Origin of the sequence: Klebsiella sp. CN_Kp100 (genome assembly GCF_040065315.1) — a bacterium.
In the GTDB taxonomy this organism is placed as follows: domain Bacteria; phylum Pseudomonadota; class Gammaproteobacteria; order Enterobacterales; family Enterobacteriaceae; genus Klebsiella; species Klebsiella oxytoca.
On the sequence record NZ_JBEAIJ010000056.1, the window covers coordinates 1 to 41,790 of the forward strand.

The 41,790-nt window shown below is 55.5% G+C and carries 38 protein-coding genes and 1 pseudogene; 23 read left to right on the forward strand and 16 right to left on the reverse strand.

The window, feature by feature from the left end; genetic code table 11:
* Positions 1-383: 383 nt before the first annotated feature.
* Positions 384-1,976, reverse strand: a complete 1,593-nt coding sequence (locus ABLV12_RS24250; protein ID WP_016808105.1) for an ABC-F family ATPase — start codon at positions 1,974-1,976, stop codon at positions 384-386.
* A 178-nt stretch (positions 1,977-2,154) separates the two neighbouring features.
* Between ABLV12_RS24250 and ABLV12_RS24255 the strand changes: the two genes are divergently transcribed.
* The gene (locus ABLV12_RS24255; RefSeq protein ID WP_004100507.1) at positions 2,155-2,937 is read left to right on the forward strand and encodes a tyrosine-protein phosphatase; all 783 of its coding nucleotides are present in this window, start codon (positions 2,155-2,157) and stop codon (positions 2,935-2,937) included.
* A 190-nt stretch (positions 2,938-3,127) separates the two neighbouring features.
* Positions 3,128-4,042 (forward strand): L,D-transpeptidase, encoded by a 915-nt coding sequence (gene ldtB, locus ABLV12_RS24260; protein ID WP_004100506.1) that lies wholly within the window; start codon positions 3,128-3,130, stop codon positions 4,040-4,042.
* A gap of 45 nt (positions 4,043-4,087) precedes the next feature.
* On the opposite strand, the gene ABLV12_RS24265 is transcribed toward ldtB, so the two are convergent.
* From ABLV12_RS24265 to mntR, 5 genes and pseudogenes are all read right to left on the reverse strand, one after another.
* Entirely contained in the window at positions 4,088-4,804 is a 717-nt protein-coding gene (locus tag ABLV12_RS24265; protein WP_004100505.1) for a GntR family transcriptional regulator, read from the reverse strand.
* A 70-nt stretch (positions 4,805-4,874) separates the two neighbouring features.
* Positions 4,875-6,251, reverse strand: a complete 1,377-nt coding sequence (locus ABLV12_RS24270; RefSeq protein WP_047720116.1) for a glycoside hydrolase family 1 protein — start codon at positions 6,249-6,251, stop codon at positions 4,875-4,877.
* 152 nt (positions 6,252-6,403) lie between these two features.
* Positions 6,404-7,444, reverse strand: coding sequence for an aldo/keto reductase (locus tag ABLV12_RS24275; RefSeq protein WP_064397550.1), 1,041 nt, complete (start codon positions 7,442-7,444; stop codon positions 6,404-6,406).
* Positions 7,445-7,554: 110 nt separating this feature from the next.
* Positions 7,555-8,660: pseudogene (locus tag ABLV12_RS24280) on the reverse strand (anion transporter).
* A complete protein-coding gene (mntR, locus tag ABLV12_RS24285; RefSeq protein WP_004100501.1) occupies positions 8,657-9,130 on the reverse strand; it encodes a manganese-binding transcriptional regulator MntR in 474 nt (157 codons plus the stop codon). The pseudogene ABLV12_RS24280 and the gene mntR overlap by 4 nt, the downstream one beginning before the upstream one ends.
* 182 nt (positions 9,131-9,312) lie before the next feature.
* Here mntR and mntS point away from each other — a divergent pair, with 182 nt between their 5' ends.
* Positions 9,313-9,438 (forward strand): manganase accumulation protein MntS, encoded by a 126-nt coding sequence (mntS, locus tag ABLV12_RS24290; RefSeq protein ID WP_004100500.1) that lies wholly within the window; start codon positions 9,313-9,315, stop codon positions 9,436-9,438.
* 267 nt (positions 9,439-9,705) lie between these two features.
* Complete coding sequence (locus ABLV12_RS24295; protein WP_004100499.1) at positions 9,706-11,283, forward strand: phosphoethanolamine transferase; 1,578 nt, start codon at positions 9,706-9,708, stop codon at positions 11,281-11,283.
* 69 nt (positions 11,284-11,352) lie between these two features.
* On the opposite strand, the gene ompX is transcribed toward ABLV12_RS24295, so the two are convergent.
* A complete protein-coding gene (gene ompX, locus ABLV12_RS24300) occupies positions 11,353-11,865 on the reverse strand; it encodes an outer membrane protein OmpX (protein WP_004100497.1) in 513 nt (170 codons plus the stop codon).
* Positions 11,866-12,216: 351 nt separating this feature from the next.
* Here ompX and rhtA point away from each other — a divergent pair, with 351 nt between their 5' ends.
* From rhtA to ybiO, 6 genes are all read left to right on the forward strand, one after another.
* The gene (rhtA, locus tag ABLV12_RS24305) at positions 12,217-13,104 is read left to right on the forward strand and encodes a threonine/homoserine exporter RhtA (protein ID WP_004100495.1); all 888 of its coding nucleotides are present in this window, start codon (positions 12,217-12,219) and stop codon (positions 13,102-13,104) included.
* Positions 13,105-13,320: 216 nt separating this feature from the next.
* A complete protein-coding gene (dps, locus tag ABLV12_RS24310; protein WP_004100493.1) occupies positions 13,321-13,824 on the forward strand; it encodes a DNA starvation/stationary phase protection protein Dps in 504 nt (167 codons plus the stop codon).
* Between the two features lie 375 nt (positions 13,825-14,199).
* On the forward strand, positions 14,200-14,946 hold the full coding sequence (gene glnH, locus ABLV12_RS24315) for a glutamine ABC transporter substrate-binding protein GlnH (protein WP_004100491.1): 747 nt from the start codon (positions 14,200-14,202) through the stop codon (positions 14,944-14,946).
* Positions 14,947-15,079: 133 nt separating this feature from the next.
* Positions 15,080-15,739: a glutamine ABC transporter permease GlnP gene (gene glnP / locus ABLV12_RS24320; protein WP_004100490.1), complete on the forward strand. Its 660-nt coding sequence runs from the start codon at positions 15,080-15,082 to the stop codon at positions 15,737-15,739.
* Positions 15,736-16,458, forward strand: coding sequence for a glutamine ABC transporter ATP-binding protein GlnQ (gene glnQ, locus ABLV12_RS24325; RefSeq protein ID WP_049121241.1), 723 nt, complete (start codon positions 15,736-15,738; stop codon positions 16,456-16,458). The genes glnP and glnQ overlap by 4 nt, the downstream gene beginning before the upstream one ends.
* Before the next feature lie 110 nt (positions 16,459-16,568).
* Complete coding sequence (gene ybiO / locus ABLV12_RS24330; protein ID WP_064397547.1) at positions 16,569-18,779, forward strand: mechanosensitive channel protein; 2,211 nt, start codon at positions 16,569-16,571, stop codon at positions 18,777-18,779.
* Here ybiO and rlmF read toward each other — a convergent pair.
* Positions 18,774-19,688 carry a 23S rRNA (adenine(1618)-N(6))-methyltransferase RlmF gene (gene rlmF / locus ABLV12_RS24335; protein ID WP_064397545.1) on the reverse strand — a complete coding sequence of 305 codons (915 nt, stop codon included), beginning with the start codon at positions 19,686-19,688 and terminating at the stop codon, positions 18,774-18,776. The two genes, ybiO and rlmF, sit on opposite strands and share 6 nt — an antisense overlap.
* Before the next feature lie 96 nt (positions 19,689-19,784).
* Between rlmF and ABLV12_RS24340 the strand changes: the two genes are divergently transcribed.
* The 3 genes from ABLV12_RS24340 to ybiJ all read left to right on the forward strand — a co-directional run bounded on the left by ABLV12_RS24340 (position 19,785) and on the right by ybiJ (position 21,457).
* Positions 19,785-20,399, forward strand: coding sequence for a flavin reductase family protein (locus ABLV12_RS24340; protein WP_064397544.1), 615 nt, complete (start codon positions 19,785-19,787; stop codon positions 20,397-20,399).
* Between the two features lie 245 nt (positions 20,400-20,644).
* Complete coding sequence (locus ABLV12_RS24345; RefSeq protein WP_004100483.1) at positions 20,645-20,911, forward strand: DksA/TraR family C4-type zinc finger protein; 267 nt, start codon at positions 20,645-20,647, stop codon at positions 20,909-20,911.
* Positions 20,912-21,196: 285 nt separating this feature from the next.
* Positions 21,197-21,457 (forward strand): DUF1471 family protein YbiJ, encoded by a 261-nt coding sequence (gene ybiJ, locus ABLV12_RS24350; protein WP_004100481.1) that lies wholly within the window; start codon positions 21,197-21,199, stop codon positions 21,455-21,457.
* 132 nt (positions 21,458-21,589) lie between these two features.
* Here ybiJ and ybiB read toward each other — a convergent pair whose 3' ends face one another.
* Together ybiB and dinG are read right to left on the reverse strand one after the other, a co-directional pair.
* Positions 21,590-22,558, reverse strand: coding sequence for a DNA-binding protein YbiB (ybiB, locus tag ABLV12_RS24355; RefSeq protein WP_348867411.1), 969 nt, complete (start codon positions 22,556-22,558; stop codon positions 21,590-21,592).
* A 42-nt stretch (positions 22,559-22,600) separates the two neighbouring features.
* Positions 22,601-24,745 (reverse strand): ATP-dependent DNA helicase DinG, encoded by a 2,145-nt coding sequence (gene dinG / locus ABLV12_RS24360; RefSeq protein ID WP_023320613.1) that lies wholly within the window; start codon positions 24,743-24,745, stop codon positions 22,601-22,603.
* A gap of 459 nt (positions 24,746-25,204) precedes the next feature.
* On the opposite strand from dinG, the gene ABLV12_RS24365 reads away from it, so the two are divergent.
* Positions 25,205-25,315 carry a small membrane protein gene (locus ABLV12_RS24365; RefSeq protein ID WP_224226336.1) on the forward strand — a complete coding sequence of 37 codons (111 nt, stop codon included), beginning with the start codon at positions 25,205-25,207 and terminating at the stop codon, positions 25,313-25,315.
* Positions 25,316-25,429: 114 nt separating this feature from the next.
* Here the strand turns inward: ABLV12_RS24365 and rhlE are convergent, their stop codons facing one another.
* From rhlE to ABLV12_RS24390, 5 genes are all read right to left on the reverse strand, one after another.
* A complete protein-coding gene (gene rhlE, locus ABLV12_RS24370; protein ID WP_016808143.1) occupies positions 25,430-26,794 on the reverse strand; it encodes an ATP-dependent RNA helicase RhlE in 1,365 nt (454 codons plus the stop codon).
* A 300-nt stretch (positions 26,795-27,094) separates the two neighbouring features.
* A complete protein-coding gene (locus ABLV12_RS24375) occupies positions 27,095-28,087 on the reverse strand; it encodes a transketolase family protein (RefSeq protein ID WP_004111573.1) in 993 nt (330 codons plus the stop codon).
* Positions 28,087-28,932, reverse strand: a complete 846-nt coding sequence (locus tag ABLV12_RS24380; RefSeq protein ID WP_004100471.1) for a transketolase — start codon at positions 28,930-28,932, stop codon at positions 28,087-28,089. The genes ABLV12_RS24375 and ABLV12_RS24380 overlap by 1 nt, the downstream gene beginning before the upstream one ends.
* A gap of 13 nt (positions 28,933-28,945) precedes the next feature.
* Entirely contained in the window at positions 28,946-29,695 is a 750-nt protein-coding gene (locus ABLV12_RS24385) for a glucose 1-dehydrogenase (protein WP_348867412.1), read from the reverse strand.
* Between the two features lie 50 nt (positions 29,696-29,745).
* Positions 29,746-31,077, reverse strand: coding sequence for an MFS transporter (locus tag ABLV12_RS24390; protein ID WP_004111568.1), 1,332 nt, complete (start codon positions 31,075-31,077; stop codon positions 29,746-29,748).
* A gap of 341 nt (positions 31,078-31,418) precedes the next feature.
* Between ABLV12_RS24390 and ABLV12_RS24395 the strand changes: the two genes are divergently transcribed.
* The 6 genes from ABLV12_RS24395 to ABLV12_RS24420 all read left to right on the forward strand — a co-directional run bounded on the left by ABLV12_RS24395 (position 31,419) and on the right by ABLV12_RS24420 (position 38,137).
* Positions 31,419-32,342 (forward strand): LysR substrate-binding domain-containing protein, encoded by a 924-nt coding sequence (locus ABLV12_RS24395; protein WP_070556192.1) that lies wholly within the window; start codon positions 31,419-31,421, stop codon positions 32,340-32,342.
* Between the two features lie 71 nt (positions 32,343-32,413).
* Complete coding sequence (gene cecR / locus ABLV12_RS24400; RefSeq protein WP_024273947.1) at positions 32,414-33,091, forward strand: transcriptional regulator CecR; 678 nt, start codon at positions 32,414-32,416, stop codon at positions 33,089-33,091.
* Positions 33,088-34,080, forward strand: a complete 993-nt coding sequence (gene hlyD / locus ABLV12_RS24405; protein ID WP_004100466.1) for a secretion protein HlyD — start codon at positions 33,088-33,090, stop codon at positions 34,078-34,080. Before cecR ends, hlyD begins: the two co-directional genes overlap by 4 nt.
* The gene (locus ABLV12_RS24410; protein ID WP_004100464.1) at positions 34,077-35,816 is read left to right on the forward strand and encodes an ATP-binding cassette domain-containing protein; all 1,740 of its coding nucleotides are present in this window, start codon (positions 34,077-34,079) and stop codon (positions 35,814-35,816) included. The genes hlyD and ABLV12_RS24410 overlap by 4 nt, the downstream gene beginning before the upstream one ends.
* Positions 35,806-36,939, forward strand: a complete 1,134-nt coding sequence (locus ABLV12_RS24415) for an ABC transporter permease (RefSeq protein ID WP_004100462.1) — start codon at positions 35,806-35,808, stop codon at positions 36,937-36,939. The genes ABLV12_RS24410 and ABLV12_RS24415 overlap by 11 nt, the downstream gene beginning before the upstream one ends.
* A 91-nt stretch (positions 36,940-37,030) precedes the next feature.
* Positions 37,031-38,137 carry an ABC transporter permease gene (locus tag ABLV12_RS24420; protein ID WP_064397533.1) on the forward strand — a complete coding sequence of 369 codons (1,107 nt, stop codon included), beginning with the start codon at positions 37,031-37,033 and terminating at the stop codon, positions 38,135-38,137.
* On the opposite strand, the gene ABLV12_RS24425 is transcribed toward ABLV12_RS24420, so the two are convergent.
* Complete coding sequence (locus tag ABLV12_RS24425) at positions 38,099-38,509, reverse strand: YbhQ family protein (protein ID WP_004100459.1); 411 nt, start codon at positions 38,507-38,509, stop codon at positions 38,099-38,101. The two genes, ABLV12_RS24420 and ABLV12_RS24425, sit on opposite strands and share 39 nt — an antisense overlap.
* A gap of 143 nt (positions 38,510-38,652) precedes the next feature.
* Here ABLV12_RS24425 and ABLV12_RS24430 point away from each other — a divergent pair, with 143 nt between their 5' ends.
* From ABLV12_RS24430 to ABLV12_RS24440, 3 genes are read left to right on the forward strand one after another with little or no spacing between them, the layout of a single operon-like run.
* Positions 38,653-39,402, forward strand: a complete 750-nt coding sequence (locus ABLV12_RS24430) for an endonuclease/exonuclease/phosphatase family protein (RefSeq protein ID WP_077266542.1) — start codon at positions 38,653-38,655, stop codon at positions 39,400-39,402.
* Positions 39,399-40,643 (forward strand): cardiolipin synthase ClsB, encoded by a 1,245-nt coding sequence (clsB, locus tag ABLV12_RS24435; protein WP_348867413.1) that lies wholly within the window; start codon positions 39,399-39,401, stop codon positions 40,641-40,643. Before ABLV12_RS24430 ends, clsB begins: the two co-directional genes overlap by 4 nt.
* Positions 40,643-41,611: a YbhN family protein gene (locus ABLV12_RS24440; protein WP_004111555.1), complete on the forward strand. Its 969-nt coding sequence runs from the start codon at positions 40,643-40,645 to the stop codon at positions 41,609-41,611. The genes clsB and ABLV12_RS24440 overlap by 1 nt, the downstream gene beginning before the upstream one ends.
* Positions 41,612-41,790: the final 179 nt, after the last annotated feature.

Consider the following 41,790-nt stretch of genomic DNA (forward strand, 5'->3'; position numbering starts at 1 on the left):
TCAGTCTGGCACTTTGATGCCGTAAGGGGGAGGTGTCCATCACATCGGGCTACAGGTTCATCGCCGTCTGTGGGCCGGTAGCCCGGACAGATGCGCAGCATCGCCTCCGGGGAATTCAGCCGCACTGTTCTCTACAAGGGGTATTCTGCGCGCTGCTCCCGGGGGCGGCGCTTAACGCGCCTTGCCCGGGCTACAGGTTCATCGCCGATTGCAGTGTGGTAGCCCTGACAGATGCGCAGCATCGCCTCCGGGGCATTCAACCACTCTGTTCTCTGCAAGGGATATTCTGCGCGCTGCTCCCGGGCTACAGGTTCATCGCCGTCTGTGGGAGATACCCGGACAAGGCGCGCCAGCGCCGCAATCCGGGACAAACAACAGGAAAATTATTCGATACCTTTGCTGCGCAGATAATCTTCGTAGTTACCGGTGAAGTCCACAACGCGCTCCGGCGTAATTTCAATCACTCGGGTCGCCAGCGAGCTTACAAACTCACGGTCGTGGGAAACGAAAATCAGCGTGCCCTGATACATCTCCAGCGCCATGTTCAGCGATTCGATCGATTCCATATCCAGGTGGTTGGTGGGTTCATCCATCACCAGAATATTCGGTTTTTGCATCATCAGCTTACCGAAAAGCATACGGCCTTTTTCGCCCCCGGAGAGTACTTTCGCCGGCTTCTTGATATCGTCCTGGCTGAACAGCAGTCGACCAAGGATGCTGCGCACCGCCTGCTCATCGTCGCTTTCCTGTTTCCACTGGCTCATCCACTCAAATACCGTCAGATCGTTTTCAAATTCATATTCATGATCCTGCGCGTAGTAGCCAATCTGCGCATTCTCAGACCATTTAACGGTACCGTTGTCCGGCGCCAGATCGCCGACCAGGGTTTTCAGCATCGTGGATTTACCCACGCCGTTGGCGCCCAGAATCGCAACCTTCTCTCCCACTTCCAGCAGCAGGTTGAAGTTTTTAAACAGCGGGCCGTTATCAAAACCTTTAGCCAGCGCTTCCACTTCCAGGGCGTTACGGAACAGCTTCTTATCCTGCTCAAAGCGAATGAACGGGTTCTGGCGGCTGGACGCTTTCACTTCGTCCAGCTTGATTTTGTCAATCTGACGGGCGCGCGAGGTCGCCTGGCGAGATTTAGAGGCGTTAGCGCTAAAACGGCTGACGAAAGATTGCAGGTCGGCGATCTGCGCTTTTTTCTTGGCGTTGTCAGCCAGCAGACGTTCGCGCGCCTGGGTCGCCGCGGTCATGTATTCATCGTAGTTGCCAGGATAAACGCGCAGTTCGCCGTAATCCAGATCCGCCATGTGGGTACAGACCATATTCAGAAAGTGACGGTCGTGCGAAATGATGATCATGGTGCTATCGCGGTCGTTGAGCGTCTGCTCCAGCCAGCGGATGGTGTCGATGTCCAGGTTGTTCGTCGGTTCGTCGAGCAGCAGAATGTCCGGGTTAGAAAACAGCGCCTGCGCCAGCAGCACGCGCAGCTTCCAGCCGGGAGCGACTTCGCTCATCGGGCCGTAATGCTGTTCTACCGGGATCCCCACGCCGAGCAGCAGCTCGCCGGCGCGCGCCTCAGCGGAATAGCCGTCCATCTCGCCATATAGCACTTCAAGGTCAGCCACTTTGTAGCCGTCCTCTTCGCTCATCTCCGCCAGGGAGTAGATGCGATCGCGCTCCTGCTTCACTTCCCACAGCTCGCCGTGGCCCATAATCACCGTATCCAGCACGCTGAACTCTTCAAACGCAAACTGATCCTGGCGCAGCTTACCGATACGCTCGTTCGGATCGAGGGAGACGTTGCCCAGCGTCGGCTCAAGATCGCCGCCGAGGATCTTCATAAAGGTCGATTTACCGCTACCGTTGGCGCCAATCAGGCCGTAACGATTGCCGCCGCCAAATTTGACGGAAATGTTTTCGAACAGCGGCTTACTGCCGAACTGCATGGTGACGTTGCTGGATACTAGCACGGGGTTATCCTGAAAATAGAGAATGAGAAGTGTGATGAACCAGACATTATGCCAGCAAATGCTTCACTTTTCACGGGCCGTTATAAAATCATCACTGCCGCCTGTGTTAGGGTCGTTGTCACCTTGCGCGGTTATACTACTCAGTGCGTAATTTTTTACCCTAATCTGGAAGGAACCTATGACCACAATCTCCCGCCATCCGGCCTTCTTATCGCTGCAGGGCGGTATCAACTTTCGTGACCTGGGCGGCCAGCGTACCGCCGACGGCCGCCGCGTGCGGTCGGGGAAGCTTTTCCGCTCCGGCTCGCTGCATATGATGACGACCGCTGACTTAACCCACCTGGACGCTATCCCGCTCAGCCGGGTGATAGATTATCGCGATCCGGGAGAAGTGCATCGCAGCCCCGATAAGCTGAACGAAACGGCCCACTATCTCAACGCCCCGGCGAATCCGCACGTTCGCGACGTCAACGCTAAAGTCACCGAGCTCAGCGCCGCCACGCTCAACGCCCTTAACGGCGAGCAGTTTATGCTGGAGCTCTATCGCCAGCTGCCGTTCAACAACGCCGCTTATCGCCAGCTGGCCGGTTGGCTGATGGAACCCTTCGACGGCGCGCTGCTGCAGCACTGCGCGGTGGGCAAAGACCGCACCGGCGTTGGCTGCGCATTGACGCTGTTCGCCCTCGGCTGCGATCGCCATACGGTGATGGAAGAGTACCTGCTGACCCAGGGCATGCTGACTGAGGTCGAGAATTTCATGCTCGATTCCCTCGGCGATGAACTGACCGCGCGCGGCCGGCAGAACCTGGCGGAAATCATGACGGTTCATGAGTCTTATCTTGCTGCCGCGCTTTCTCAAATCGACGACCGCTACGCCAGCGTCGATGCCTGGCTGGAGAAAGAGTATCAGCTTACGCCGCAGGCGCGTGAAGCGCTCCAGTCGCGGCTTCTGGAGGGGTAATCCCCTCCCGTTTTCAGGCGGCAGGGCCAGCGTTGACGGGCTACACTCTCGGTCACAGGAAAAAAATGTGATTTCGTACACATCTCATTTACCTGTTTGGCGGAAAGCACATATAATGCGCTCCCATCGACTCCCTGTTTAAACTGACAAAGGCCTGTGCGGCATTAACATCGCCCACGACATAAAGATTATGAAATTATCAACACTCTTCGCGGCAGCCTTCGCCATCGTGGGCTTTTGCAACACAGCTTCTGCTGTAACTTATCCTCTGCCCACCGACGGCAGCCGTCTGATTGGTCAGAACCAGGTGATCACCATTCCGGAAGGCAACAAGCAGCCGCTGGAATACTTCGCCGCCGAATACCAGATGGGTTTATCCAACATGCTGGAAGCCAACCCGGGCGTGGACACCTTCCTGCCGAAAGGCGGCACCGTGCTAAACATCCCGCAGCAGCTGATTCTGCCGGACACCGTGCATGAAGGTATCGTCATCAACAGTGCGGAAATGCGCCTCTACTACTACCCGAAAGGCACCAACACCGTTATCGTGTTGCCGATCGGTATCGGCCAGTTAGGTAAAGACACGCCGGTCAACTGGGTCACCAAAGTTGAGCGTAAAAAAGCCGGTCCGACCTGGACCCCTACCGCCAAAATGCATGCGGAATACCGCGCGGCTGGCGAACCGCTGCCAGCGGTTGTTCCGGCCGGTCCTGATAACCCGATGGGCCTGTACGCCCTGTATATCGGCCGCCTGTACGCCATTCACGGCACCAACGCCAACTTTGGTATCGGCCTGCGCGTCAGCCACGGCTGCGTGCGTCTGCGTAACGACGACATCAAATTCCTGTTCGAAAACGTGCCGGTCGGCACCCGCGTTGAGTTTATCGATGAGCCGGTAAAAGCGACGACTGAGCCAGACGGCAGCCGCTTCATTGAAGTTCACAACCCGCTGTCCACGACCGAAGAGCAGTTCCAGGGCGGTGAAATCGTGCCGATTAATCTGACCAAATCAGTGCAGGCGATTACCAGCCAGACTGACGTAGACCAGAGCGTGCTCGATCAGGCGATTCAGAACCGTTCCGGTATGCCGGTGCGTCTGAACTAAACGCGCATAATGCAGAGAGTGGCGGGCCCGGTGCCCGCCATTTTTTTAACCGTTATTGACCAGAATGATTCCGCCGTGATCGTAGCGATAGTGGCAATGGGCATACTCCAGCGGCGTACCATCCTCCAGATAGATCACCTGTTCCACCTCCAGCACCGGGTCGGTCGCTTCGCAGTTGAGATGTTCTCTGTCCAGCGCCTGCGGTTTCATCGCCCGCACCACCCGATACGAGCCCATCATTTTAAGCCCCAGCGTCTCCTGTACGTAGCGAAACACCGAGCTTTGCAGAATCGTTTTATTCAGGCCGGGCACCAGCGCAACGGGCATCACGGTGAGATCCAGCGATACGGGCTCCTCATTGAGCAACCGCAGACGGACGAAATCATAGACCGGGGCATCGGCGTCAATCAGCAACGAGCTTTGCTCTTTTTCCGTAGGGAAACGCAGCTCGAAGCGAATCACCCGGCTGGTGACTTCCCCTAAATGTTCCCAGGTTTTGGTGGCGCCAAAATAGTCGCTGCCGGGTAGCTCCCACTGCGAAAGCTGGAGGAAATTTTTGCGCACGAAGGTCCCCTGCCCCTTACGGGTGTAGATAAGGCCTTCGACAATCAGCTGGCGCATCGCCTGTTGAATGGTCATCCTGCTGGTGCTGAACTCTGCCGCCAGGGCGAACTGATCGGGTAACGGCGCGCTGGCGGGATACTGGCGGCTGATAATACGTTTTTTGATTTCCCGCGCGATACTCAGATATTTGGCCGTCATTCCCCGATCCTTTTACGTGACTGATTGTGGCTGGCGGGCAGAATATACCATCTGCCCGCGCGAGGCGCCGCTACATCTCTGCGCCATGACTATGGATGACCCGTTTCAGCCAGGCATAGCTTTTCTTCGGTACGCGCTTAAGGTCCTTGAGGTCGTGGTTTTCCCGGTTCACGTAGACAACTCCGTAGCGTTTACGCATATCGCCCTGCGAACTGAGGATATCGATCAACCCCCAGCCCAGGTAGCCAATCACCTGCGCGCCATCGTCAAATATCGCCTCTTTCATGGCGTTGATATGGTCGCGATGATAGGCAATGCGGTAGTCGTCAGCCACCTGGTTTACGCCGTCCCAGGACTCAATCACCCCAATGCCGTTTTCTATCGGGAACACCGGCAGACGCCAGTCGTTGTAGTAGCGGGTAATAATGGTGCGAAAGCCCAGCGGATCAATCTGCCAGCCCCACTCGGTGGCCTCCAGATAGTCATTCTTTTTATCGCCAAACTGCATGTAATAGTTGACCGGCGTGCCCGGCGGGATCGGGTCGCTATCCAGCGCTTTGCTGGCATAGTAGCTAAAGGCCAGATAGTCGATTTTAACCTGCGCCATCAGCGTCAGATCCTCTGCGCGGTAGATATCCTCCAGGCCTTCGCGGGCGACCACGTGCATGACCTCAGGGCTGTAGCCCTCCCCGGCAAAGGCGCGCAGCAGGTTCTGGTTTAAAAATTCGTCCAGCTGCTGGGCGCAAAGAATATCGCGCGGTTTGCAGGTGGCGGGATAGACCAGCGCATGGGCCAGCATCCCGCCCATCAGACACTGCGGCTTAGCCTGGTGCAGATACTGCGTCAGATGAACGTGGGCCATCATCACGTGATGCTGGATCTGATACAGCTCGCGCAGGGTCTTCTCGCCGCGCATATAGCCTGAAATCAGAAACGCGTCCGGCATATGGTAAAGATTCTGCTCATTAAAGGTCAGCCACCACTTCACCTTGTCGCCAAAGCAGTCGATCATCTTCTGCCCGTAACGAATAAAGGCCTCCATTACCCGACGGTCGGTAAAACCATTAAAGCGTTCAGCCAGCGACAGCGGCATATCGAAGTGATACAGGCAAATCATCGGCTCAATGCCGCGGGCAATTAACTCGTCGATAAACTGGTGATAGAAAGCAATACCTTCTTCATTGAACTCACCGTCGCCTTCCGGGCAAACGCGGCTCCAGGCAATCTGGAAGCGGTAACAGTTCATGCCCAAATCCTGCATCAGGTCGAAATCTTCCCGATAGCGATGGTAGGAGTCGGTCGCCACCTTCCAGTCGGAAGCAAATTCCGCCGGCTGACGAATATCGTAAACCGACATCCCTTTTCCGCCCTCATTCCACGCCCCTTCGGTTTGCATACTGGAAACCGAGTTACCCCATAAAAAATCTGCCGGCAGTGTTCTGTTCATCTCTCGCCCCTATGACTAGTCATATAATTTTCATGACTAGTCATATAAACGAATTTTCATTAGCAGGCAAAGTCGAGGATCGTTTTTTGTGAGCGCCACGGATAAAAAAAGCCGGATCGCGACGCGGGCGATCCGGCTTAGAGGAAAAGAAATTACTGCTGTGCGAGCTGATTACGGCGATATTCGCCCTGACGCTCCAGCATCCAGCCCGGATATTCCCGCGGCAGCGCGCTGACCGCATCAAGCCGCGACAGTTCATCCTCGTTCAGGGCAATGCGGGTCGCCGCCAGATTATCGGTAAGCTGTTCGACCCGCTTCGCGCCAATAATCACGCTGCTCACCGCCGGCTGGTGCAGCAGCCAGGCCAGCGCGATTTGCGCCACCGAAACGCCCTTCGCCTCGGCAATCTCGCGCATCACATCAATACAGTCAAAAGCCCGCTCTCTGTTCACCGGCGGGAAATCAAACTCCTGACGACGGCCGCCGCTCGCCGACTGCCCATCGCGATCGTACTTACCGCTGAGCAGACCTCCCGCCAGCGGGCTCCAGACCATCAGGCCCAGCCCTTCGCTCTGCATCATTGGCACCAGCTCGCGCTCCAGATCGCGCCCGGCAAGCGTGTAGTAAGCCTGCAAAGAGGCAAAGCGCGCCAGCCCAAGGCGTTCGGAAATGCCCAGCGCTTTCACTATTTGCCATGCCGCCCAGTTCGATACCCCGATATAGCGGACGTGGCCGTGCTGCACCAGATTATCCAGCGCATACAGCGTCTCTTCGATCGGAGTCGCAGGATCGAAACCATGAAGCTGATAGAGATCGATATGATCGAGCTGCAGACGACGCAGGCTCTCTTTGACGCTGCTGATAATGTGATAGCGCGAACTGCCGCGCGAGTTCACGCCTGCAGTGCCGGTTTCGCCAAAGACTTTAGTCGCCACCACCACGTTTTCACGCGGCACTTTCAGATTCTTTAGCGCCTGGCCGGTAATCTCTTCCGAGCGTCCTTCTGAATAGACATCAGCGGTGTCGATGAAGTTAATGCCCGCATCCAGCGCGTTGCCCACCAGCTGCTCTGCCTCCGCCTGGCGCAGCTGCCCCACTTTCCCCCACAGGCCGCCTTCACCACCGAAGGTCATGGTGCCCAGGCACAGCTCAGAGACAAAAAGGCCGGTATGACCCAATTTTTGATAACGCATAGGACTCTCCTTCAATCAGGGTGATTCACTGCCGTGAAGAGAGTTATACCCCGGAAAAGGAGAACGCGAATGTGGCGTTTCTGTCCGTTTCTTGCCCAATTCTCTGAATATCAGAGCTGCAGCAGGCCGTATCCCACCAGCGCCGCCCACAGCAGCATGGGGAGCGAATAGAGATGGAAGCGCCACCAGATGCGACGATCGCCAGCCATGCGCAGCGCAATCAGGTTTGCCAGGGAGCCCGGCAGCAGGCCAAATCCGCCGACGTTAACCGCCCAGGCCAGCAGCGCCGATGGTGGAACGTAGTTGAGCAGTAAAATAGTTGCCGGAACGTTGCTGATAAACTGCGACAGACCAATCGTGGTCAGCCACAACCCTCCCGCCGAGAGCTGGCCAACGCCGTTGAGCGCATGCTGTAGAACGGGGAGCTGGGTCAAGAGGTGAACATCGATAAACATCGCCATAAACACCAGCAGTAGCGTCCAGTCGACGTTAACGATCACCGCCCGCGCGAGCAGCAGGAAACCCAGCGCGATCAGCGCCAGTCCCCACAGCTCCTGTTTTAGCTCCAGGGCGGTCAAAAAGACGACATAGAACGCCAGGCAGCTCCAGACCAGCTTTGGCCGCCAGGAGGGCGCCCTGTCGCTGCTCTGATAATTGAGATGCCTGGGGGGGAAACAGAACCAGCACAGCGCCAGCAGTGTCATCATCATCGCTGCTGCCAGCGGCAGCATCTGGCCGATAAAGGCCGGGAATGAGAGGCCGGAGCGCCCCCATAGCAGGATATTTTGCGGATTACCGATAGGGTTAACAACGACCCGGCGTTCACCGCCAGCGCTTCGAAAATGATTAACCGGCTGGTCGGAATAGCGCACCATTTTTTCAGGGTCAGCGTGAGCGGCACAACGATAAACAGCGCCACATCGTTGGTTAAGAAGGTAGATAGCAGCGCGGCCGCCAGCACCATAAATATGGCCAGCTGGCGCTCGGTGACGAAGCGGCGCGCCATTTTGCGCCCTATTACGTCAAAATAGCCGCTCAGTTCAATGCCTTTGGTCAGTAGCATCAGTCCGCTAAGGGTGATAATCGTATGCCAGTCAATGGCGTGTAGCCAGCCTGCAGGGGCAAACGGTACAAAGAAGCTTAAAACAACGCCGACAACCAGCAGCAGGTGTAGAAAGCGGTCGCGGATCAGCGACTGAACAAAGACGAGGTTCATTCTCCCGATGACCCCTGCTTGAGGGTAAACTGTTTAAACATCGCCAGCGTCTCTTCGCTGACGTGGTGCTCCATACCTTCGGCGTCGCGACGCGCAATCTCCGGGCTAACGCCAATCACCAGTAAAAAGTTTTCCACGATCTGGTGACGTTCGCGGCTTTCATGCGCCAGCTTCTCGCCTTCAGGCGTTAAAAAGATCCCCCGCCAGGGGATCTGTTCGATCAGCCCAACGCTGGCCAGCCTTTTTAACATTTTTGCAACTGTTGGCTGCGACACCCCAAGCCGCGCGGCCATATCCACCTGGCGGGCTTCGCCCACTTCCATTATCAGATCGGAAATCAGCTCCACGTAGTCATCAATCAACTCCCGACGATGCGCCTCGCGCACCTGACGAAATCCCTCAACGTGTTCTTCGACATTCACTAGCTGCGTCACTTTTTTTGTTATTGGCTTACCTGCGCGACGGTTCATTGTGCTTCCTCATTCCTGTGACGCATCAAGCATCATATAAAAGGATCCCCATTGTAATGGATCGCGCACAGAGAACAAAAAATTAACGTTTTAGCCATAGCTATAAAATATAGCCTGTGCTATATCTGTATGTAATACACACATCCTTCAAGGAGCGAAGGACGAAGTTACAGGAGGTCGATATGAATGAATTCAAGAGGTGCTTAAACGTGTTTACCCATTCTCCTTTTAAAGTGCGGTTAATGCTTGTCGGGATGCTGTGCGATCTGATCAACGGCAAACCGCAGCAGGATAAACCCAACAACTAATGCGGCGTCGCGGTACGCCGCTTCATTTTTCTGCCACAAATTCCTGCCACACTGGCTGATTACTCAGCGCTTCAGCGACTTTTTTCAAGTTTTGTAAGCTTTCTCCCAAAACAATCCGTTATGGACTGTTGACCTTACCATTTGCAAGCCCTATCTTTTGTCAGCCCTGCCACTACTGCGGCTCGCAGAGACCCTCTTCACGCACTGTCCAGCAGGTTTTACCCCTTGATGCCAGGGGATACACATGGCTCTTTTTGATTGTTTACTATGAATGTCACGCTGAAAGAAACGCTGGTCGCCCGCAGGCCGGTACTGAACCCATGGACAGGATTCTACTTTTTACAATCGCTGTTTATTAACCTGGCGCTGGGCTATGAGTTTAGCCTGCTCTATACCGTTGCTTTTACCTGCGTGCTGCATCTGCTGTGGCGGAGCTTTCCGCGCGCGCAAAAAGTGGTCGTTGGCGTCTATTCACTGCTGGCGGCCATGTACTATCCGTTTGGCCAGGCCTACGGCGCGCCGAATTTCAACACGCTGCTGGCGCTGCACGCCACGAACATCGAAGAGTCCACCGAAATCCTCACCATTTTCCCGTGGTACAGCTATCTGCTGGCCGTGTTTATCTTTGCGCTCGGGGTGATTGCCGTGCGCCGCAAACCGGAAGCGCCGGCGCGCTGGGGGAAAACAGATACGCTGGGACTGCTGTTCTGCATCGCTATTTTCTTTCTGCAACCGGTGCAAAACCTTGCCTGGGGCGGCGTCTTTAAGGTCATCGATACCGGCTACCCTGCCGTCCGCTTCGTTAAAGATGTGGTGGTGAATAATAGTGAAGTACTGGATGAGCAGGCGCGGATGGCGCAGCTGGCGAATATGAAAGACAGCTGGCACGTGCTGGCGGTAAAGCCAAAGTATCATCTGTACGTGGTGGTTATCGGAGAGAGCGCGCGCCGTGATGCGCTCGGTGCCTTTGGCGGCCACTGGGACAATACGCCGTTCGCCAGCTCGGTCAAAGGCTATTTATTCAACGACTATATCGCCGCCAGCGGTTCAACGCAGAAATCCCTCGGATTAACCCTGAACCGGGTGGTCGATGACAAACCGCAGTTTCAGGATAACTTTGTCACCCTCGCCAACCGTGCCGGTTTTCAGACCTGGTGGTTCTCAAATCAGGGGCAAATTGGTGAATATGATACGGCGATTGCCAGTATCGCCAAACGCGCAGACGAAGTTCAGTTCCTTAAAAACGGCGATTTTGAGGCCAACAAAAACACTCAGGATGAGCAGCTATTAAAGCTGACCGCGCAGGTGCTTGCCACCCGCCGTACCCAGCCGCAGCTAATCGTCCTGCATTTGATGGGCTCACACCCGCAGGCCTGCGATCGCACCAAAGGCAAATACGCCGTTTTCGTGCAGTCGAAAGAGACCTCCTGCTATCTCTACACCATGACGCAAACCGATACGCTGTTGAGCAATCTTTATACTCAGCTACAAAATTCGGGGGAAACCTTCTCGATGACCTATTTTTCCGATCACGGTCTGGCCTTTAAGGAGCGCGGGAAAGAGGTGCAGTATCTGGCACACGACGATAAGTACCAGCAGAATTTCCAGGTGCCGTTTATGGTGATCTCCAGCGATGATAAAGCGCATAAGATCATTAAAGCGCGACGTTCCGCCAACGACTTTCTCAGCTTCTTTTCGCAGTGGACCGGTATCAGCGCTCAGGAGATCACCCCGCGCTATCGCTTTATCTCAGAGCAGAAGGCTGGCCCTATCTACATCACCAACTTCCAGCTGAAGAAGGTCGACTACACCCATCTGGGGACCGACGCGTTCACCGTCAATTAACACGGTTGCGTGAACCGCAGGCAAAAAAAATCCGCCCCTTGAGGCGGATTTTTTATATCACCGAAGTGATTAGAAGCGGTAACCTACGCCAGCGATCCAGGTGCCAACGTCAACGTTACGAATGCGAGACTGCTCGTAGGAGAAGTCCAGAGCAACGTTTTCGATCGGGTTGAACTGCAGGCCAGCACCGTAAGAGAAACCGTAGTCGCTCATGTCAGTTTTGTTCGGGTAGCTGTTGTTCTGGAATTTACCGTAACCAACACCTACTACGCCGTAGATGCTTGCCCAGTCATTCAGACGGTAAGCCGGACCTGCGGTGATGCCGTAGTACTGGCCTTTTTTGTAAACGCCAGACTCAGAACGATCTTTCTCGGTGTAGGTGAAAGAACCGATAACACCCAGCGGGTTGTTGTCTTGCTCGTAGCGGTACTTCAGGTTGAAACCGCCTGCTTTGTTAGCTTCGCCCTGCATGTCGCTCTGAGCGTAACCACCGGTAACGGTAGAAGTCGCAGCGAAAGCAGTGGTGCCTACGGATGCAGCCAGAACAACGGCCAGTGCTGAAAAACGTGCAATTTTATTCATAACCACCTCAAATGTGTTTCTAATAAGTCCTAAGTCTTAAATATAACAAAAACTTTTGGGAAACTCTTTTCACTTTACATTGTCTAACGTACTTTTTCATGTAACTAAAGGTTTCTACGTTTCTATAACAAACTGGAAAACAAACCTTTTTTACAAATATAGACCTATTAAGGCCTATAAAGCACCCGACGTGTATCCAGATTATTCCTAATCTTCTGGTGAATTTATCTTCGCCCCCGCGCTATTGTACTGCTTTCACTCCCCTTTTTTTCAACAATAGCTCAACCGGCGCGGGGTAATTCATTTACACTGGAACCTTTACCGCATTTGACAAAATTGACAGGAGAAAGGATGCCCGGCTCGTCCCGTAAAGTACCGGCATGGTTGCCGATACTGGTTATTTTAATCGCCATGATTTCCATTCAGAGTGGCGCATCGCTGGCCAAATCACTGTTTCCGCTCGTCGGCGCGCCCGGCGTTACCGCCCTGCGCCTGGCTCTCGGTACCTTCATCCTGGTGGTTATTTTCAAACCCTGGCGTCTTCGCTTTGCGCCGGAGCAGCGTCTGCCGCTACTCTTCTATGGCCTGTCGCTGGGCGCGATGAACTACCTGTTCTATTTATCAATTCAGCGCATTCCGCTAGGCGTTGCCGTCGCGCTGGAATTTACCGGCCCCCTGGCGGTGGCGCTCTTTGGCTCCCGCCGCCCGCTGGATTTCGTCTGGGTAGCGCTGGCGGTGCTTGGACTCTGGTTTCTGCTGCCGCTGGGGCAAAGCGTTGCCCAGATCGATCCCATCGGCGCGCTGCTGGCGCTTGGCGCCGGCGCCTGCTGGGCGGTCTACATTCTCACCGGCCAGCGCGCCGGGGAAGAGCATGGTCCTGCCACGGTCGCCATGGGATCGCTGATTGCTGCGGTGGTCTTCGTGCCGATGGGGATGATTCAGGCCAGCGATACGCTATTTCAGTGGGGACTATTGTTACCAGGCCTTGGGATCGCCATTTTATCCACTGCTCTGCCCTATTCTCTGGAGATGGTGGCCCTCACCCGCATGCCCAGCAAGACCTTTGGCACCCTGATGAGCATGGAGCCCGCTTTGGCCGCGCTTTCCGGCATGGTGTTTCTTGGTGAAACGCTAACTGCAACCCAGACCCTGGCGCTCGGGGCGATCATTCTGGCATCAATGGGCTCGACGCTGACAATGCGCCGGGAGACAAAAATTCAGAAAGTCGACATCAGTTAAAGAACAGGCCCTGAGCAAGAAAACCAGTCAGGGCCTTTGATTCATAAAGATTTTTGCCAATCCAACAGCCCTGCGCTATCAGACCGATAGAGACTACCGCCGCTGCAAAGCTCAAATCCGTTGCTATACTTAATTCCGCAAGTTATTGGGATGAGACGCTCCGAATAATTCGAATTTGAAGTATGACGAGTACAAATATCAAGAGGATATGACATTATGAGTACCGCAAAACTGGTTAAAACTAAAGCAACGAATCTGCTCTATACCCGTAACGACGTCGCAGATAGCGCGAAGAAAGCGACCGTTGAGCTGCTGAATCGCCAGGTGATCCAGTTCATTGACCTGTCTCTGATTACTAAACAGGCTCACTGGAATATGCGCGGTGCAAACTTCATTGCCGTTCATGAGATGCTGGACGGCTTCCGCACCGCGCTCGTCAACCACCTTGATACCATGGCTGAACGTGCCGTCCAGCTTGGCGGCGTGGCGCTGGGTACCACTCAGGTCATCAACAGCAAGAGCCCGCTGAAAAGCTATCCGCTGGATATCCATAGCGTCCAGGACCACCTGAAAGAGCTGGCCGACCGCTATGCCATCGTCGCCAACGATGTGCGTAAAGCCATCGACGAAGCAAAAGATGAAGATACCGCTGATATCTTTACCGCCGCTTCCCGCGACCTGGATCAGTTCCTGTGGTTCATCGAAGCGAATATCGAGTAAGCCAACTGCCGTCAGCCACGCTGGCGGCTTTTTTATTTCTTTTCCCCACGCCCCGCCGCGCACCACATTAGTGCATGAGATTGGTCAAAATACGCGCCAAAGTAAATCAATTGTAATAATCACCTCACACAATCGTTACATCAAGATTGTTTTAACATCAGGGTTTGCGTTAAAAATGCTCTTGTTATGCGATACGCTTATGACGCACCAAAATAGCGCCCCATATCGGTGCATTTAACGTTATCCCTTATCAAAATCGTGCAGCAGGAATTATCCTGGTTGTTATAAAACAACAGGTTGTAAAACTGGCATGATTTTTTCATAAGGCAACTCGTTCTCGCAGGGGATCGTCCCGTGGATATAAAAGGAAATGCTATGAAGTCTGTATTTAAAGTTTCACTGGCTGCACTGACCCTGGCTTTTGCGGTTTCTTCTCACGCCGCTGATAAAAAACTGGTTGTCGCTACCGACACGGCGTTTGTTCCGTTCGAATTTAAACAGGGCGATAAGTACGTCGGTTTCGACGTTGACCTGTGGGCTGCCATCGCAAAAGAGCTGAAGCTTGACTACACCCTGAAGCCAATGGACTTCAGCGGTATTATTCCGGCGCTGCAAACGAAAAACATCGACCTCGCGCTGGCGGGGATCACTATCACTGACGAGCGTAAAAAAGCCATCGACTTCTCTGACGGCTACTACAAAAGCGGTCTTCTGGTGATGGTGAACGCAAATAATAACGAAATTAAGGATGTCAAAGACCTGAACGGTAAAGTGGTTGCCGTGAAGGGCGGTACCGGCTCGGTAGATTACGCGAAAGCCAATATCAAAACCAAAGATCTGCGCCAGTTCCCGAACATCGATAATGCCTATATGGAACTCGGTACCGGGCGCGCCGATGCGGTTCTGCACGATACGCCAAACATCCTTTACTTCATCAAAACCGCAGGTAACGGTAAGTTCAAAGCGGTAGGCGACTCGCTGGAAGCGCAAAACTACGGTATCGCTTTCCCGAAAGGTAGCGACGAGCTGCGTGAAAAAGTGAACGGCGCGCTGAAAACTCTGCGTGAAAACGGCACTTATAACGAAATTTATAAAAAATGGTTCGGTACTGAACCTAAATAATAATTAGCGATGCTCTCTTCCAGGCCTGCTGTGGTCTGGTAGACCTGGAGCTTTCCGGGCTACCCGTCAGCAGGCCTGAATAGTTTTCTCAGAGGAATTTCCTCTGTTTTCGACACGGTAACAGGAACATATTATGCAGTTTGACTGGAGTGCCATCTGGCCCGCCATCCCCATTTTGCTGGAAGGCGCCAAAATGACGCTGTGGATTTCGGTCCTCGGCCTGGTCGGCGGTCTGATAATCGGTTTGGTAGCCGGTTTCGCCCGCTGTTTCGGCGGCTGGATTGCCAACCACATTGCGCTGGTCTTTATTGAAATCATCCGCGGCACCCCGATTGTGGTGCAGGTCATGTTCATCTACTTCGCTCTGCCGATGGCCTTTAGCGATTTACGTATCGACCCGTTCTCCGCGGCGGTAGTCACCATTATGATCAACTCTGGCGCCTATATTGCGGAAATTACCCGCGGCGCGGTGCTGTCGATTCACAAAGGCTTCCGGGAAGCCGGCCTCGCCCTGGGTCTTTCTCGTCGCGAAACTATTCGCTACGTAATCCTGCCGCTGGCGCTGCGCCGTATGCTGCCGCCGCTGGGCAACCAGTGGATTATCAGCATTAAAGACACCTCGCTGTTTATTGTCATCGGCGTAGCCGAGCTGACCCGCCAGGGCCAGGAAATTATTGCCGGTAACTTCCGCGCGCTGGAGATCTGGAGCGCCGTTGCGGTTATCTATCTGATCATCACCCTGGTGCTGAGCTTTGTTCTGCGTCGTCTTGAAAGAAGGATGAAAATCCTGTGATTGAATTTAAAAACGTTTCCAAGCACTTTGGCCCAACCAAAGTGCTGCATGATATCGATCTGAAGATCAACCAGGGCGAAGTCGTGGTGATTATCGGGCCGTCCGGCTCCGGTAAATCGACCCTGCTGCGCTGTATTAACAAACTCGAAGAGATTACCAGCGGCGAGCTGATCGTCGATGGTCTGAAGGTCAACGACCCGAAGGTTGATGAGCGGCTGATTCGCCAGGAAGCCGGGATGGTGTTCCAGCAGTTTTATCTGTTCCCGCACCTGACCGCGCTGGAAAACGTGATGTTTGGCCCGCTGCGCGTACGCGGCGCCAATAAAGCGGCGGCGGAAAAACTGGCGAAGGATCTGCTGGCGAAAGTGGGCCTCGCGGAACGCGCTCACCACTACCCTTCCGAGCTTTCAGGCGGCCAGCAGCAGCGCGTAGCTATTGCCCGGGCGCTGGCGGTTAAACCTAAAATGATGCTTTTTGATGAGCCAACTTCCGCGCTCGATCCCGAACTGCGTCATGAAGTACTGAAAGTGATGCAGGATCTGGCTGAAGAAGGCATGACCATGGTCATCGTCACCCACGAAATCGGCTTCGCCGAAAAAGTGGCTTCCCGCCTGATCTTTATCGATAAAGGGCGCATTGCCGAAGATGGCGATCCGCAGGTGCTGGTCAACAACCCGCCAAGCCCGCGTCTGCAGGAGTTTTTACAGCACGTCGCCTGACCCTGCCCGGCTCTCCCTTCGCGGGAGAGCCGCTTTCCAGAATCATCCCAACCTCGCGCTCCGGATCTCGTCTTCTATACTTAACGGTTTGAGATGCAATGGAGGTGCCTGTGCCGCGGATTTTGTTTCTGCTCGCTTTACTCTTCACCGCTCCGCTATGGGCCGCGACGCTGCCCGGCGTTCCGGCAACCACAACGGACCACTCCAGCAGTAGCGAACCCGATCTGGCGCAGAAAAAAGCGGCCTACGGCGCGCTGGCCGACGTGCTTGAAAACGCCGATGCCCGCCAGGAGCTTATCGATCAGCTGCGTAAAGCCGCCGCCACGCCGCCGCCGGACAGTACCCCGACGCTGACGCCGCCGGAAATTAAAGACGAAACGACGGTGCTGGAGAACGTCACTCAGATCAGTCGTGAATATGGCGAACAGCTTTCGTCGCGCTTCTCCCAGCTATGGCGCAACATCACCGGCTCTCCGCATAAACCATTTAATTCGCAATCGTTCATCAGCGCCGCCTGGCATTTCCTGCTGCTTGCCGGTCTGGTCTTTGCATTCTGGTGGCTGGTACGCCTGGCTGCCCTGCCGCTGTATCGCAAAATGGGGCACTGGGGACGACATAAAAACCGCGACCGCAGCAACTGGCTACAGCTGCCGGCCACGATTGCCGGCGCATTTATTTTCGACCTGCTTCTGCTGGCCCTGACGCTGTTGGTTGGCCAGCTATTAAGCGATCGCCTGAACGGTAATAATCCCACTATCGCCTTCCAGCAAAGTCTGTTTCTCAATGCCTTTGCGCTGATCGAGTTTTTCAAAGCCATTCTGCGGCTGATTTTCTGCCCACGCATCCCGGAGCTACGCCCGTTTAACCTTAGCGATGAAGCGGCGAAATACTGGAATCTGCGCCTCAGCGCGCTCAGCAGCCTGATTGGCTACGGGCTGATCGTTGCGGTGCCAATTATCTCCAACCAGGTCAACGTGCAGTTCGGGGCGCTGGCCAATGTGGTCATTATGCTGTGCATTACGCTCTGGGCCCTGTATCTGATATTCCACAATAAGCAGTTAATTACCCAAGGGCTTATCCATCTTGCCGACCGATCGCTGGCCTTTTTTAGCCTGTTTATCCGCGCCTTTGCTCTGGTGTGGCACTGGCTGGCCTGCGCCTATTTCATCGTGCTGTTTTTCTTCTCGCTGTTCGACCCCGGTAACAGCCTGAAATTTATGATGGGCGCGACCCTACGCAGCCTGGCCATCGTCGGCGCCGCCGCGCTGGTCTCCGGTATTCTGTCGCGCTGGATTGCGAAAACCATCACCTTGTCGCCGGAAACCCAGCGTAACTATCCTGAACTGCAAAAACGACTTAACGGCTGGATCTCCGCATCGCTGAAGGCCGCGCGCATCCTGACGGTCTGCGTGGCGATTATGCTGCTGCTCAGCGCATGGGGGCTGTTCGATTTCTGGCAGTGGATGCATAACGGCAGCGGGCAAAAAGCGGTTGATGTGCTGATTCGTATCGCGCTGATCCTGTTCTTCTCGGCGATTGGCTGGACGCTGCTCGCCAGCCTGATTGAAAACCGGCTGGCATCGGACATTCACGGTCGCCCGCTGCCCAGCGCCCGCGCCCGAACGCTGCTGACGCTGTTTCGCAACGCGCTGGCGGTGGTGATCAGCACTATTACCATTATGATCCTGCTTTCGGAAGTGGGGGTGAATATCGCCCCGCTGCTGGCCGGCGCCGGCGCGCTGGGCCTGGCAATTTCATTTGGCGCGCAGACCCTGGTCAAAGATATTATTACCGGCATTTTTATTCAGTTCGAGAACGGTATGAATACCGGCGACCTGGTGACGATCGGACCGCTCACCGGGACGGTGGAGCGCATGTCGATTCGCTCCGTCGGCGTCCGTCAGGATACCGGCGCTTATCATATTATTCCGTGGTCTTCGATAACCACCTTCGCCAACTTCGTACGCGGTATCGGCTCGGTGGTGGCCAACTATGACGTTGACCGGCATGAAGATCTGGATAAGGCTAACCAGGCGCTGAAGGATGCGGTCGCGGAAGTGATGGCGCAGGAAGAGATTCGCGGGCTGATCATTGGCGAGCCATCCTTCACCGGCGTGGTAGGCTTAAGTAATACCGCCTTCACCCTGCGCGTCACCTTTACCACCCTGCCGCTCAAGCAGTGGACGGTCAGATTCGCCCTCGATACTCAGGTGAAAAGGCATTTTGACCTCGCAGGCGTGCGGGCGCCGGTACAAACTTATCAGGTTCTGCCGATGCCAGCACCCGCAGGACCGCCTGCCCCCGCCGAGCCCACGTTATAGCGTGCGGCGACGTTTGGCCTCATCCATAAAGGTCCAGGCGATAAAGCGGCTTTGCTTATTCCCCTGGGCCATCTCTTTCTTCACCACTTTCACCGCGCCGACGTCGGTCAGAGCGCGATATAGCGGCGGCAGGTTGTCGCCGCGAGAAACCAGCGAAGTAAACCATTTAACCTGACGAGCAAACGGCTTGCTCTCTTCAATCATCTGCGTAATAAAGGCCACCTCGCCGCCTTCGCACCACAGCTCCTGCTGCTGACCGCCAAAGTTCAGCGCGCTCTGTTCGCCCAGTCCAAGATTGCGACGTTTACGCTCGCCGCCCGCCTGCGCGCTGGCAGCGGAATCATGAAACGGCGGGTTGCAGAGGGTCGCATCGTAGTGTTCATTTTTATGAATAATGCCGTTCAGAATCGCGTTGGCGTCTTTTTGACGGCGCAGACGGATCTGGCGAGTGAGCCCCGGATTGCCGTTGATGATAGCCTGGGCGCTGGCGAACGCGTCGGCGTTCACTTCGCTACCCGTAAAGCGCCAGCCGTACTCGTGCGCGCCAATGAGCGGATAGATGCAGTTTGCGCCCACGCCGATATCAAGAATGCTGGCGTTAGCCGGGATCGTCCCGCTATCCAGCGCCAGCAAATCGGCGAGGTGATGGATGTAGTCCGCCCTGCCCGGCACTGGCGGACAGAGAAAGCCGTCGGGAATATCCCAGTGTTTCACCGCGTAAAAATGCGCCAGCAGCGCTTTATTCAGCGCCTTCACCGCCAGCGGGTTGGCAAAGTCGATGGTCTGCTCACCCACCGGATTAAGGGTGATGAAGGCCTGCAGCTCAGGATGGGCCTGGCATAGCGCGGGCAGATCGTAGCGTTGATGGTGACGGTTACGCGGGTGTAACCCCGGTTTCTGGGCTTTCATGGCATTCTCCTTTGAACAGCCGCGTAAGATACCCGTTGACGGCGGCGCGGTAAATAAGTGAGTCTGGATATCTTCTTTATTTGTCACGAGTGTCGTATGTACTTCTACCAACCTTCGCACGGACACGGGCTGCCGCACGACCCGCTTAACGCGATTATCGGACCACGGCCTATCGGCTGGATAGCTTCCGTGGATAATAGCGGCCAGCATAATCTTGCGCCGTATAGTTTTTTCAACTGCTTTAACTATCAGCCGCCGATTATTGGCTTCGCCAGCAGCGGCTGGAAAGATAGCGTGCAGAATATCGTCGAGACCAAAGAGTTCGTCTGGAACCTCGCCACCCGCCCCCTGGCGGTCGCGATGAACGAAACCTCTGCCAGTATCCCGCGTCACGAAGATGAATTTGTCCGCGCCAGGCTCACTCCCGCTGCCAGCCGCCTCGTCAGCGCCCCCCGGGTAGCCGAAAGTCCGGTCAATTTTGAGTGTCGCCTGTCGCAATGCATCCAGTTAACCACCGCCGAAGGGCTGGCGGTTGATACCTGGCTGGTGCTGGGCGAAGTTGTGGCAGTGCATATTGATGAGTCGCTGCTGGAGGACGGGATTTACCAGACCGCCAGAGCTCAGCCGATTCTGCGCGCGGGCGGCCCCAGCGCCTATTACGCCATTGATGAAAGCCTGCGCTTTGACCTTGTGCGTCCGGACGCCCGCTAGACGTTTATTCCGACTCCCCCGACCGGCAAGCTCGCCGCCGGGCTGGTCGGGAAGCGGCTTTTTATCCACCTGTAATCATCCCTTTAACCTCCCCTGCGGAGGCCTGCGCGCAAACGCCCTTTCAGTATCCCTCTCTCCACTGCCTCACCCCTGGATTTTCTCAGCAGTGAACATGACTCCTTGTCTGGTCATTTTTTGCCCCCATATTTCCTATACTAAAGAAAGACGAGATAGCGAGGTGGACTATGGCTTCAGGCTGGGCAAATGACGACGCGGTGCAGGAACAAATCGATAGCACTATCAATGACGCGATTGCACGGGCGCGAAATGAGCTGTCATCGGGTGAGAGCAACAAATTTTGTGAAGAATGCGGAGAGCCGATCCCCGAAGCGCGTCAGCGCGCGGTCGCGGGCGTGAAATACTGCATCAAATGCCAGCAGGAGAAAGACTTACATAACAATACATTTTCAGGATATAATCGCAGAGGTTCCAAAGATAGCCAGCTTCGTTGACCGATATTTACCGTTCATTACCGCATATCGCGTTATCTTTTCGCGCACGTTTTTTGGCAAGCGGCGTGGCAATATGTGCCCTTAAAGCCCTCTGAACTTCATCCTCACGGCTTTTGCTTTTCCCGGCTAAAATAATTTATTAATATTCAATAAATTAATACTTATTCAAAAAATTCGATGGACACTGTTAATTTCCTTCGATTTTATCTCCCGTAAAAAACCGTGATACTTATCACATCGACGCAATATCGTCCCCTGAACAGAACAACCTGCGAGAGATTAACTATGAAAAACATGAAATTTGCTGCCGCTGCCATCGCCCTTTCCGCTCTCTCTTTTGGCGCATTCGCCGCCCAGCCGGTGACCTCGGCTCAGGCAGAAAGCATGAATAAAATTGGTGTAGTTTCCGCTGAAGGCGCGACGACGCTGGATGGACTGGAAGCTAAACTGGCTGAAAAAGCAGAGGCTGCCGGCGCGACCGGTTATAGCATTACCTCAGCTAACAGCAACAACAAACTTAGCGGTACCGCGGTTATCTACAAATAATCGCCGCTACTTGCCGCTATTCCCTGTAGCAACACCCTGTAATGCCACTGTTTTAACCCTGTAAGATCCTTTAATACCCTTGCCTTGCCCGTCCACGCCACTGGACGGGCTTTTTTTTGCCTGCCGCTACGGTTACCAGCGCTCAGCCACCTTTGCCTGGCCCTGTTCAAGAGACGGAACGGCGCCGGTGGCCACAAGACAGCAGGCCAACTGAATTCGCAATGATTGCGGTAGCGGTGCGCTCCCGACGATGCAGCGCTCAATCCAGCGGGCGGTGACTTCAGGATCTTTTGACTCCGGCAGGGCGAGTGCCTGCGCGGCTACGCTATCCTGTCGTTCATTTACCACTCGCATACCAGATGCATCAATCAGGCTAATCTGCGGACAGCGCTGCGGGTTGGCGTAAACCTCCCCTTCGGTACCGTGCATCAGCAGCGCCCGCCCGCCGATTTCGGCAAAGAATTTCGCTACCCGGCCGACGTATTCCGGGTGTGAAACGCTCGACAGGCGCAGCGCCGCCTCTTCCGCAAAGGGTGTCGCCAGCTTGGCCAGCGTGTGGGCGCTGTTGCGCACGCCCATGCGCCAGCGCATCGCCAGCTGTTTTTCCAGCGGTGGGCAAAATGCGCCGACCGGAACGTAAACCGGCTGATGGCTATCCAATCGCGCCTGGGCCTGACCCGCGTGAAGCGTCGCCGGGATACCCATCAGTTCAAAAATCGTTTCCGTCACCACGCGGGTCGGATCGTGGCTCACGCCGTGGACGATGACCGGGAAGCCGAGCTTATGCAGCAGGACGGCGAGCAGAGGGGTCAGGTTTGCCTGTTTACGCGCGCCGTTATAGCTGGGGATCACAATGGGCATCGGTTTGGCGACCGGCGGAGTCAGCTTAATCGTATGCGCCTGCATCGCTTCATAGAAGCCCTTCATCTCCGCTTCGCCTTCGCCTTTAATGCGCAGAGCGATAAGAATGCCGCCGAGCTCAAGCTCAGGCACCTCGCCGTTAAGCATCCGCGAGTAGAGCGCGCGGGCTGTCTCCACATCCAGGTCGCGGGCGTGGTTCTTTCCGCGCCCGACTTCTTTAATAATCTTGCTGTAGTCCATTGCAGGCTCCTCTGAGCTTCTCACATCGTCGACATTGCACCACTATCGCCGCTTGCGACGCGTCGGTTTTGCTTTCGTTTTTACTATAACCTCAGGGACGGCAGGCTGCTCTATCGGAAATACGGGTAATGCGTTCAACAGGCGCTTACCGTAATTTTTGGTTAACAGACGTTTATCATAAATCACCACCTCTCCCCAGCAGCTATGACTGCGGATCAGGCGCCCCACCTGCTGAATCAGGTTGAATGACGCGCTGGGCAGGCTCTGGACTTCGAACGGATAGCGGTTGAGGCTTTTGAGCCATTCACCTTCGGTGATCACCACCGGGCTGTCTATCGGCGGGAAAGCTATCTTATGGATATGCACCTGGCTTAACAGCTCGCCTTTTAAGTCCAGACCTTCCGCAAAGGATTGCAGCCCAACCAGTACGCTGCGCTCGCCGCCTTCAACGCGTTTGCGGTGCAGCTCCACCAGTCGGTAGCGGGGCTTATCGCCCTGAACCAGCAGCAGCAGGCGCAGATCGGTCACGTGCTCGAGAAAACGCTGCATCGCTCTTCCGCTGGCGAACAGCACCAGCATGCCGAGATGCTTTTTGCTCTCGACCTGTTCACGGAAATAGGCGGCCATTTCGGCAATATGCTGCTCTTCGTTATCGATAAGCGGTTCATAATGCATCTGCGGAATGACGATTTTACCCTGTTCGACGTGGTTGAAGGGCGAATCCAGCGCCACAAAGCGATCTCCGGCTTTCTCTTTCAGCCCGCTCATCTCCTGCAGGCGAGAGAAGCTGTTCAGCGAACGCAGCGTCGCAGAGGTGACGACGATATGCGGGACGCTGCGCCAGAGCAGCCTTTCCAGCTGATCGCTGACGCGGATCCCCACGCAGTGGAACCAGATATGCATCTGACCATCGCGCAGATCGCGGGTGACCCATTTAGTCACCGGTGCGCCGGAGGACTGCGCCAGCGACGCCAGCCGCCACAGTTTACTTTGGCTTTCAAACATCCCCAGCGCGCGGTTCATCTGCAGCAGAACCCGGTGCAGACGCACCACATCGTGCGTGCCGGTTTTTTCGCCCAGATCGTTAAGGAACAGCTCCGCCAGGCCGCGCAGCGTTTCGGTGAGTTTCGCCAACCGCTGGCAGATCTCCATGACTTCCTGCGGCAGTTCCCCCATCGGAAAGCGATGCTCCGCCTCCTGGCCGGCCGGCATGTAGAGATTGAGAATATTATTCAGCGAGGAGATTAGCTCGAACAGCTCCTCGCAGTGTCCAGTCAGACGTTCGGGATTCGCCAGCGGCGGCGTGGTCTTAGGGCGAAACTGCTCCATGCAGGTCGCAACCAGCTTAGTGAACAAATCCAGCTGCAGGCGATACCACGGGGCGGTAATTTCAGCGCTCATTTCCAGCGCATCGCGGGCGACCTCCGGCAGATGGTGGCCTTCATCAAGCACCAGCAGTAGATGCTTCGGCTCCGGCAGCACCGCTTCGCTCTCCATAGCCGCCATCACCAGCGCATGGTTCGCCACCACCACTTCCGCTTCCTGGATTTCCCGTCGGGCGACAAAGAACGGACATTCGCGATAATAGTGACAGTTTCGATTCAGGCAGCTGGCTTTATCCGTGCTCAGGCGGCTCCACAGAGAATCATCCACGTTTTTGTCGGTATGATCGCGCAGGCCGTCCCATTTGTAGCTATCGAGATCCGCTTTCAGCGTTGCGCACAGCTTCTGCTCCGCCTGGTTGTTAGGCGTGAGTTCGTCATCAAGAAAGGCCAGCAAATCCTGCTGCGTCGGCTCCGTGCTGGCAAGCGCGGCCAGGTTACGCGGGCAGACGTAGCGCCCGCGGCCAAAGGCGGCGGTAAAGCGCAGATCGGGGATGATTTTGCGCAGCAGCGGCAGATCTTTACTGTAGATTTGGTCCTGCAGCGCAACGTTGGCGGTGCTGACCACCAGCGTTTTTTGCTCTTCGCGGGCAATAGCAATGCCAGGGATCAGATACGACAAGGTTTTGCCGACCCCGGTCGGCGCTTCAATCGCCAGGTGCCGCCCCTCTTCTCCGGCGAGCGTCTTCGCCACATCGGCGATCATCTGCCGCTGCGGAGGCCGGGGAATAAAGTCAGGAATTTGTTCCTGAAGCGCCTTATACCAGGCGGCGATTTGCGCTTTCAGCGCTGCGGTCAAAGCCATGAGAAAACCTGAATACTGTATAAACAGCCACTATTGTGCCATTTTTGCCGGGAGGGAGGTATCCCTTTTTCGGCAAACAGGAAGCGGTCTCGCAGAATCAGGCTGAAGTCGGTTTATGCAGCCACAACCAACGCTCGACATCCACTTAATGAATAATGTGTCATAACGTTATTTTATCCGGGCTGAATATAATTTTCAAAATACCAGCACAGTCACCAAAATCGCTATCAATTTAACTTTATGGGCATTCAAAAAAACATGAAGATGTTTAAAATCATCTAAACGAATTCCGAAAAATATCGTCAAAAAGACCGTGAAATTAAAATTAATCCTTTAATTTCAGATACATTAAGAATATCTACACTCATAATATATTATATCTTAAACGCTAATCCGTATACTGCTTTATGAACCCGCAGGGTCTGTAAATTATTGAGGGTATATATGGTTGCTTTTTTAATGTTATTAGTATCTGTCATTCTTTTGATAGTTGCAGGTTATAACTTTGTTAGTTATTGCAAAAATCGTAAAAATAGTTCATTGCCAAAAGTAAGATCTCATAAAAGATAAATAGCGAGCGGCAACATTGAAGTCAGACTTAGCGGGAGAGTGTTAAATTTTAATCGCGATGTGTTCTGAAAGGAACAAGCTGCGGTAGATTTCCCCACCGCAGCCAAAACAACTTTACTCAGCCGCAGCAGGTTTGCGCGGGCGGCGACGGCGAGGAGGCTTACCGTCCTGAGTGCGCGCTTTCGGCGCTTCGCCATCGGTGCGACGCGGAGCAGCCTGCTGGGCACGACCTTGTCCCTGACCACCACGTCCCTGGCCGCTCCGGCCCTGGCTCTGACCGCCACGACCGCCGCCGCGCTGCTGCTGGCGACCGTTCTGAATCGGCTCGGCTTTGATCGACGGATCCGGCTCGTAACCCGCAATGGCGATGCGCGGGATCTCTTTCTTCAGCAAGCGTTCGATATCATGCAGCAGCTTATGTTCATCTACGCAGACCAGCGACAGCGCTTCGCCCGTTGCCGCAGCGCGCCCGGTACGACCAATACGGTGCACGTAATCTTCCGGCACGTTTGGCAGCTCGTAGTTCACCACGTGCGGCAACTCTTCAATATCCAGACCGCGCGCGGCGATATCGGTTGCGACCAGCACGCGGATGCCGCCGGATTTAAAATCAGCCAACGCTCGGGTACGCGCGCCCTGGCTCTTGTTGCCGTGAATAGCGGCGCTGCGGATGCCGTCTTTATTGAGCTGTTCCGCCAGGTGGTTTGCGCCGTGTTTGGTGCGGGTAAAGACCAGAACCTGCTGCCAGTTGCCTTCGCCGATCATCTGCGACAGCAGCTCGCGCTTGCGCTTTTTATCGACAAAATGTACCAGCTGGCTCACCTGCTCAGAAGCGGTGTTACGGCGGGCGACTTCGATTTCCAGCGGGTTATGCAGCAGCTTTTCCGCCAGTGATTTAATGTCGTCGGAGAAAGTTGCGGAGAACAGCAGGTTCTGCCGCTTTGCCGGCAGCTTCGCCAGCACCCGGCGAATATCGTGAATAAAGCCCATATCCAGCATACGGTCGGCTTCATCCAGCACCAGCACTTCGACTTTGTCCAGGCTCACGGCGTTCTGATGCTCAAGGTCCAGCAGACGGCCAGGGGTTGCCACCAGAATATCGACGCCGCTGCGCAGCTTCATCATCTGTGGGTTAATGCTTACGCCGCCGAAAACCACCAGCGAACGAACGTTAAGGTATTTGCTGTAATCCCGGACGTTCTCGCCAATCTGTGCCGCCAGCTCGCGCGTCGGGGTCAGGATCAGGGCGCGCACCGGGCGACGACCTTTGGCGTGGGGTTCTTTTTGGATCAGGTGCTGAAGCAGCGGCAGCGTAAATCCCGCCGTTTTGCCGGTACCCGTCTGGGCGCTGGCCATCAGATCGCGGCCCTGTAATACTGCCGGGATAGCCTGCTGCTGAATAGGGGTTGGCTCTACGTAGCCCTGCTCAGCGACGGCGCGCAGGATTTCAGGATTCAGGCCAAGGGAATCAAAAGACATAACAACTCCGAACCGCCCCGGCCCGTCACAGGCGTAGTTTTCAGGGAGATTATTGCGAAAGAGATGGCAAAAACCACAATGCCATGAAGTTGCGCAGTCTAGCAGATTTTGTGACGAACCGCATAAAATCTGCCGAAAAGAATCCTCTGTCTCACAAACGACAGCTCCCCGTTCTGTCGATGAGAAGCGGCGATGGCGCTTCGCGCCAGGCGTCCCCGAAATAGCACGTTTAATGCCTCGACAGGGAAACCGCGAACAAAAGCAGAGAAGCGCCGCCGCAGGACGCGGCGGCGAAAGCAATTAACGCAGGCGATACTTAATTTTTTCGACCATCCTCGCGGTGGAAATGCCGTAGCGATCGTGCAGAGTCGGCAGCGCGCCGGCCAGCAGGAATTCGTCAGGCAAGCCAATGGTATCCAGCTCGCAGCGCACGCCTTTGCGCATCAGCAACGCGGCAACCGCCTCCCCCAGTCCGCCAACCGAAGTATGGTTCTCGGCAGTAACCACCAGGCGACCGGGCTTCGAGGCCTGTGCAATGATCGTTTCTTCATCAAGCGGTTTGATCGTTGGCACGTGCAGTACGGCTGCGCTGATATTATCGGCCCGCAGCTTTTCGACCGCCTCGAGGGCGCGCATGGTCATCAGCCCGGAAGAGATAATCAGCACATCGTTGCCATCTTCAAGCAGCTTCGCCTTGCCCAGCTCAAACTGATAGTCGTACTTATCCAGCACCAGCGGCACCTTACCGCGCAGCAGGCGCATATATACCGGACCGTTATGGTCGGCAATCGCCGGTACCGCCTGCTCTATCTCCAGCGCATCGCATGGGTCGACGATAACCATGCCGGGAATGCCGCGCATAATCGCCAGATCTTCCGTTGCCTGATGGCTCGGCCCGTAGCCGGTGGTCAGGCCCGGGAGCGCCGCGCAGATCTTCACGTTGAGATGCTCCTCGGCAATGACCTGATGAATAAAATCATAGGCGCGGCGGGTAGCAAAAGCGGCATAGGTGGTGGCGAAGGGAATGAATCCCTCTTTCGCCATTCCTCCCGCCGCCCCCATCAGCAGCTGTTCCGCCATTCCCATCTGGAAAAAGCGATCCGGGAAAGCCTGCGCGAAAATGTGCAGATCGGTGTACTTTGACAGGTCCGCGGTCATACCAACGATTTCCGGTCGCTGCGCCGCCAGCTTCGAGAGCGCAACGCCAAACGGTGCCGGAATCGTCGCCTGACCTTCGTCAGCAATAGAAGCGATCATCGCGGACGTTTTTAAACGTGGTTTACTCTGGCTCATTACAGCACTCCTTCCGGTTTGTTGGCGTCCAGCACCGCAATCGCTTTTTGCCACTCATCGGCATCGACGCGAATAAAATGGTTTTTATCCCGGGTTTCGAGGAACGGGACCCCTTTACCCATCAACGTGTCGCATAAGATGACCCGCGGCTGGTTGCCCGCATGATTTTTCGCGTTATCAAAGGCGGCCATCACCGCCGCCAGATCGTTACCGTCGACGCGCTGCACGTACCAGCCGAAGGCGGCCCATTTTTCATGCAGCGGCTCAAAGCCGAGAATTTTGCGCGAATCGCCGTCCGCCTGCTGTTTATTCACGTCAACGATGTTGATCAGGTTAGTCAGGCCGTAATGCGCCGCCGACATCGCCGCTTCCCAGGTGGAACCTTCATCCAGCTCCCCATCCGACATGGAGTTGTAGACCCAGGATGCGCTCCCTTTTTGCCGCAGCCCCAGCGCCATCCCGACGGCAATAGAGAGCCCCTGCCCCAGCGAGCCGCCGGACATCTCCATCCCCGGGGTGTAGGTCGCCATTCCCGACATCGGCAGGCGGCTGTCGTCAGAACCGTAGGTTTCCAGCTCCTCTTCCGGGATAATTCCCGCCTCCAGCAGCGCCGCATAGTAGGCGATGGCGTAATGGCCGTGAGAGAGCAGGAAGCGGTCGCGTCCTTCCCACTGCGGCTCTTGCGGACGGTAGGTCATCGCGTGGCTGAACGCGGTGGCCAGCACATCCGCATAGCCTAATGCCTGGCCGATATAGCCCTGACCCTGAACCTCCCCCATGCGCAGGGCATAGCGGCGAATCCGCCACGCCGCCGCGGCGACTTTTTGTGCTTCGGTGATCTTCATCTGCTTGCCTCGCTTAGTGGATTAACATGCCGCCGTTTACGTCAAGGGTGATACCGGTAGAGTAGGAAGAGAGATCGCTGCCGAGGAATAGCGCGGCGCGCGCGATGTCAACCGCATCGCCGAGGCGGTTCATCGGGATTCCGGCGAGGATGTTGGCCGTCATTTCGTCGGTCAGCTTACCGGCGGTGATATCGGTCTGGATCAGCCCCGGGGTAATGCAGTTGACGCGGACGTTGTCCGGACCCAGCTCGCGGGCCATCGCTCGCGCCAGGCCAAGCACTCCGGCCTTTGCCGCACTGTAGTGCGGGCCGCCGAAGATACCGCCGCCGCGCTGGGCTGAAACCGACGAGATACAGACAATGCTGCCCGATTTTTGCGCCCGCATCGCCGGGATAACCGCCTGCGACATCAGCAGCGTACCGCGCAGGCTGACATCCAATACCGCGTCATAGTTGGCACGTTTAATGTCCATCAGCTTCAGCGGCTGGGTGATACCGGCGTTATTCACCAGCACGTCTACCCGACCATATTTCGCCAGAATCTGTTCCATTGCCGCCTGAACCTGAACTTCATCGGTGACGTTTGCCGCCAGCCCGAGATGGCCTTCGCCTAATGCCGTCGCCGCGGCTTTGCTGGCTTCGCCATTGAGGTCGATAATGACCACTTTAGCGCCGTTTTCGGCAAATAACTTCGCGGTAGCAAAACCCAAACCGCGTGCGGAGGCCGCGCCAGTAATAATGGCGACTTTATCTTTTAATAACATAATTTTACTCCATGACGTTACGTCATATTAATTAACAGGATATATTTCCGTTATTGTGGCTCATCGAGAAAGAGAATAACCAGCAAACCAATTGCTGCGCAGATACCAAAATAAGTAAATACAGAATTAAAGCTGCCGGTCTGGTCCAGTAAAAATCCCGCAGCCATCGGGGCAACAAATCCGCCAAGGTTGCCACCGCTATTAATAATAGAAGAGGCGATCGGATAGGTTTTACTGTCCGAAACGGCCATACCGTAAGCGGTAAAAGCCGGCCAGCCGATATTTAAACAAAAGCCGACGAAGAACAAACCAATGCAGACCGCCAGGGTACTCGCTGGAATATTCAGCATGATTAACATCATGACCACCGTTGAAATAGCGGTAAACATCATGGTGGGTTTACGCCGACGGCCTAATACTTTATCTGAAATCCACCCTCCGGCGATCGCGCCAATAAAACCGCCGATGCACGGCATACTTGCCACAAAGCCCATGCTCATCACATCAAAACCGCGCTCTTTGACTAAATACAGCGGGATCCAGGTTAATAATCCGTACAGTACGCTAACCATCATAAAATAGGCCAGACAGTCACCGAGAATATTTTTTGAGGTAAATAATCCTTTCGCCGTATCGATAGGCGCCATTTTCTTCACTCGAATAATTGTATCCAGCCAGGTAAAACGATTGGCAATTAAGATATTTTCGCGCACAAGGTTATTATCGGTTTCACGCCCGGCATTGATCTCTTCCAGTTCGGCAGGTGAGACAAATCCGCTTTCTGAGGGTTTTGACTTAACCAACAGGTACCACGCTATCGCCGCCACAATCCCCGGTATCGCAAAGGAGAAAAAGACCCACCGCCACCCCCAGGTTACCGCAATCCACACCGCCAGCGGCGGAACGATGATCGGCGCAAACATGGTGGCTGCAATGTAAACGCCCGTCGCCGTGGCTTTCTCTTTCGGCGGGAACCAATTATTAATGGTTGAAGCCAGTCCTACCGGGCACGGCCCTTCGCTAAGACCCAGTCCCAGACGCACCATTTTCAGACCAAAAACGGAGCTCACGGTGCCCATCAGCCAGGTAAAAGCGGAAAAGCCGAAAATGGATAGCGAAACCAACCCCCGGGTCCCGCGTTTGGCAATAAAGAATCCTGCCGGGATCTGGCTTACCGCATAGCCCAAAAAAAACATGCTGGCGATGGCCCCGGCTTCAAAGTTATTGATATGAAACTCATCAATGATAAACGGCAGCACCGCGCCGATATTCGTTCTGTCAGCGTAATTTATGGCATACACCAGAAAAATCATCGTCAAAACCACGAAACGATATTTTGTTTTCCTGGCGTCAGTACAGACAACAGTATCTATACGTGACATAGGGTATCCTCATTATTGTTTTATGTTTTTGTCGCGAACCTTACCGCATCGCGCCTTGGTATCAGGCCTGTGGTTGCAATATAACAACCCAAAAAGGAAAGGGTATTCAAAAAACCTCAATTATGAGTGAGAAAAATTTGCTTCGTGACTGCACGCAAATTCCTGCGAATTATGTTGCCTGGCATCCCTCGCCCTAAAACTGTTAACTTCATCACGAATTACGCCATTACTTATTTTGTCTCTATGTTATGCTGATGTGCCATTGTGGAGATAAGGACGAGCGTAGCTTCTTGCGAAGTAAAAATAATACCACCAGACATTTTCTATTTGCGGGAGAAATGATGAATCAGCCGCTGCAAAATAAAAGTTTACCGATGCCCTCCTTACGCAATATTCAGGCATTTATTGAAGTAGCGGATACCGGCAGTCTCAATCTGGCCGCAGAGAATCTCAATATTACGGCCTCAGCGGTCAGCCATCAGATAGCCAGCCTGGAACAGTATCTCGGAAAGAAAATATTTTCCCGCAGCAGTAAAGGCATGGTGTTAACCGCAATTGGTGAAAAATATCTTAAAGAGGTTTCCGGAGCGTTAAATATTATTGGCCAGGCCACCAATCAGGTGATTAACGATATCCATCAGGATTATTTACGCATTCACTCCGCGCCCAGCTTTGGGCTCCTGTGGCTGATGCCCCGCCTGAACAAATTTCGCCAGGCCTGGCCCGAGCTTAAAATTAGCCTGACCTGCTCTTATGAAAGTATCCAGTTCTCCCGCGATAATATTGATATCGATATTCGCCATGGGCTCTCACAATGGCCGACTCTGGTGGTCAAAACCATAAAAAATGAACGCATGCTCCCCTATAGCTCATCAACTTATTTAGCCAGCCGCGAAGTTCAGACCATTGAAGACTTACTGACCTGCGATCTTATCCACTCCGACAGCACGCTGATCGGCTGGAGCAACTGGTTATCCTGGCACAAGGTTCGCGGCTGGAATAAAAGCTTTATTTTTAATTTTGACCGTTCCTATATGAGCATTGAGGCCGCGCGCATGGGTATGGGCATTATTCTTGAGAGTAATTTGCTGGCCGGTCAGAGCGTTCGGCAACGGCACCTCGAACCGGTTTTTTCCAGCGACGCGAGTATGCCGGTTAACGCCCATCACTTCGTTTTGCCGCACCCTAACGAGCAAAAAGAGAAAGTGAAGATCTTTTTTAACTGGGTTGCCGAAGAGCTCAGTCATGAGGGATTTCATATCTAACCGTCGACGCTGGACAAAGCGGCAACCTGCGCCTAGAGTTAATCAATCGATTGATTAACTCTAGGCGCGAGATGACCACCACACCGACTACCAGCAAGGGAGAGCAGGCGAAAAGCCAGCTCATCGCCGCCGCTATCGCCCAGTTCGGCGAATACGGCCTGCACGCCACGACCCGCGATATTGCCGCCCAGGCCGGGCAGAATATCGCTGCGATCGCCTACTATTTTGGTTCTAAGGATGATCTCTATCTCGCCTGCGCCCAGTGGATCGCCGATTTTATCGAGCACAATTTCCGCCCCCACGCGCAGGCGGCAGAAGCGCTATTCGCTCAGCCTCTTCCGGACAAAGCCGCCATGCGCACTCTGATTCTGCGCGCCTGTCAGAATATGATTTTGCTGCTGACCCAGGATGATACGGTTAACTTGAGCAAATTTATCTCCCGCGAACAGCTATCGCCGACTGCGGCCTACCGGCTTATCCACGATCAGGTCATTGCTCCGCTACACTGCTACCTGACCCGTTTAATCGCCGCTTATACCGGCCTTAACCCTGACAGCACGCAGATGGTGCTGCACACGCACGCGCTACTTGGCGAAGTGCTCGCCTTTCGTCTTGGTCGGGAAACGGTGCTGCGCCGCGCGGGCTGGGCTGAATTCGATCGGCAAAAAACCGAGCAAATTTTTGAAGTTATTACCTGCCATATAGATTTCGTTCTGGAAGGATTATCGCAAAGGGGTCTGGAGTCATGAAAAAACCGCTCATCGTCGTTGTGCTGCTTCTCCTGCTGGCCGCTGTCATTGGCGGAGGCTGGTGGTGGTACCAGAGCAGCCAGCAAAAAGAGCTCACGCTTTATGGCAACGTGGATATTCGCACCGTTAACCTGAGCTTTCGCGTGGGCGGACGGCTGGCATCGCTCAGCGTCGACGAGGGCGATGCGATAAAAGCCGGGCAGACGCTGGGCGAGCTTGATCGCGCGCCCTACGAAAACGCCCTGCAGCAGGCGCAAGCCAACGTTTCCACCGCCCAGGCGCAGTACGACCTGATGATGGCGGGATATCGCTCGGAGGAGATTGCCCAGGCCGCCGCCGCGGTCAACCAGGCGCAGGCGGCTTACGACTATGCGCAGAACTTTTATCAGCGCCAGCTGGGGCTACGCAAAAGCAGCGCCATCTCCGCGAACGATCTGGAAAATGCCCGCTCCTCGCGCGATCAGGCCCAGGCGACGCTGAAATCCGCGCAGGATAAGCTGCGCCAGTATCGCGCGGGGAACCGTCCGCAGGAAATCGCCCAGGCCAGAGCCAGCCTCGAACAGGCGCAGGCCGCGCTGGCGCAGGCGAAGCTGGACCTGCACGATACCACGTTGACCTCGCCGTCCGACGGAACGCTGATGACCCGCGCCGTCGAGCCGGGCAGCATGCTTAGCGCGGGCGGTACCGTAATGACGCTGTCGTTAACCCATCCGGTATGGGTACGCGCCTACATCGATGAAACCAACCTGGGCCAGGCCCAGCCGGGGCGCGAAGTGCTGCTTTACACCGATAGTCGCCCGGATAAACCCTATCGCGGTAAAATCGGCTTCGTCTCCCCTACCGCTGAATTCACGCCGAAAACCGTGGAAACCCCGGACCTGCGCACCGATCTGGTTTATCGCCTGCGAATTGTGGTCACCGATGCCGACGACGCGCTGCGTCAGGGGATGCCGGTCACCGTCGCTTTCAGTCATGGAAACGGCCAATGAGCGAAGACGTGATTACGCTGAGCGGCCTGACCCGGAGCTTTGCCGGGATGGACCGCCCGGCCGTCGCGCCGCTGGACTGCACCATTCACTCCGGCTATGTGACCGGTCTGGTGGGCCCGGATGGCGCCGGAAAAACCACCCTGATGCGCATGCTCGCCGGGCTGCTGAAGCCCGACGCAGGCAGCGCAAAGGTGATCGGCTTCGACCCGATTGCTGACGATAGCGCCCTGCACGCGGTGCTCGGCTATATGCCGCAAAAATTCGGTCTGTATGAAGATCTGACGGTGATGGAAAATCTCACGCTCTACGCCGACCTGCGCAGCGTGACCGGCGAGGCGCGGGAGAAAACCTTCGCCCGGCTGCTGGAGTTTACCTCTCTCGGCCCCTTTACCGGCCGGCTGGCGGGTAAGCTTTCCGGCGGCATGAAGCAGAAACTCGGCCTGGCCTGTACCCTCGTCGGCGAGCCGAAGGTGCTGCTGCTGGATGAACCCGGCGTCGGCGTCGACCCCATCTCACGCCGCGAGCTGTGGCAGATGGTACACGAGCTGGCGGGCGACGGGATGCTGATCCTCTGGAGCACCTCCTACCTCGACGAGGCCGAGCAGTGCCGGGACGTTCTGTTGATGAACGAGGGCCAGCTGCTTTACCAGGGGGCGCCAAAAGAGCTGACGCAGACCATGGCGGGACGCAGTTTTTTGATTTCCAGTTCCCGGGAGAATAACCGCCGCCTGCTCCAGCGCACCCTGAAGCTGCCGCAGGTCAGCGATGGCGTCATTCAGGGTAAATCGGTACGCCTGATCATTAAAAAAGAGGCCAGCATCAGCGAAGTACAGAACGCTGCCGATATGCCGCCGCTGGAGGTCGCTGAAACCGCGCCGCGTTTTGAAGACGCCTTTATCGACCTGCTCGGCGGTGCCGGTACCGCCGAATCGCCGCTGGGAAAAATTATCCATACCGTGGAAGGCTCCCATGAGGACACGGTGATTGAAGCGCAGACCCTGACCAAGAAATTCGGCGATTTCGCCGCTACCGATCACGTCGATTTTCAGGTTAAACGTGGGGAGATTTTCGGCCTTCTCGGGCCTAACGGCGCGGGTAAGTCTACCACTTTTAAGATGATGTGCGGCCTGCTGGTCCCCACCTCCGGTAAAGCGCTGGTTCTGGGGATGGACCTGAAGGTCAGCTCCGGCAAAGCGCGTCAGCATCTGGGCTATATGGCGCAGAAGTTCTCGCTGTACGGTAACCTTTCCGTTGAGCAGAACCTGCGCTTCTTCTCCGGCGTATACGGCCTGCGCGGACGGGCGCAGAACGACAAAATCGCCAGCATGAGCGAGGCGTTCGGCCTGAAAAGCATCGCCAGGCAGGCCGCTGACGATCTGCCGCTCGGCTATAAACAACGCCTGGCGCTGGCCTGCTCGCTGATGCATGAGCCGGATATTCTGTTTCTTGACGAACCCACTTCCGGCGTCGATCCCCTCACCCGCCGCGAGTTCTGGCTGCATATCAACAGCATGGTCGATAAAGGCGTCACGGTGATGGTGACCACCCACTTTATGGATGAGGCGGAGTATTGCGATCGTATCGGTCTGGTCTATCACGGCAAATTGATCGCCAGCGGCACGCCGGACGATCTGAAGGCGCTGGCGGCGGATGAAAAACAGCCAGACCCGACGATGGAGCAGGCATTTATCACCCTCATCCATGACTGGGATAAGGAGAACGCCGGTGAGCGCTAAACTGCTATCGTGGCGGCGCGTACGCGCCCTGTGCGTGAAAGAGACGCGGCAGATCGTCCGCGACCCCAGCAGCTGGCTGATTGCGGTGGTGATCCCCCTGCTGCTGCTGTTCATTTTTGGCTACGGGATTAACCTCGACTCCAGCAAGCTGCGGGTGGGCGTGCTGCTGGAGCAGCAGAGCGAAGAGGCGCTGGATTTTGTCCATACCATGACCGGCTCCCCCTATATTGACGCCACCATCAGCGATAACCGCCAGGAACTGGTGCAGATGATGCAGGCGGGACGCATTCGCGCCCTGGTCACCCTACCGGTGGACTTCGACCAGAAGATGGCCCGTCCCGGCGACGACGCGCCGATCCAGCTCATCACCGACGGCAGCGAACCCAATACCGCTAACTTCGCCCAGGGCTACGTCGAAGGCATCTGGCAAATCTGGCAGCAGCAGCGGGCGGAAGATCGCGGTGAAACCTTCGAGCCGCTGATCGACGTGCAGATGCGCTACTGGTTTAACCCGGCCGCCATCAGCCAGCATTTTATTATCCCCGGCGCGATTACCATCATTATGACGGTGGTCGGCGCGATCCTGACGTCGCTGGTGGTGGCCCGCGAGTGGGAACGCGGCACGATGGAAGCGCTGCTGTCGACCGAAATTACCCGCGCCGAGCTGCTGCTGTGCAAGCTGATCCCCTACTATTTCCTCGGCATGCTGGCGATGCTGCTGTGTATGCTGGTGGCGGTGTTTATTCTCGGCGTGCCGTTCCGCGGTTCGCTGGTGATTCTGTTTTTTATTACCAGCCTGTTTTTGCTGAGTACCCTGGGCATGGGGCTGCTGATTTCCACCATCACCCGTAACCAGTTTAACGCCGCGCAGGTCGCGCTGAATGCCGCGTTCCTGCCGTCAATCATGCTCTCCGGGTTTATTTTTCAGATAGACAGCATGCCGGCGATAATTCGCGCCGTGACCTACGTGATCCCGGCGCGCTATTTTGTCAGCACTCTGCAAAGCCTGTTTCTGGCGGGCAATATCCCGGTGGTGCTGTTGGTGAACGTGCTGTTCCTGATCGCCTCGGCGGTGATGTTTATCGGCCTGACGTGGCTGAAAACCAAACGACGTCTGGATTAATTTGCCTGCGCGCCCCCCGGTACAAGGGCTGACAAACGGGTAGCCCGGATAAGCGCAGCGCAATCCGGGGATCACAAAGAGAGAATATGAGATGTTTCATCGCTTATGGACGTTAATCCGCAAAGAGCTACAGTCGCTGCTGCGTGAACCGCAGACGCGGGCGATTTTAATTATGCCAGTACTCATTCAGGTGCTGCTGTTCCCCTTTGCCGCCACGCTGGAGGTGACTAACGCCAGCATCGCCATCTATAACGAAGACAACGGCAAGCACGCCGTGGAGCTGACCCAGCGCTTTGCCCGCGCTAAAGCCTTCACCCACGTCCTGTTGCTGAAAAGCCCTCAGGAGATAAGACCGACCATTGACGAACAAAAGGCGCTGCTGGTCGTGCGATTCCCGGCAGATTTTTCGCGCAACCTCGATACCTGGCAGACCGCCCCTCTCCAGCTGTTGCTTGATGGGCGCAACTCCAACAGCGCGCAGATCGCCGCGAACTATCTCCAGCAGATCGTCAAAAACTATCAGCAGGCGTTAATGGAAGACAAAGCCAAACCAAACAACAGCGAGCTGGTGGTACGCAACTGGTATAACCCGAATCTCGATTACAAATGGTTCGTCGTGCCGTCGCTAATCGCCATGATCACCACCATCGGCGTGATGATCGTCACCTCGCTCTCCGTTGCCCGCGAGCGCGAACAGGGTACGCTCGATCAGCTGCTGGTCTCGCCGCTGGCAACCTGGCAGATCTTTATCGGTAAAGCGGTGCCGGCGCTAATCGTCGCGACCCTGCAGGCCACCATCGTGCTGGGAATTGGTATCTGGGCCTATCAAATCCCCTTTGCCGGCTCGCTGCTGCTGTTTTACTTTACGATGATTGTCTACGGCCTGTCGCTGGTAGGATTCGGCCTGCTGATTTCGTCACTGTGCTCCACGCAGCAGCAGGCGTTTATCGGCGTGTTCGTCTTTATGATGCCGGCAATTCTGCTCTCGGGCTACGTTTCCCCGGTGGAGAATATGCCGCAATGGCTGCAGGATTTGACGTGGATAAACCCGATACGTCACTTTACCGATATCACCAAGCAGATCTATCTGAAGGATGCGAGTCTGGAAATTGTGTGGGGAAGTTTGTGGCCGCTACTGGTCATAGCGGCCACCACCGGCTCAGCGGCGTATGCGATGTTCCGAAGAAAGATCGCGTAGTTTTTTATCTTTCGCCAGCAGTGAAACCACCGCCGGACCTGCCAGTATGGCCAGCCCGGCGAGGGCTAACAGCAGGTTGTTGTGCAGCACGCGCGACAGCAGCCACAGCACGATTACCGCCGCGCCGAAGTACCAGGTGGTGGTGAGCTCCTCAAGGAAATCACCGACGTCGCGCCAGCGCTCATCGTGGTGACGCTGCAAGAACAGCATCGACAGTAACGTGACGCCGTACAGCACGCACAAACCTAATCCGACGCGCACCAGCGCGCCGCTCATCCAACCCATCACCAGTACTGCCACGACCAGTAGATGCAACATAATCTGCCAGCAACTAAGACCCGTTGCGACGCGTACACGTTGTTGCCACTTCATGGCTTCTCTCCTGAAGGATTTTTCTCTGCTACTCAGAGTACCGCACTTTACGGAAAATTCCGTATCACCGCATCTTTTTGTGACCTCTACTACACTATTTCCTACAGGAAAGTGACATTGCCCAGAGAAATAAGGACAACCAAATGCCGCGATTTTCGCTAAACGTGCTGACAATTAACACTCATAAAGGGTTCACTGCCTTCAATCGCCGCTTTATTTTACCCGAGCTGCGCGAAGCGGTGCGTAGCGTCAGCGCCGACATTGTTTGCCTGCAGGAGGTGATGGGTGCGCACGAAATTCATCCGCTGCATATCGAAAACTGGCCGGATACGACCCACTATGAATTTCTTGCCGATACCATGTGGAGCGATTACGCCTACGGTCGCAATGCGGTTTATCCGGAAGGGCATCACGGCAACGCGGTACTTTCTCGCTTTCCTATAGAACATTATCAAAATCTGGATGTTTCGGTCGGCAACAGCGAAAAGCGCGGCCTGCTCTATTGCCGCATCGTCCCGCCCGAAAGCGGGATAGCTATCCATGTGATCTGCGCGCATCTGGGTCTGCGTTCTCATCAGCGCCTGGCCCAGCTGACGATGCTGGCGGACTGGGTAAACGGTTTGCCCGCGGGCGAGCCGGTGGTAGTGGCCGGTGATTTTAACGACTGGCAGCAGCAGGCTAACCGCCAGCTTAAAGCCCAGGCCGGGCTGGAGGAGATTTTTACCCGCGCCAGAGGGCGCCCGGCGCGAACTTTCCCGGTCAGCTTCCCTCTGCTGCGCCTCGACCGCATATACGTAAAAAACGCCCATGCCAGCCAGCCAAAAGCGCTGGCGTTAAAACAGTGGCGTCATTTGTCCGATCATGCACCGCTTAGCGTGGAGATACATCTGTGAAATGCAGCTGGCAGGAAGGAAACCGCATTCGGCTATTAGAAAATGGCGATAACTATTATCCGGCATTATTTGCCGCTATTGATCGCGCGCAGCAGCGGGTGATTCTGGAATCCTTTATCTGGTTCGAGGATGACGTCGGCAAGCAGCTGCATGCCGTGTTGTTCAAAGCGGCCCAGCGCGGCGTGCGCGTAGAAGTCCTACTGGACGGTTACGGCTCTCCGGATTTGAGCGAAAGCTTTGTGGGCGAACTGACGTCGGCCGGGGTGATTTTTCGCTACTACGATCCGCGCCCGCGGCTGCTCGGCATGCGCACCAATTTATTCCGCCGCATGCATCGTAAAATCGTGGTGATCGACGACGTTACCGCCTTTGTCGGCGGAATTAACTACTCCGCCGAGCATATGACCGATTACGGTCCCGAGGCCAAACAGGACTACGCCGTGCAGGTTGAAGGGCCGGTGGTGCTCGACATTCTGCAGTTTGAACTGGAAAACCTGCCCACCAGCGAAGCCACCCGCCGCTGGTGGCGCCGCCGTCGGCATAAGCCCGAAGTCAACCGCAATCCCGGCGAGGCTCAAGCGCTGTTTATCTGGCGGGATAATCAGGATCATCGCGATGATATCGAACGCCACTATCTGAAAATGCTGACCACCGCCCGCCGGGAAGTGATTATCGCCAACGCCTACTTTTTCCCCGGCTATCGGCTGCTGCATGCGATGCGCAACGCTGCCCGCCGCGGCGTACGCGTCAAGCTTATTGTCCAGGGCGAACCGGATATCCCGATTGTTAAATTCGGCGCACGACTGCTGTACCACTACCTGGTCAAAGGCGGCGTGCAGATTTTTGAATATCGCCGCCGTCCGCTGCACGGCAAAGTGGCGCTGGCGGACGACCACTGGGCCACCGTCGGCTCCAGCAACCTCGACCCGCTCAGCCTGTCACTCAATCTGGAAGCCAACCTGGTGATCCACGACCGCGAATTCAACCAGACGTTGCGCGATAATCTCAATGGCTTAATCGCCAACGACTGCCGCGAAGTGGATAAGCGCATTTTGTCGAAACGAACCTGGTGGCGGCTCGGGATTAGCGTGCTGGCGTTCCACTTCCTGCGCCACTTCCCCGCGTGGGTCGGATGGCTTCCGGCCCATACGCCCCTGCTGTCGCGCGTTCAGCCTCCGGTTCAGCCAGAAATTGAAACCCAGGATCGCGTGGACCCGGAAAACCAGGAGGTCAAATCCTGATGGCGAAATCTCACCCTCGCTGGCGGATGGCGAAAAAAATCCTGACGGTGCTCTTTTTTATCGCCGTCGTTGTGCTGCTGGTCGTTTACGCACAGAAAATCGACTGGCAGGAAGTGTGGAAAGTGATTCGCGATTACAACCGTACGGCGCTGCTCAGCGCCATAGGCCTGGTTATCGCCAGCTACCTGATCTATGGTTGCTACGACCTGCTGGGACGCGCCTACTGCGGCCACAAGCTGGCTAAACGCCAGGTGATGCTGGTGTCGTTTATTTGCTATGCCTTTAACCTGACGCTCAGCACCTGGGTGGGTGGGATTGGTATGCGCTATCGGCTCTACTCGCGCCTCGGCCTGAGCGGCGCAACCATTACCCGAATTTTTTCGCTGAGCATTACCACCAACTGGCTGGGCTATATTCTGCTCGGCGGCATCATTTTTAGCTCCGGCATGGTGAAGGTGCCCGAGCGCTGGTATATCAGTCAGTCGTCGCTGCAAATTCTCGGCGTCATTTTGCTGCTGATTTCCGCGTTCTATTTATGGGCCTGCGCCTTTGCTAAAAAGCGCCATCTGACGATAAAAGGCCAGCGGCTGGTTCTGCCCTCCTGGCGCTTCGCGATATTGCAGATGGCGGTTTCCAGCCTGAACTGGATGGCGATGGGGGCGATTATCTGGCTACTGCTGGGGCCACAGGTGGACTATTTCCTCGTGCTCGGCGTGCTGCTGGTCAGCAGCATTGCGGGAGTTATCGTGCATATTCCGGCAGGGATTGGCGTGCTTGAGGCGGTGTTTATCGCCATGCTTTCCGGCGAAGAGATTTCGCGCGGCGCGATCATCGCCGCCCTGCTCGCCTATCGCGCGCTGTACTACTTCCTGCCGCTGCTGCTGGCGACCATCGGCTACCTGATTCTGGAGAGCCGGGCAAAGCATCTGCGGGCGAAAAACCAGCGCAAGCTGGCGGGTGAGAAGTAAAAAAGCCCCGGTCGCGAATGCTGACCGGGGCTGCAGTTTCATGCGGTTTGGTAGATATCGTGGATATCTGCCGCTATTTTATCCACTCCTCCGTTGATGAACTTGCCCGGAGGCGCTTCGCTGACCGTATATGGACACCTCCCGTTATGCAAGCCATCTCTGCATTTTGTGTAACGGGG

Excerpts from the sequence above, each read along its gene's own strand:
- ABLV12_RS24255 (WP_004100507.1), top strand. The coding sequence starts at position 2,155 with ATGACCACAATCTCCCGCCATCCGGCCTTCTTATCGCTGCAGGGCGGT.
- ldtB (WP_004100506.1), top strand. The coding sequence starts at position 3,128 with ATGAAATTATCAACACTCTTCGCGGCAGCCTTCGCCATCGTGGGCTTT.
- ABLV12_RS24265 (WP_004100505.1), bottom strand. The coding sequence starts at position 4,804 with ATGACGGCCAAATATCTGAGTATCGCGCGGGAAATCAAAAAACGTATT.
- ABLV12_RS24270 (WP_047720116.1), bottom strand. The coding sequence starts at position 6,251 with ATGAACAGAACACTGCCGGCAGATTTTTTATGGGGTAACTCGGTTTCC.
- ABLV12_RS24275 (WP_064397550.1), bottom strand. The coding sequence starts at position 7,444 with ATGCGTTATCAAAAATTGGGTCATACCGGCCTTTTTGTCTCTGAGCTG.
- mntR (WP_004100501.1), bottom strand. The coding sequence starts at position 9,130 with ATGAACCGTCGCGCAGGTAAGCCAATAACAAAAAAAGTGACGCAGCTA.
- mntS (WP_004100500.1), top strand. The coding sequence starts at position 9,313 with ATGAATGAATTCAAGAGGTGCTTAAACGTGTTTACCCATTCTCCTTTT.
- ABLV12_RS24295 (WP_004100499.1), top strand. The coding sequence starts at position 9,706 with ATGAATGTCACGCTGAAAGAAACGCTGGTCGCCCGCAGGCCGGTACTG.
- ompX (WP_004100497.1), bottom strand. The coding sequence starts at position 11,865 with ATGAATAAAATTGCACGTTTTTCAGCACTGGCCGTTGTTCTGGCTGCA.
- rhtA (WP_004100495.1), top strand. The coding sequence starts at position 12,217 with ATGCCCGGCTCGTCCCGTAAAGTACCGGCATGGTTGCCGATACTGGTT.
- dps (WP_004100493.1), top strand. The coding sequence starts at position 13,321 with ATGAGTACCGCAAAACTGGTTAAAACTAAAGCAACGAATCTGCTCTAT.
- glnH (WP_004100491.1), top strand. The coding sequence starts at position 14,200 with ATGAAGTCTGTATTTAAAGTTTCACTGGCTGCACTGACCCTGGCTTTT.
- glnP (WP_004100490.1), top strand. The coding sequence starts at position 15,080 with ATGCAGTTTGACTGGAGTGCCATCTGGCCCGCCATCCCCATTTTGCTG.
- rlmF (WP_064397545.1), bottom strand. The coding sequence starts at position 19,688 with ATGAAAGCCCAGAAACCGGGGTTACACCCGCGTAACCGTCACCATCAA.
- ABLV12_RS24340 (WP_064397544.1), top strand. The coding sequence starts at position 19,785 with ATGTACTTCTACCAACCTTCGCACGGACACGGGCTGCCGCACGACCCG.
- ABLV12_RS24345 (WP_004100483.1), top strand. The coding sequence starts at position 20,645 with ATGGCTTCAGGCTGGGCAAATGACGACGCGGTGCAGGAACAAATCGAT.
- ybiJ (WP_004100481.1), top strand. The coding sequence starts at position 21,197 with ATGAAAAACATGAAATTTGCTGCCGCTGCCATCGCCCTTTCCGCTCTC.
- ybiB (WP_348867411.1), bottom strand. The coding sequence starts at position 22,558 with ATGGACTACAGCAAGATTATTAAAGAAGTCGGGCGCGGAAAGAACCAC.
- dinG (WP_023320613.1), bottom strand. The coding sequence starts at position 24,745 with ATGGCTTTGACCGCAGCGCTGAAAGCGCAAATCGCCGCCTGGTATAAG.
- ABLV12_RS24365 (WP_224226336.1), top strand. The coding sequence starts at position 25,205 with ATGTTATTAGTATCTGTCATTCTTTTGATAGTTGCAGGTTATAACTTT.
- rhlE (WP_016808143.1), bottom strand. The coding sequence starts at position 26,794 with ATGTCTTTTGATTCCCTTGGCCTGAATCCTGAAATCCTGCGCGCCGTC.
- ABLV12_RS24375 (WP_004111573.1), bottom strand. The coding sequence starts at position 28,087 with ATGAGCCAGAGTAAACCACGTTTAAAAACGTCCGCGATGATCGCTTCT.
- ABLV12_RS24380 (WP_004100471.1), bottom strand. The coding sequence starts at position 28,932 with ATGAAGATCACCGAAGCACAAAAAGTCGCCGCGGCGGCGTGGCGGATT.
- ABLV12_RS24385 (WP_348867412.1), bottom strand. The coding sequence starts at position 29,695 with ATGTTATTAAAAGATAAAGTCGCCATTATTACTGGCGCGGCCTCCGCA.
- ABLV12_RS24390 (WP_004111568.1), bottom strand. The coding sequence starts at position 31,077 with ATGTCACGTATAGATACTGTTGTCTGTACTGACGCCAGGAAAACAAAA.
- ABLV12_RS24395 (WP_070556192.1), top strand. The coding sequence starts at position 31,419 with ATGAATCAGCCGCTGCAAAATAAAAGTTTACCGATGCCCTCCTTACGC.
- cecR (WP_024273947.1), top strand. The coding sequence starts at position 32,414 with ATGACCACCACACCGACTACCAGCAAGGGAGAGCAGGCGAAAAGCCAG.
- hlyD (WP_004100466.1), top strand. The coding sequence starts at position 33,088 with ATGAAAAAACCGCTCATCGTCGTTGTGCTGCTTCTCCTGCTGGCCGCT.
- ABLV12_RS24410 (WP_004100464.1), top strand. The coding sequence starts at position 34,077 with ATGAGCGAAGACGTGATTACGCTGAGCGGCCTGACCCGGAGCTTTGCC.
- ABLV12_RS24420 (WP_064397533.1), top strand. The coding sequence starts at position 37,031 with ATGTTTCATCGCTTATGGACGTTAATCCGCAAAGAGCTACAGTCGCTG.
- ABLV12_RS24425 (WP_004100459.1), bottom strand. The coding sequence starts at position 38,509 with ATGAAGTGGCAACAACGTGTACGCGTCGCAACGGGTCTTAGTTGCTGG.
- ABLV12_RS24430 (WP_077266542.1), top strand. The coding sequence starts at position 38,653 with ATGCCGCGATTTTCGCTAAACGTGCTGACAATTAACACTCATAAAGGG.
- ABLV12_RS24440 (WP_004111555.1), top strand. The coding sequence starts at position 40,643 with ATGGCGAAATCTCACCCTCGCTGGCGGATGGCGAAAAAAATCCTGACG.